This window comes from Microcoleus sp. B3-D7 (assembly GCF_036705305.1).
Classification (GTDB): Bacteria; Cyanobacteriota; Cyanobacteriia; order Cyanobacteriales; family Microcoleaceae; genus Microcoleus.
Genome location: NZ_JAUBUE010000056.1, coordinates 1 through 40,638 on the forward strand (window position 1 = coordinate 1; position 40,638 = coordinate 40,638).

A 40,638-nucleotide genomic window follows, 5' to 3' on the forward strand; every position below is an offset into this window, starting at 1 on the left:
GCTCTACCATAGGACTGGCAATGCTTTTGGGGTGGGTCACTCCTTATACTACCACGAGAGTGACAAAAGAGGGTTAATCAGGTGTTTATGAACTTGCTATCAAATGCGATCGATGCTTTGGAAGAGAGCAATGAACGACGTAGTTTTCAGGATATTGTTGACCAACCGAATCGGATTTTGATTAAGACTACCAAAACAAAAAAACAGTGGGTGCAGATTACGATCGCCGATAACGGTACCGGCGTTCCAGAGAAAGTGCGATCGCGCCTATTCGATCCCTTCTTCACTACTAAACCCGTAGGCAAGGGGACAGGATTAGGCTTATCCATTAGCTATCAGGTGGTGAAGGAAAAGCATGGAGGAAAACTCTGGTGTGATTCCACCCTGGGCAAAGGCACGAAGTTTGTGATTGAGATTCCCATAGATCGGACTCAGCCAACAAATACTTGAGAATGGGTTTTCAGTTGTTCGACTCACTCTCAACCGTCAACCGTCAATTATCAATTGTCTTCTCACTAAAATACTCTTCAACAATTTTCAAAATCCGCGACGCTGCCAAACCGTCACCAAAGGGATTAATTGCCATTGCCATTGCGTTGTAAGCTTCGGAATTGCTGAGCAATTCTGCCGCTGCTGTGAAAATTGTATCAGAATTCGTACCCACAAGTTTAGCTGTGCCTGCGGAAATTGCTTCTGGTCTTTCTGTGGTTTCTCGCAATACTAAAACTGGCTTGCCCAAACTAGGTGCTTCCTCTTGCAAGCCGCCGGAATCTGTGAGGATTAAATGACATCTCTGAATCGCTCCTACTAATTCTGCGTAATCTAAAGGTTCTGTTAAAAATACTCTTGGATTGTCGCCCAAAAGAGCTTGCAAAGGTTCTCTAACAGTGGGATTTCGGTGCAGGGGTAGCAGTAAAGCTGTGTCGGGAAATTTATCTAAGATTTGGAGAAAGGCGTGAGCAATTCCTTGTAAGGGTTCGCCCCAATTTTCGCGGCGGTGAACTGTTGCTAAGATAATTCGATATTTGCTCCAATCTAAATTGGGAATGTTGCATTCTGGTTCGCGTTTGGCGACAGAAAGCAAGGCATCGATTACTGTGTTGCCTGTGCGGTGAATTTCTCCCAAAACGCCCGATCGCCCTAAATTTTCTTGGGCCAGCTCTGTCGGGGCAAAATGCAGCCGTGTGAGCTGAGATATCAACCGTCTGTTAGCCTCTTCGGGGTAAGGATTGAATACGTCATCTGTTCGCAATCCGGCTTCTACGTGACCTACGGGTATTTTCTGGTAAAATGCAGCCAAAGTAGCGGCAAATGCAGTCGTTGTATCGCCCTGAACTAAGACGATGTGGGGCTGCAATTCTTTAAACAATGCTTCCAAGCCCTGCAAACTCCGGGATGTAATATCTGTCAAAGTTTGCTGGTGCTGCATAATTGCTAAATCCCGATCGGCTTTTAGATCGAACATTCGCATTACTTGCTCGACCATTTCTCGGTGCTGACCGGTTAAAATTACTTGGGTGTCAAAGCTTGGAGAACTTTTGAACAGTTGAATTACTGGGGCTAGTTTAATCGCTTCCGGGCGAGTTCCTAAGACGATGCAAACGCGGTGTGTGGCTTCGGGCATGGTAAAATTAGGTGTAAGTTTATTCATATTGCCGTGTTGGTGGGGGCGGGTTTTGGAGATGGTCGGTTTTAGGCAATTATTGTTAGTGAAACCCGCCCTTACATCGCTAGGCCGCCCAAGTGGGGGCGGGTTTTGGAGATGGTCGGTTTTAGGCAATTATTGTCGGTGAAACCCGCCCCTACAGGATTATTGATATTAGTACATTTTTGTTAATTGCTTATGCCCTATCGCTACATTCTATTTTATAAACCCTACGACGTTTTAACTCAATTTACTGACAACTCCAGCGAGACTAAACGCAGCACTCTCAAAGACTATATTCCTATTCCTAACATTTATGCAGTAGGAAGGCTCGATCGCGATAGTGAAGGTTTGTTGCTGCTAACCGACGATGGGCCCCTTCAGCACCGCCTCAGTGACCCAAAATTCGCTCATCCCCGCACTTACTGGGTGCAAGTGGAACGAATTCCCGATGCAAGTGCGATCGCTGCTTTGCAGACAGGTGTCACAATTCAAGATTATCGGACTCGATCGGCAAAAGTGCAATTATTGTTAGAAGAACCCCCTTTGCCACCCCGCGAACCGCCGATTAGATTTCGCAAAAACGTACCCACAGCTTGGCTGGAAATGACTCTCACAGAAGGCCGCAACCGCCAAGTGCGCCGGATGACCGCCGCAGTAGGGTTTCCGACGCTGCGGCTAGTCAGGTGTGCGATCGGGCCTTTGCGTCTGGAAGGTCTCAAACCCGGTGAATGGCGCGAACTAACTCAAGCCGATTTTAGATTTTAGATTTTAGATTGGGGAATTACAGTCAACAGTCAACCGTCAACCGTTAACCGTCAACAATCAATAATCACCTACTTTCGAGGTGGCAAAATAAAACTTTCGTTTCCATCCTTATCTTTTTGTACCTGAGCTCCCAACTTGACAAGAGCTTGTTTGGCCCTTTGACGCACCACCTTATCAGTTGTTTGAGCATAAACCGTACTCCAAGCAGTAAACCGCACCGGCACGCTATCGGGATCTCGGCGCAAATACTCAGCAGTTGCTCGAAACATCGGCGCCAAATTCTGCCCTTCCGGGCTTCCTTCCACCCAATCAGCGGCCATTTCATGAGAGTTAATTGACTCTGGAATATCCCCCAACAGCAGCAACTCATCAAGACCTTTAGTTCGCCAAACTATCCACGATTGGGAATGAAGTTGCGGCGAAACGGCAAGGGCCCTAGTACCACGCTCTATAAAGTTAACAGCGGTTTCAGGCTTTCCCTGATAAAAAGAAATGGCTGTGGAAAGAAACAGGTAGATGTCAGCCCACCGCGGGTCGCGCTGCGTAACTATGTCAAAATAATCTTGGCTGAGATTGTAGCCCGTTACATCTCGCGCTTCGTCGTCGCCAAAATACTGCAAAAATTTGAGAAATGTCCAATCTGCAATTAAATTGTCAAATCCAAAACTAGGGATAGTTTTGAGCATTTTCAGCCGCAGGGCTTCTTGCTGCGCTTCTTGCTGTGCGGCTTGCTTGAAACTGGCATCAGACATTGCAGAGAGCGGCTTTTGCCCCTGAACACCAACAGAGGGCATTCCGCCCAACTCCCCGCTAGACTGCATGGCAACGACCCCCGCCAGCGCTGCTAGACCGATAGCTCCATTAACGAGCAGGCTCAACCACTTACGCGAAAATTGTTCGATTTTAGCTTCCACGGCACTTTATAAATCCAAGTTTTAAATTAAGTTTATTGAAAGATAGTAATAATTGGTTGGCGATCGACAATAAATCTCGTTAAACTGTCCAAAGGGATGGTGGAGCCTCCACACAATAGTTTAAGTAGTAGTGTGAGATTTTTTAGCAATATAAAATCTCAAATCAAAAATCTAAAATCGAATTGAGCCAAATTCAATGAATCAAGCCCGCAGACGCTTTTCTAAATTACAGGCAGCCCTGTTCAGTGGGGCGATGGCAACAACCGCTTCGATATCTTTACTCGTTCCCGGCCTGAGCCAATCAGTCCGCGCCGAGCTTCAAGATAGCCCCAAAGCTGTCTTAGACGAAGCTTGGCAAATTGTCAACCGAGAGTATGTTGATGGCAGCTTTAACAAGACTGACTGGCAATTGACCCGCCAAGAACTGTTGAGCAAAAACTATACCTCTCGCGAAGCTGCTTACACCGCTCTCCGCAAAGCCCTAGAGAAATTAAACGATCAGTACACGCGCTTCATGGACCCGAAGCAGTACGAAGCGCTGACGAATCAAACCTCTGGGGAACTGACAGGGGTGGGGATGAGGCTCGAAGAAGACGAGAAAACGAAAGTGATTACCGTAGTCGAGCCGATGGAAAATTCCCCGGCCCTGAAGGCAGGGATTCTAGCGGGCGATAGGATTTTGGTGATAGACGGCAAAACTACCAAAGGCATGACTGTCTCGGATGCGGCTCAGATAATTCGGGGCGACGAAGGCACAAAAGTCACGCTGCGGATTGCTCGTGAGGGCAAAAGCGAGTTTGACATCACTCTGACTAGGGCGAGAATTGAGGTAGCTGCGGTTCGCTACAGCCTCAAGAATGAAGGCGGCCAGAATGTCGGTTACATCCGTTTGCAAGAGTTTAGCTCCCACGCGGGCGAACAAATGCAGGTGGCGATTAAAAAGCTCTCGGATCAGAAAGCTGACGCTTTTGTTTTGGATTTGCGGGGCAATCCCGGCGGGTTGCTGCGAGTGAGCATTGATATCGCTCGGATGTGGATGGATACAGGGGCGATCGTCCGCACAGTCGATCGCGCGGGCGATTCTCAGGAAATGAAGGCAAATCGCACTGCGCTCACTGACAAGCCTTTGGTGGTGCTCGTGGACGACAACTCGGCCAGCGCCAGCGAGATTTTGGCCGGTGCTCTGAAGGACAACAAGCGCGCAACTGTGATGGGCGGCCAAACTTTTGGCAAAGCTTTGGTGCAGTCGGTGCATTCTTTGGCTGACGGTTCGGGATTGGCGGTGACGATCGCTCACTACTATACTCCCAACGGTACGGATATCAGCCAAAAGGGGGTTACTCCCGATGTTAAAGTCGAAGTCACCGACGAACAAAAGCTGAAATTAGCTAACAAACCGATGTTGGTTGCGACTAAGGATGATCCTTGCTACGCGCAGGCGATCGCACTTTTGAAAAATACCGCTTCCTCGGCGCGTCCCGTGGCCGCTAATGAGGTTCTTGTTCCTAAAAAGTAAGTAGTTGAAACCTTAATTTATTAACCATAAGGATGAAGATGAAGCCCGCGCCAGCGGGTTTTGTTTTTATGCTTATTGTTAGGGGGTATTAAGTAAATTGACGTGATGCAACGTAAGATACAGATAGTTAAAAAGCTGGCTCTATGAGCATTATTCCTTCTTCCTTCTACTTAAGTTATTGGTTAATTGATATCCTGATTAAAGCAAATTAGTGGGATGGGGATTTTTTAACCGCAGATATCAGCAGATGAACACAGATGAACGCTGATGGGATTTCCGACTTAATTAGTGATTCATGCGCCGGATAAACTCTAAGGGCAAACCGTCTGTATCGGCAATAAAAGCTACTTCGTAAACATTTTGCCCGATCGCCTGTTGAGTCGGTTCTAACAAAACTTTTAAAGCTTGAAACTGGTTTGGTTGGTCTTTAGCAGCTTCCTCAAACCGTTCTTTCAGAGACTGCAACCAGCTAGGCAAGTCAGTTGTCGCCTCAGTTAAATCGAAAGATAAATGATAATATCCAACATAATGCTCGTCTCCGAAAGCATCCGGTGCGGGTTTTGGTTCCGGGATTTGAATTAGTTCGATGCGTCCGTTGAGACCTTCCATCCAACAGGCTAGGGTGTAACCTGTGGTAAAGCGATCGCTCACAGTAAATCCCAACTGTTCGTAAAAGGCGATCGCCCGGTGTATGTTAGCAGTGCGAATCGAGGCGTGGTGCATTCGATTTTAGATTTTAGATTTTAGATTTTAGATTTGAGAATGGAAGTAGGAATTACAGCTTTGGATTTGAGATTTTAGAGGGTAAATTCGGAATTCGGAATTATAAACGGTCGCAGCATCTTTAGCGCGAAAGCAATAGAGCCTTCTTCCCTCTTCCCTCTTCCCTCTTCCTAACATCCGTTACATCCGTTACATCCGTTACATAATCCGTTGCCGAACTTCCCTCTTCCTTCACTTATTAACTTATTCAAACAACCGAAAATAGGGATATCTAATCGGAACTCCCGGCTCTTTTTCCAAATCAAAATTAATCACTTCCCAACAAGGGTCTTCTTGGGGATCGGGGCTAAAATCCACAGGCAAACCGTACAGCCTCGGCCGGGGCGATTCCGACTGACCGCGCCAAGGCGTGCTGCGTTCCAAATAAGCGCTGATTAAGTCGCGATAGCGTTGAGCAACGATCACGCGAGTTGCTCGGTAGCCTTGAGTATAAAGTCGATCGAGCGCCTCGTGAATTTCAAACCGAATCCCGTCCGGGTGGGTGTGCTGGCGATACCATTCATTCTCCCAGCGGCGCCAGTGCCGCCCCGACTGAAGGTGAACCAGTTCCCCCGTTTTTGGATCTGCCTCAAATGCCCCGTGACGCGGACACAAATAGGTATCCGTTAGCGTTAGAGCCGGAATTGTTTGGCGACAGTGGGGACACTGAATTTCCGGGCCAAACATCGGGTATTGCAAGGCAACTTCAATCATTTATTTGCGTCCCAGCATATTTTCTCTGCAAAAGTCCCAAATACTTTTATTATATCCCGTATCAACAACCAGCTAATCTGCTAGAAGTATAACGATCGCAAATGAGCAATCTCAACGAATCTCAGTCTGCACTTCCTTCCTATTGGCCAAGACCAGATCTATCCCAAGCGGCTTTTGTCGCTGAAGGCGCTGTTGTGATCGGCAGGGTTGAGGTGGCTGCAGGCGCTAGTATCTGGTACGGGGCGGTGGTGCGGGCGGATATAGAGCGAATTGCGATCGGCTCAAGTACCAATATCCAAGATGGAGCAATTCTGCACGGCGATCCGGGGAAACCGACGGTTTTGGAGGATTTCGTGACAGTCGGACACCGAGCGGTGATTCACTCAGCTTACATTGAACGGGGCTGCCTGATCGGGATTGGGGCGATCGTCCTGGACGGAGTGAGGGTGGGAACAGGCTCTATCGTCGGTGCAGGGGCGGTTGTCACCAAGGACGTTCCCCCTCATACGCTAGTTGCGGGAGTGCCTGCCAAACCCCTGCGGGATGTCTCTGAGGAAGAAGCTGCCGAGTTGGTGGAACACGCTAAGCGTTACGAAAAGTTGGCTCTGGTTCACGCGGGGAAAGGTTCTGATTTGGGATTTACTGAGGTGAAGGAATAAAGTTTTCAGGATAGTCCTGGACGCATAAAAACCTTCATAACCGGGTTTTTTGCGGTTTTTGCGGGCTGTAACGAAGTATTTTGAAAGAATCCGGGTTTCCGATCCCCCGTGCGTCCAGGACTATAAGACTCACTCTTAATGAGTTTTGTTGAGGTACAAAACTTACACATTTCAAGGCAAATCTGTCATTCTAAGCGTATCGAACAATCTCATAAATGCTAAACTAGAGTAATGAAAATTAAGCAAAAACTTATTGATTAATAATTGCTAACACCGCCAAAAAACTCTTAAGCTTTGAAACATTCCTATATCGATAATCTAACATCTAAAATCAATTGACATGAATAACGATCGCACATCCAATCCAAACATCCCCCCACACACCTGGAAACGTCCCATCGGTCTCGGTTGGGAGAATCCCTATACAGTCCGCTACGCAAGCAATCTCGACGACGGGCCCTGGCACGGAATGCCTCTGGGGGGGTTCGGTGCCGGCTGCATCGGGCGATCGCCCCGTGGCGACTTCAACCTCTGGCACATTGACGGTGGCGAGCACATTTTTCGCAGTTTGCCCGCTTGTCAGTTCAGCGTTTTTGAAGAAACTCAAGGCAAAAAACAAGCTTTTGCACTGTCCACGGAACCGCCTACAGATGGCAGTTTATCTAGTTGGAAATGGTATCCATCGGAAGGAAGAAGGAAGGAGGAAGAAGGAAGTTCGGCAGCGGATTTGGTAACGGATGTAGCGGATAGAATACACCAGGATGAAGGGAGAGGGGTAAAGTCTAATTCTGGCACTTATCATGCTTTGTATCCGCGCAGTTGGTTTGTTTATGAAAATGTGTTTCATGCTCAATTAAGCTGCGAGCAATTTTCGCCAATTTTGCCGAACAATTATCAGGAAAGCAGTTACCCAGTTGCCATGTTTGAATGGGTGGCGCACAATCCTACAGATGCGCCGATCACTCTCAGCATCATGCTGACTTGGGAGAATATTGTTGGTTGGTTTACTAATGCCAATAAGTCGCCGAAAGTGATGGTTCGAGATGATGGTAGTCCATTTTATGACTATCAACCCCGGTGGGGAGAAAGTGCAGGAAATTTGAATTTGTTGGTGGAAGATTTTCACCGGATCGGTTGCGTGATGACGCGGTTGACGGCTGAGGACGAACCGCAAGAGGGGGATGGACAATGGGCGATCGCAACTATTACTAATCCGGCAGTAGAAGTATTCTATCAAACTCGTTGGAACCCGGCGGGGAACGGTGATGATATCTGGCGCAACTTTTCTGCTGAAGGTTTCTTGTTGGATGACAAAGACGAGACAGCAGCAGCAGCCGGAGAACAGTTGGCTTGTGCGATCGCAGTTCGCTTTACTCTTCGACCGGGAAAAACGCGCAAAATCCCCTTTATTATAGCTTGGGATTTGCCCGTTACTGAGTTTGCATCGGGAGTTTGGTACTACCGCCGCTATACGGATTTCTTCGGTCGCAACGGCAAAAATGCTTGGCCGATTATTCGTACTGCCATGAAGCATTCGGATACTTGGCGCGAAAATATTGAAGCTTGGCAAAAACCGATTTTAGAACGGAAAGATTTGTCAGACAGTTTTAAAATGGCTTTGTTTAACGAGTTATACGCCCTGACAGACGGCGGTACTCTTTGGAGTGCGGCTGACGAACGCGATCCCAAGGGTCAATTTGCGGTTTTGGAGTGCATTGATTACCGCTGGTACGAAAGTTTGGATGTGCGGCTTTACGGTTCTTTTGCTTTGTTGATGCTGTGGCCGGATTTAGAAAAGTCGGTAGTTTTAGCGTTTGCGAGGGCAATTTCTGCCGGAGACGATACGCCGAGAATTATTGGCTGGAATCAAGCTTCGGCTATTAGAAAAGCTGTCGGTGCGACGCCGCACGATTTGGGTGCTCCTAACGAACATCCTTGGGAGAAAACGAATTATACTAGCTATCAAGATTGCAATTTGTGGAAGGATTTGCCTTGCGATTTTGTGTTGCAGGTTTATCGGGATTTCCTATTGACTGGCGGCACAGATTGTGAGTTCCTGCAAGAGTGTTGGCCGGCAATTGTTGAGGCTTTGGCTTATCTGAAAACTTTTGATGAGGATGGGGACGGAATTCCTGAGAATTCGGGAGCACCGGATCAGACGTTTGATGACTGGCAAATGCGGGGGATAAGTGCGTATTGCGGGGGTTTGTGGTTGGCGGCGCTGGAAGCTGCGATCGCGATCGGCGAAATCTTGGAAGATGCAGCACCGCAGATAATTCCTAACCCTCAAGCAAAGATTGCATTATATCACAGTTGGCTGCTACAAGCAAGACCGAGCTATCAAGAAAAGCTGTGGAACGGTCAATATTACCGTTTGGACAGCGAGAGTAATTCCGAAGTGGTGATGGCTGACCAACTGTGCGGTCAATTTTACGCGAAACTGTTAGGATTGCCGGATATTGTGCCGCCAGAATGTGCAGTCAGTGCTTTACAAACTGTGTACGATTCTTGCTTTTTGAAGTTCAACGATGGCGAGTTTGGTGCGGCGAATGGGGTGATGCTGAATGGTTCGCCGGAAAATCCGAATGCGACTCATCCTTTGGAAGTTTGGACGGGGATTAATTTTGGGTTAGCCGCTTTTTTGGTACAGATGGGGATGGAGGATAAAGCGTTTAAATTGACCGATGCGGTGGTGAAGCAGATTTATGAAAATGGGTTGCAGTTTCGCACGCCAGAAGCGATTACGGCGGGGGGAACTTTTCGGGCAAGTCACTATTTGCGGGCGATGGCAATTTGGGCAATTTACGGGGTGTTGACGAATTTTAAATAGGGGAAAAGGTATATAGGAATCCTTGCAGGAGTTGTAATTTTTTTACCCCAACCCTCCCCTTACCTAGGGGAGGGAGTGATAAATTAACAAATGATTTAGGATTTATATATTAGTTGCTTAATCCAACTAATATATAAAAACTGAAGCATTTAACCCGATTTTTAGCAAGGAAAACCGTTAATTTAACTATCACTAAAATTGACAGTAAAAATTTTTAGCCTGCGAGGAAGACACTAATGTTTCATGCTCAAACTTGAGCCATGAAAAAATTTTAAAATGAAACAGCAATGCTAGGATGCGAGGGGTATCGAACTCGGCTATAAATGAGGGATACAAAGGGTCTGAGGGAATTGTGGACACCAATGCAGTCCCCACCTTACCCGTATATAATTTGGAGCGATCGCCAATTTCAAGATAAAATAGAAAAATGTCAAATCCCTTACTTTCCCTCAACTACGAACCCGCCATCGAATCTCTCGGTGGCGACTATTTTGATGAAGTCCCTGCTGCGGATTTTCCGCAGCACATTCTCCGGTTCCGCAATGACAAATTATTGCCGAAATTGGGTTTAGACCCCGCACAAGTAACCGACCAACATTTTATCGAAGCGTTCGGCGAATTTCACTGCGTCCGTCCCTTTCTCGCACTTCGCTATCACGGCTATCAATTCAACCAATATAACCCCAATTTAGGTGACGGTAGAGGCTTCTTATACGGCCAAGTTCGCGGCACCGACGGCAGACTTTACGACTTCGGCACGAAAGGTTCCGGCCGCACTCCCTACTCGCGGGGCGGTGACGGTAGACTTACTCTCAAAGGGGGAATTCGCGAAGTTTTAGCCGCCGAAGCTTTGCACCGGTTGGGAGTTCGGACATCTCGCTGTTTTAGTTTAGTTGAAACTGGGGATGCTTTGTGGCGGGGCGACGAACCATCTCCGACGCGATCGTCCGTAATGGTGCGTTTCAGTCATTCTCACATCCGGTTTGGAACTTTTGAAAGATTGTACTATATCCGCCGCCCGGATTTAACTAAAAAACTTTTAGATTTTGTTATTGAATATTACTATCCAGAACTGCATTTAGAAGCAAGTAATTCGGCTGTTTTTCCTGCCGAAAAATATGCGCTATTTTATGCAGATTTAGTCCAGCGAGTAGCTGAATTAGTCGCTCAGTGGATGGCAGCAGGATTTTGCCACGCTGTGCTGAATACTGATAATATGTCAATTACTGGAGAAAGTTTCGATTACGGGCCTTTCGCTTTTATCCCAACTTACAAGCCGGAATTTACAGCAGCTTATTTTGACTATTCCGGTCTTTATTGTTACGGCAATCAACCGTTAATTTGTAGGGACAATTTAGAGAAGCTCCAGGAACCGCTAGCAGCGGCGATTCCTCAAGCTGATATGGATGCGGCTTTGGCAAAGTTTGGCGATTATTATAATGCAGCTTATCGGCAGTTGATGCTCAAGAGATTGGGATTTGAGGATTTGCCAGAGGCGGAGGGAGATGAGTTGTTGAAGGTGACAATTAAAATGCTGGCGGAGTCTCAAGTTGAGTATCACGATTTCTTTTTTGAACTGCGAAGACAGTTCGATCGCACTTGGCGAGATGATCCTAGTCTAATTTTTAAGGAGGCGGAACCGGCGGACTTGATAGCACCTTGGCGGCAGTTTTATTATCACGTTTTGCAAAGTTTGTCGGCGGATGATATGGACAAAATGGCGGACTGTTTGCGGAGGCACAATCCCCAACAATCGCTGTTGAGACCGACGATTGAGGCGGTTTGGGAGCCCATAACTATTGATGATAATTGGGAACCGTTTTATGAATTGGTTAAACGACTTCAAGACCCAGAAAATTGATTGATAATAGCCTTTCGGGGCGGGTTCACCTGCATTTTTTGTTGGTATTAAAGATTAGCGTGAACCCGCCCCGAAGCCATCTAAAATTATAAAAATCTGCTACATAAGAAAGATAACACCGAGAAATAACGACTAATGACTAATGACTACTTTAGCTTTTCAATTTCAAATTGTGCATCTTTGTAACCGCCAGTAAGTCCTTGATCTAGAAACATTTTTCCGGCTTTTTCTAAATCGCTAATTGCTCCTGCTTTGTCTCCCAAGGAGCGGCGAACCATGCCTCTACCGTAGTAAGCAGCAGCATAATTCGGGCTGATCCGAATAGCTTGCACGTAATCTGCGATCGCACTATTGTAATTCTTTAACTCCTGATAAATCTTAGCCCGATTGGCGTAAGCTTCAGCATTGTTGGGATTGAACCCGATTGCTGCTGTAAAATCTGCGATCGCCCCCTGCGCGTCACCCCCAGCGCTGCGAGCTAAAGCACGATTGTTAAAAGCATTATAATCATTCGGATTCACTTTCAGCGCTTGAGTGCAATCGGCAATTGCTTTGGGATAATCCTTCAAATTTAAATAAGCAATGCAGCGATTGTTGTAAGCAACCCCATCCTCCTCGCTTAACGAAATTGCCTGAGTACAATCGTCAATTGCCGCTTGATGGGCTCCCAAATTCAACTGGGTACTGCAACGATTAGCGTAAGCATCTGCACTCTTGGGAGCGATCGCAATTACCTGAGAATAATCCGCCAAAGCTCCCTGATAATCTCCTAAGTGAAAGCGAGCTCTCCCCCGACTGTAAAAAGCATCAACATTCTTAGCATCAAGTTTAATTGCCTCAGTATAATCTCCAATCCCCCCCTGCAAATCGCCGCTCCCAGCACGAGCCAGCCCCCGCGAATGATAAGCTTTAACAAGGTTCGGCTGCAACCGAATTACTTCGGTAAAATCCTGAATGGCCATCTTGTAATCTTGCAGTTCTAAATAAGCAACTCCTCTTTCATAATATGTATCCACATCGTTGGGCTGGAGATTCAAAGCTTGAGTGTAATCCTCAATCGCCCCACGCTTGTCGTTAAAATCGTGACGGGCTAGGCCGCGGTTAAAATAAGCCTGAACATATTTAGGATTGAGAGCGATCGCCTGAGAATAATCCGCAATTGCTTCTTGATACTTTTGTAAATCATAATTAGCATTACCGCGCTGGTAAAAACTCTCAGCATTTTTAGGATTCAATTGAATGGACTTATTAAAAGCCTGCAAAGCTGCCGCCGCATCTTGATTGCGAGACTTTTCAACTCCCTGTTCGTAATATTCCTTAGCTTTAATCGGATTGGGGCGGCTCCCATAACTAAACAGAAATATCAGAAATATCGCCGCCCCGACGCCCGCCAAAATCAGCAATCCAAATCGACTTCCCAAACGTGAATAAAAACTATCAGAAGACACTAAGCTGGGAGAAATGCTTTTCTTGTGAGCCGTATTTACAGGCTCTTGGCGGTGCCTCAACTTGCTGAGAGCTACCAAAACTTCGTCCGCAGATTGATAGCGCTTGGCAAATTGGTGACATACCATTTTGTCAATTATATTGGCTAATCCCACAGAACATTGAGATCTGTTTCGCCAAACAATTTCCCCCGTATGAGAAGGACTCGGATCTTGCAATTTTGGCAAATCCGTACCGGGTAAACCAGTGATAGCTTGGACTGCCATCATCCCGACTGCATAGAGGTCGCTGCTAAATTGCGGGTTGCCTTGAAATTGTTCGATCGGCATATAAGCCGGAGTACCAGTAGCAATGGTTCGCGGAAATTCTGTATCGTAGTCACTGACGTGATTCGCAACTTCTTTAACCGAACCGAAGTCAATTAAAACTAATTTGCCGTCTGGTTTGCGGCGGATTAAGTTGGAGGGATTAACATCGCGGTGAATCACTCCCTGAGAATGTACGAATGCGAGAACTTGTAACACTTCTTGCAACAAATCCACCACTCGTTCTTCTCGCCAAGGTTGACCGGCCACAATTTCCCTATTTAGGGCGTGTCCGGGCACAAACTCTTCGACGAGGTAGAATTGATTGGCTTCTTCAAAATAAGCTAGTAAAAATGGAATTTGATCGTGTTTTCCCAGCTTTTCTAATATTTCTGCTTCTTGTTTAAATAAGCGGTAAGCTGTTTTGAGAACTGTGGAAGTGTTGCTGGGAGGGCGCAGTTGTTTGACTACACATTGAGGGTGGCCAGGACGGCGAGTATCGACAGCTAAATAAGTTTGTCCGAAAGCACCCGAGCTGAGAATTTGCACTACGCGATAACGCCTGTCTAAAAGTTGACCAACCATGTTCATATCGGGAATTGGGAATTGGTAACGGGGAGGTGGTAACGGGGAGTTGGTAACGGGGAGTTGGTAACGGGGAGTTGGTAACGGGGAGTTGGTAATTTGGCCTTCTTCCTTCTTCCTTCTTCCTTCTTCCTTCTTCCTTTTTTCTTCTTCTTTTAACATCAGACTGAGGATTAATAGTTTATTTAGGGTCGTTGATTTGTGCTTGTGCCTTTTGGAAACCCTCGGCTCTTCCTTGCTCTAGAAACAGCGTTGCAGCTTTCTGAAAATCCTCGATCGCCCCGGTACGGTCTTTGAGTTGGCGGCGGACGAGGCCTCTGCTGTAAAAAGCGCTAGCATTGTTGGGGTTGAGCCGCAGCGAGTGAGCGAAATCCTCAACCGCTAAAGGGTAATTTTTTAGTTCTGAGTAAATAGTACCGCGATTGCTGTATGCTACTGCATCGCTGGGATTGAGTCGAATTGCTTGAGTAAAATCTTCCACAGCCCCCTGCTTGTCTCCCGAAGCCCATCGAGCTAATCCTCGATTGCTGTAGGCTTTGGGATTGTTGCCGTTGAGTCCGATCGTCAAACTGCAATCTTCACTGGCCTTTTGAAATTGTTTTAAATTCAGATAAGCAACGCAGCGGTTGTTGTAAGCTGCTTCATCTTTTGGATCGAGGCGAATTCCTTCGGTGCAATCTGCAATCGCTTTGTCGTAGGTGGCCAAATTCAAGTAAGCGCTGCACCGATTGGTATAAGCATCAGCGAGATCTGGTTGCAATTCGATCGCCTTAGTATAATCTTCCATCGCTCCTTGATAATCTGCCAGATTAAACCGCGATCGACCACGACTGTAGTATACGCCAGCTTGTTTGGGGCTAATTTGAAGGGCTTGAGTAAAATCTGCCATTGCTCCTGTTTTGTCGCCTGCTGCCGATCGAGCTAAACCCCGATTGCTGTAAGCTGTAGCATCGTTGGGACTGAGCCGAATTGCTTGAGTGTAGTCTTCTATTGCCGCGCGGTAGTCGCCCAAATCGTAGTAGGCTAAACCCCGCTGAGAGTATGCCTCACCGTCGCTGGGATTCAGTAGCACTACTTGGGTGAAATCTTCCACGGCCCCCCGCTTGTCCCCGCTGTCGAGGCGCGCCATACCTCGATTGTAGAGAGCTTTGGTGTGGCTAGGATTGACTTTAATTGCTTGCGTGTAATCCTGTATTGCTTGCTCGGTTGCGCCCATGTCGTAGCGAGCGTTTGCCCGCTTGTAGTAAGTTTCCGCATCGCTGGCATTCAGGGCAATCGCTTGAGTATAATCGGCGATCGCGCCTGTTGTGTCACCTTGCTGCGCCTTGGTAGCGCCGCGAGCTAACCATTCTTTTGACCTCGCCGGACTTTGACTCTGCCAAAAGTAAATTATCAGTGCCGTCAAGATTAAAGCTGCGGCTGTTGCAGCCAACAGCAGGAGTTTGGTTTGGCTTTGTCTTCGCGGTTGACTCATAGCGTGCGTGATGATTGTGGCTGGCGGCGGCTCAACCTCCAATTTTACGGCGATTTGTTTGAGGTCTGCTAAAACTTCCGCTGCCTCCTGATAACGTTCCTCGCAGTCAGGGCGCACCATTTGATCGATAATATCTGCTAGGGCTGCCGAACAAGTTGCCCGGTTTCGCCAGGAAATTTCGTTTTTGTTGTTTTTTAAGGCACTCAGTTCGTTGGGTGAGAGTCCCGTGACGGCAAGCTGGGCGATCGTACCTAGAGCGTAGATGTCGCTATTGTAACGGGGGTTGCCGCTCAATTGCTCGATCGGCACGTATAACTCCTGGGCAGCCAAATCCTGTTTTTTTGCCTCATGCCGTTTAACAGAGTTCGGGGAAGTTTGCGACAACAAATGACAGTTAGCAAGTTCCGGGTTAATTTCTTTGTCTAAGCTAAAGTCTACCAATACAAATTTGCCGTCTGACTCGCGCCGGATCGCTCTGTCTGGTTGAATTCTGCGGTGAATGAAACCTTTCTCGTGTATGAACACCAAAATTTCTAATATTTCTGATAGCAGACCAATTACTTGGTCTTCATCCCAAGGTTGACCGGGTATTAGTTCTTGACTTAAAGGCGATCCGGCAATAAATTCTTCAATTAAGTATAAACTTTGATTTTCCTCAAAATACGCCAATAATTCGGGAATCTTGTCGTGTTTTCCCAATTTTTCAATGATTTCTGCGTTTCTTTGAAATATAACTTTGACTAATTCTGGAGTTTGCGAACTTGTGCCGGGTAGCCGCATTTCTCTAACCGTGCATTGCGGATACCCAGGACGGTGAGTATCTGCTGCTAAATAAGTTTTTGCCACCTCACTTGAGTCGGTGACTTTAATGATGCGGTAACGTCTGTCTAGAAGTTGACCAATCATGCTTTGCCCTCTACCCTATTAATGTTCCATTATCGCATGAAATTAGGATAGCCAAAATATTTGGCTGAGTAATTTAAGTTTGAGCTGGCCGTGACTCCCTCCCAAAAACGGATACTTGCTTTCCGACAGGAGTCGTGACTCACCCAAAATTTTAGACCCGAGTTGAAGCTCCCCGATTTATCTGTGGAGTCAATCTAAAATCTAAAATCTAAAATCTAAAATCGACTGACTGAGCAAACGGGCGATGGGAATGGCGAGCCAAGTCCAGCGCTGTAGCCACGCTCTTCTAATATCTTAGAAAAAAAATGCTTAAATTGTTTATCCTCTCAATGAAAACTGTATAATTTAACAACCGGGGCAGAGGTGGCTCAAATGAACGTACAACTGGTTGAATCCCTAATTCAAGTTATCCTGTGTCTCGAAGCCTGCGAGCAATTAGCGATCGCAGGAAAAAGATTAAAAAATCTCCCTTGCGTTTTGACTCAGAAACTCGTGCAGCTTACCCAAAAGGGCGGAAATTTAATTTTTTTGAATGACGCACCAGAATTTTATATCCTCGAATACCGAGAAGCAATTGCCTGATATTCAACAACAGGAGATTGAGAGAACTTTTAAAGGTGTCAACAATAAAAATGTCTGAATCATTAACAAAAGGAGGAACGATCGCAGCGATCGCTACCGCCATAGTTCCCCAACAAGGCAGCGTCGGCATTGTGCGAGTTTCCGGTTCCGCAGCATTAAAAATTGCCGAAACTCTGTTTTGCGCCCCAGGACGGCAAATTTGGGAGTCTCACCGCATTCTTTACGGCCACATCCGCCGCCCCAAAACTCAAGAATTAGTCGATGAAGCTTTGCTGCTAATCATGAAAGCACCGCGTTCTTTTACTCGCGAAGATGTGGTGGAATTTCACTGTCACGGCGGCATTATGGCCGTGCAGCAAGTCTTGCAGTTGTGTTTGGAAAATGGGGCGAGATTGGCCCAGCCGGGAGAGTTTTCGCTGCGGGCTTTTTTGAACGGGAGGCTTGATTTAACTCAAGCTGAAAGTATTGCAGATTTGGTGGGAGCAAAATCGCCTGCTGCGGCACAAAGTGCTTTGGCTGGTTTGCAAGGAAAATTAGCGCAGCCAATTCGCAAATTGAGAACAACTTGTTTGGACGTGCTGGCAGAAATTGAGGCAAGAATTGATTTTGAGGAAGATTTGCCGCCTTTAGATGAAGCTAAAACTTCTTTGGAAATAAATCATGTTTTGGAGGAATTGTCAACAATTTTGGCAACCGCAGATCGCGGAGAATTGTTGAGAACTGGTTTAAAAGTAGCGATTGTTGGGCGACCGAATGTGGGAAAATCGAGTTTGTTGAATGCGTGGAGTAAGAGCGATCGCGCGATCGTCACGGATTTGCCCGGTACGACGCGGGACGTGGTAGAATCGCAGCTAGTTGTGGGCGGAATTCCGGTGCAGGTGCTCGATACTGCGGGAATTCGAGAAACCGAAGACAAGGTAGAAAAAATCGGCGTTGAGCGATCGCGCGCAGCAGCAAAACAAGCCGATTTAGTGTTGTTGACAATTGACGCGGAATCTGGCTGGACAGAGGAAGATTGGGAAATTTACGAACAAGTAAAGCACCGCCAGCTAATTATAATTATCAACAAAATCGACCTAGTAAACACCATCCATGAACTACCTTTTTCCTCTGAAACTCACCGTATAGTTACCGCAGCCGCCGCCCTCGATCGAGGCATAGAAGACTTAGAAACAGCAATTTTAGATGCCGTCAGCGGGGGAATTTTGCAAGCAGCAAACTCTGATTTAGCAATCAACCAGCGACAAGCAGCGGCGTTAACCAGAGCTAAAATTTCTCTGGAACAATGTACAGATACTATTAGCAATAAATTGCCTTTAGATTTCTGGACCATAGATTTGCGCGGTGCAATTCAAGCATTGGGGGAAGTTACCGGCGAAGAAGTGACAGAATCAGTGCTCGACAGAATATTTAGCAGATTTTGCATTGGCAAATAGCAATGGTAGGATTTACGTAAAACCTCTCTATTACAGGTTTACAATCCTCACTTTAGCGCTATAACTTGAAAATGCAGGAGATTGACTGACTCGCTTGTTTGATTTTTTGCAGATTGAGTGGTTCCTACTGTAAATCACCTCGGCCAATCCTTCAATCTAAAATCTAAAATCGATTGACTCATTCTTACGATCGAGGTCTTCCCAAACTTGTAATATAAAGCACACCCTCACCCGCAGGAATACCGAGAACGTCATTGACGCGATCGTCAAAAAAGCCCCCGATCCCGCTGACACCCAAACGCAGTTGCATAGCTGCTAAATTCAACCGCTGGCCCAAATGACCCGCGTCCATGTGCAAATAGCGGTAAACTCGATCGCCATATTTTGCTACAGCCCTGTTCAAATCCGCCGTGTGAAACAACAGCGCCCCCGCATCTCTCCCCAAGTCTTGCCCCAAGCACAAAAAATGCAGTTCCCTGCGGAAATTTTTAAACCGAATTTGCCGCAATTCTTGAGCTTTCGGAGCGTAATAGTAACAGCCTTCTTCTAACCCATTTACTCCCGAAACAGCAATAAAAGTTTCGATCAAACTTAGATCGAAATAGTCTGGAGAACCGTCTAATCCTTGGTCGATATAGTGCTGGGGCTGGTAAGTAAAATCGAGCATAGCTAGCAGTTCGCCCAAGCTCAAAGAAGCACCTGTATAAGCACGGGTAGAACGCCTTTTGAGCATAGTGTTTTCTAAAGTTTCCAGGTTCACTCCCCAAGGAATCGAAGGAGTGACCGTCGAAACTTTAGTACAAAAGGGAAAGTTGTATTTATCCTCTAGTACGCCTTCACTTTCATCAAGTTTCCACCCGTCTGCTCCGGTAGGGTCTGATTCTAAATGCGTGGCTTTGTGGAGGTATTTTAACAATTGACCTTCGGAAATTTTCGGGTAATCTGTGGTGGTGTTTCCGGGCAAAGCTGTTTTAAATCTAGGCAAGTTTTGGTCAATATCTAGCAAGTCGGCTAAAGCAACTACACAAATCGCTCCTTCTTGCTCCGAGTCGATGTACAGTAATTCATTGACAGCTTCGTCGGCGAATCCTCCAATCAGGTGAGGTCGGTAATCGTTGACGGCGCAAGCTAACTCGATATTGCTCAATAAATGGCCGGTGTCTAGAAAAATTCGCCGATAAGCTCGGTCTTCGTAACGCCAAGAAGAACGGAAAAAAACAGTGGTAATGGCGATCGCCAATTGGGTATTTTCTAGCGCTGGCGACTGGAAACAAGCGGCTTGCAATGATGGCCAAACTTGACTGTCCCAAAAATGAACAAGTGAATGAGTTCTGCACTGATAGTTGTAGAGTCCGGCCGGCAACTGGGCAGTCCCACGGGAGATTAAATAAACCTCTGCTGGGTAGAGTCCACCCGCCGACGGTGCAGATCGCAAATACAGGTAGCTGTCGTCTACCGTCTGCATTTTCGCCGTCAACCCATAGCTGCACAGCAACAAGCTAGATAACCGACGCCACCAAGCGGCATCGGGATCGGCATCGGCATCCTCCGAGGGGTCTTTTAGATAAGGCTTGAGGTCAAAATACGCTCCAATTTTATATTCTTTGAAAGGCACAGGTTGCTCTGTCCAATCTAGCTGTTTACTTTTAGCAGCAATGGTTTCAGGGTCGTATTTTGTCCGTTCGTGGTAGTGCTGAGCAATGGAGAGAGGATGTTCTGGCATATTTCAGTAGAGGATTCGCTTTGGTTTCTCGATCGATCTTGACATTACTAACCGCTTACTGGTCGAGCAAGTCAGAAATTTACAAATATAAAAAAAATCTTAGAAAAAATGCGACTGTTGTTACACAAGCTTAACATAAGAAGAGACATAAGTATAAATACGCAGAATAATAACCATTAATTACTGTTATGGATTGGCTGCAGTAGCTGTCGTCATGAGGAATGAAAATGCAAAAGCTAAGCGCTGAGGAATTGCTTGCTCAGTATGCTGAGGGCCAGCGAAACTTTAACGCCGTTGACTTAAGTGAACATAACTTGTTTCAAGCAGATTTAACAGAAATAAATCTTTCTGGTAGCGTTCTGAGGCGAGCTTATTTGCCCTACGGAAATTTGACTCAAGCCAATCTTTATAAAACTGATTTGCAAGATGCTGAATTGGGCGACATTCAACTTTATCAAGCTAACTTGTCGGAAGCAAATTTATCAAGAGCAAATTTATCAAGAGCAAATTTACGTCACGCCAATTTGCAAGGTGCGAATTTGCAGAAAGCTAATTTGCAAGGTGCGGATTTGTACAATGCAGATTTGACGAACGCCGATTTGAGATATGCGGATTTGAGCCGAGCTAATTTGGAGAAAGCAAAGTTAACCAAAGCTCAATTAGCGGGCTGCAACTTATTTCGATCGCGCTTGGTTGATTTGTCGGAAGCCGAGTGCGATCGCACTACTATCGGACCCGAAGGCTATTGATGATTTGCAGCGCTGGGGGCGATCGGCTTAATTGGTCGTGAAGCGTAGCTATCCCGTAGGGAATCGCCCTTTTTTACATTTCTTAACATCTATCGACACGGCGGAAAATGTGAGTTACAGTTGTAAAAAACTTATCGCTCCGCAACATTGACAATAAATAACACACTTTGCCACCAGCAAACCGGGTAAAATTTATGGATTCTTCCGACCAAAAAGCCAGAGAACTTCGGCACAAAGAACAAGAACTGCGGAAGCGAGAACAAGAAATTCTGCTCCGCGAACTAGAAGCCGAAATCGACCGCTCAGTGCCCGAACATATAACGAGCAAGTACGAAGAACCAGACAGCCAAGTTAACGGCAAACTCAAACAGTGGCGCCGAAAAATTATAGCAGCCGCTCAATTTACAGGCATTGTCATTGCTGTTGTCGTTGCAGTTCGCATAGCCTCTTGGCTGGCAACTGCGCTGATAGTTGGAGGAATTGCTTTGATTGCTTACAAAATGTTTATTGAAGAAGACAGAAGTTGAAAAGCTCAAGCAGGAAACTATCAGGAAACACCCATGAACCTTAAAGTAGAAACTAGCAACTTTCTCAACGATTTAGAGCGAGTAGCCGCCGTCCGCCGAGAAATTGCCGATCGCCTCAGCAACATCGCCACAGCTATCAACCAATCAGAATTAGCAGGAGGAGAAGCATCGGGAAAACTCGGTTTAGAAACAGACAATGCCGACATTGATGTCGCCAGTAAAAACTTGCGCCAAGGAGTCTTTCGCCTGCTAGTGCTAGGCGACATGAAACGCGGCAAAAGCACTTTTCTCAATGCGTTAATCGGCGAAAACTTACTACCCAGCGATGTAAATCCCTGTACAGCTTTGCTGACGATTTTGCGCTATGGGTCAGAAAAAAAAGTCACCGTTTATTTCAATGACGGCAAAAGCCCAAAACAGCTAGATTTTAAAAGTTTTAAACAAAACTACACAATTGACCCCGCTGAAGCAAAACGCTTAGAAGAAGAAAAGAAACCAGCATTTCCCGATATCGACTGTGCCGTAGTAGAATATCCCTTACCTTTGCTGGAAAAAGGCATAGAAATAGTAGACAGTCCCGGACTGAACGATACAGAAGCCCGCAACGAATTATCTCTCGGTTATATCAACAACTGCCACGCTATTTTGTTTGTACTCAGGGCAACTCAGCCTTGCACAATGGGTGAAAGACGCTATCTAGAAAATTACATCAAAAATCGCGGATTGAGCATTTTCTTTCTGATTAATGCTTGGGATCAAGTGCGAGAAAGTTTGATTGACCCGGACGATCCTGAAGAATTGGCAGAAGCCGAAGGGAAACTGCGGCGGGTTTTTCAAGCTAATTTGGCTGAATATTGTTTAACAGAAGGACACGATATTTACGACGAGCGAGTGTTTGCAATTACCTCAATTAAGGCACTTAGGTTGCGGATAAAAAACCCGGATGCGGATTTGGCAGGAACTGGTTTTCCCGAGTTTATGGCGGCGCTGAATACGTTTTTAACCCAGGAAAGGGCGATTTCAGAATTGCGTCCGGCGAGGACTTTGGCGCGTCAAATTTCTGCTCGCGTCCGCGAAGCTGTTGGGCGCAGATTACCATTACTCGATCGCGATGTCAATGAATTGAAGGAAAAAATCAATTCAGTTGAGCCAGAGTTTAAAAAGCTAACTCAGATTCGCGATGAGTTTCAACAAGAAATTAGCCGAGTTAGAGATAGTAAATCGCGGGCGATCGCAGATTCTTTCCGCGCCTACGTTCTCAACTTAGAAAATACCTTTGAAACAGACTTTTTGCGGTATCAACCGGATCTAAAATTTCTGGATTTCTTCAGCCAAGGCAAGCGAGAAGCCTTTGAAGCATCGCTAAAACGAGCATTAGAGCAGTACATAAACGACAAATTAGCAGCTTGGACTCTCACAGCAGAACAAGAGATGAATTCCGCATTTTCACAGCTATCGCAAAGTGCGGCAAATTACGGAGCATCTTACACGAAAGTGACTGAAAAAATCACAGAAAAACTGACCGGGCAAAAAATACCAGCAGTAGTCAGTAACTCGAACGAAGATAACTCGCCAGCTTGGGCAAAATGGGCGATGGGATTGTTCTCGTTAACGACCGGAAATCTGGCGGGCGTAGCAATGGCAGGAGCAGGTTTTGATTGGAAAAATATCCTGCTTAATTTAATCACTGTGTTAAGCGTTAGTACGATTCTTGCTAGTTTGACGGGGATTGTTTTGGGACCGCTGTACTTGGCTTTATTGGGGATGGGTGTTGGGTTTTTGCAAGCAGACGGAGCTCGCAAAGAGTTGGTGAAAGCCGCGAAAAAAGAGCTGGTGAAATATCTGCCGCAGGTGGCTCAAGAGCAGTGGCAGCCGATTCACGATGCTGTGAAAGAGTGTTTTGATGTTTACGGGCGAGAAGTGGGCGATCGCATGAATGCGGATATTAATTCTCGGAAATCTGAGTTAGATAATTTGCTCGAACAAAAGGAATCTCGCGAGATTAATTGTCAGGATGAATCTGAGCGGTTGAAAAAATTGGAGGCTGATGTTTCTGCCCAGTCGCAGAGTATTGAATCGCTATATCAAGCTTTCCTAGCATCCGCTAAATGAAATAAAACAGCAATATGCAACAACCCGAAATTTATCAAAACCTGACTGACTATCTCAAATCAGCACTCGGTATTCTCGAAATTGACAAAAACTCCCAACTGTATCGAGATACCACCTCAATTTGCGATTATCTCGCCAAACCAACTTTTCAAATTGCTGTCTTTGGCCCGTTTAATTACGGCAAGTCAACTTTGCTCAATGCTTTGCTGGGAAATCGTGCTTTGCCGATCGACCTAGTACCCACTACAGGTGCTGCCATTTATGTCAACTACGGCGAGGAATTGCGCGCAAAAATTACCCTGAAAGACGGCACGGAAGTTAGCGAAGCGGGGACTGATGTTTTGAAACGCTACGCCATCCTTGACGACGCCAGACAAATGCGGGATGATGTGGCCGCTGTTAATGTCTACTGTCCCCACCCTTTCCTAAAAACAGGTGTGGAATTGCTGGATTTGCCGGGAACCAATGACCGGGAAGAACAGGATAATTTGGTTCGGGATAAATTGCTAACTGCTGATTTGGTTGTGCAGGTTTTAGATGCTCGCAAATTGATGACTTTAGGGGAACGGGAGAACTTAAGAGATTGGTTGAGCGATCGCAACATCAACACTGTCGTCTTTGTTGCCAATTTTCTCAATTTACTCGAACCAGACGAACAAAAACAAGTTTACAATCGGTTGTTGTTTGTTGCCGAAAGTTTTCGCTCCAATTTGCCGAACAATATCAGCAATATCTACCGCGTCGATGCTTTGCCTGCTTTGAGGGCGAGGCTGAAAGGAGATGTGGCGGCCGCCCAAACTACAGGAATTGCCACGTTTGAATCGGCTTTGCAAAGTATTGTGGCAGCTCAACAGGAACAACTAGCAGTTAAGTTGCCCAGAATTGAAGCTATAGCTACTAAAATTTGCCAATCTCTCCGAGCGAAATCTGAAACTGTCACGGGAGAAATAGCCGCAGCTCAAAAAAAGCACAAAGACAAAATTGAAATTAAACAAAAAGCTGAAAAACTGATATCAAAAGGGTTTTTTGCTAGCGTTTCTGACTTCGAGAGTTGGCTTTACCAGCCCACACTTTTGCAGCGGTATCAATCGGAAATGGCGCTGTCGCTTGAGGAAGGGAGTTTTGATGCGTGGAAGCTAAAATTTCAGCGAGAGGCGTTACATCACCAGCAAACTATCGCAGAATGGGTAAATAAAGCTTGCGAATTCTTTGAGAAAGAACAGCCGATCGCACTTTTGATTTCCTTTCCTCCATCCCCACAAGTCAGCTTACCCGAACCGCCGCCACCTCCCGCTCAAAAGTCGATCGACGGCGAAGTGGCTCCTGTGGCCATCGCCACAGGCTTAGGTTGGCTGTTAGGCGGGCCTGTGGGAGCCGCAGTAGTCGGCGGTGCTAGCTATATTTTGAATAAAAGAACTGGGTATGAAAAGCCGCCTGAATCGTCAGAAGCTTATCTAAATCAAGTAAAGGAAATTTGCAGCGAGGCTGCTAAAAACTATCTCGCTCGCTTCAGCACCGATACTTTTTCCATGCTGCAACACTACAAGGAAATCGCCGGAAAAGTTATTTCTTTTCAAGACAGCAAAGAACCGCTACAGACAAATATTCAGCAATACCAGATACAGTTAATCAATAATTTGTTAGAAAATATCGAATTCTGCCTTCAAATGACCAAATCTGTAATTAACGGCAAATGATCCGAACCGACATTGCGGCCAGTACGCATCTTTAAAACACCAATTTCTTTGCTGACTAGAAAGTGATCGATCGGAATATAAGCCAGCGGCATAAAAGTCGGCCAAGTCGGTAAAATGCCAAAGCCCGATCGCGCATTTCGCAAATTTCCTGTTTTTACCATATTTTTGTAGAATGGCGACCACATTGTGGTATTTAAATCCCCAACCACAATCACGGGATTTTTTACTTGGGCTGCATACTCGCCGATGGCTGCTAGCTGTTTATTGCGATTGATAAAACTCTCATGTTTGATCGGCACCGTCGGATGAGCAAGAATCAGAGAAATGATTTTACCTTGAAATTTAACATCCGCCGACAAGCTCTTTCTTTGATTTGAAAAGGCTTTAACCGAAGAATTTTCTAAAGGCAGCTTGCTGTATATTGCACTGCCAAATCTCTCAGATTCTTGCTGGGTAGAAGAGTAAGGAAAAATCTCGCTTAAAACCGATAACTGTTTTGCCCAAGTTGAGTTGACTTCTACAAAAACCGCGATATCAGGTTGTTCTGCTTTAACCAGCGATATCACCTCAGAATATCGCCGATTACTCCTTAAAACATTTGAATGCAAAATCCGCAAGTTGTGTCCGGGAGTTGTTCCAGCAACTGCTGGCGCTGGAAAATACCAAGGAACAATTTCCGCCAAATTAATGATAATGCAAAATCCGCTCACCAGCAACCATATTTTTTTTGAGCGCACGAGAACGAAGAATATAAAAGTAGAGAAACCAAGCAGCAGATATTGTAGTTTAAAATGAGAACTCAATTCAAAAAAAATGTTGAATTGTCCCAAATAACCGACTATGGACAATACGGTATTTACAGTTGCTGCGATAATAAACCATTTTAAAATTACGTGAGTCAAGTTAATTATTTTGTAGTTGCTGCTGTGCATCACCGCCCATTTGAGCTTAATTTTGAGGTCGTTGCTAATCGGCAATTTATCAATTTCTGTTACCAGTTTTTCTGGCTGTTCCAACACTCGCCGCTTTTGATAAAATCTCACCAACAAGCTATCTACCACAAAATAACTAAAATAATTGGCAATAAATCCTACAAATACCAACACACCTAAGCCGATCAGCATACCAAAAGAACCGCCGACTTTGGCCAAACCTGACCAAACGGCTGCGTCACCTGTTTTCCCTGTAGCTGCTATGGCTATAAATAGCATTAAAGCAGGCAATCCGACCGTGATTGTGTTTCTGATGATAAAGTCCATTGTTTATCTTCTCTGCTAAGCTTTTTATGATTGGGTTTTTGCTCTAAATTTCATAAATTTCTAACGGTAAGTTGTCGGGATCTCGGAAAAAGGTAAACCGTTTTTCTGTAATCTCGTCAATGCGAATTTCTTCTACTTCTACTTGTTGTGATTTTAAGTAAGCAACGGATGCTTCTATGTCATCTACGGCAAAAGCTAAATGTCTCAAACCGCAAGCTTCAGGATTATTAATTCTTTCAGGAGGATGGGGAAATGAGAAAAGCTCCATGGTGTCGCCATTGCCGACTCGCAAATCTAGTTTGTAAGAATTCCTCTCGGTTCGGAAAGTTTCTTTGATAATGGAACATCCCAATACTTCTACATAAAATTTCTTCGATGCTTCGTAATCCGAGCAAATAATCGCCACATGATGTATTGCTTTTATTTTCATCTTAAAGAAGTTAGTTAGTTGCGTTTTTGCAAATGCACAGCACGCTATTGACAATTATATTTGACGATCGCAGACTCGGCGAAAAACCCTGCTAAATTCAGCGCGATCGCCCTTTATTTTCCTCCGCTAAAATCTTAATCTGAAAATTTATGTAAAAAAAGTACCCTACTTTGATAAAATGAGAGTTTTGCAGTCAATCACCCAATTTGCATCTCAGGAGACAAGCACTATGGCCCGTATGTATTACGACACCGACGCGAACCTAGACCTCTTAGCCAACAAAACGATTGCTATCATCGGCTACGGTTCCCAAGGACACGCGCACGCCCTTAACCTCAAAGACAGTGGCATGAATGTCGTTGTCGGTTTGTATCCCGGTAGCAAATCTGCCGCCAAAGCAACCGACGCGGGTTTAACAGTTCACCCGGTAGACAAAGCAGCCGCCGCTGCTGACTTCATCATGATTTTATTGCCCGATGAAGTTCAAAAAACTATTTACAAAGAACAAATCGAACCGAACCTTTCTGAAGGAAATGTTTTAGCATTTGCTCACGGTTTTAACATTCACTTCGGCCAAGTTGTTCCGCCGGCGAATGTAGACGTAGTAATGGTTGCCCCCAAAGGCCCCGGACACTTGGTGCGGCGGACTTACGAACAAGGGGAAGGCGTTCCGAGTTTGTTTGCAGTATATCAAGATGCTTCCGGTCAAGCGCGCGATCGCGCAATGGCTTATGCTAAAGGTATCGGCGGCACCAGAGCCGGCATCCTGGAAACAACTTTCCGCGAAGAAACAGAAACCGATCTTTTTGGCGAACAAGTAGTTTTGTGCGGCGGTTTGAGCGCCTTAATTAAAGCTGGATTTGAAACTTTAGTTGACGCTGGATACCAACCGGAATTAGCTTATTTTGAATGTTTGCACGAAGTTAAACTTATCGTTGACTTAGTAGTAGAAGGAGGTCTCGCCAAAATGCGCGACAGCATCTCCAATACCGCAGAATACGGCGATTTAACTCGCGGCCCCCGCATCGTCACGGATCAAACCCGCGCCGAAATGCGTAAAATTCTCAGCGAAATTCAATCGGGTCAATTTGCCCGCGAATTCGTTCTGGAAAATCAAGCCGGCAAACCGGGCTTTACCTCCATGCGCCGTCAGGAAGCAGAACATCCTATTGAAGAAGTTGGTAAAGATTTGCGAGCTATGTTTAGCTGGTTGAAAAAGCACGCCTAATCAATTTTAGATTTTAGATTTTAGATTTTAGATGGGAGAACCAATCTAAAACAGTTCTGGAGGCAGAACCTCTATCTGTAGGGTGTGCATTGCACACCTTACTGGTTTGAGGAAAATCTAAAATCTCAAGTTTAATCGATTTGAGATTGGAGGAAAAATCTCAAATCTACAATCTCACATTGTCATGTTTGGTTGGGCTTCGCTTAACCGAACCTACAAGAAAATGGCTAGGTATTTTTAGAGAAACCGGGTTTCTCGCTGGTAGCTCAAAACTATCGGTTCGGGCTAGGACTTTTTTGCAATTTCTCAATATCCTGTTGCCTTTGCTCGTTGAAATCTCTCGGCCTCAACCAATCTGGCCACAACCCGACGAAGAACTTTCGACTTGCCACGCTCGTATCTCTTACAGGTTTGGGCAGAAAAGTTAAAGTGTCACCGTAAAGGGTAAACAGCGCTATAAACAGCAGCAACAGTGGGATAAAATTTTTTTTAGGCATGGCACTTTGGGAGTAGAGTTTGTGAAAGCGCTTTGTTATATTTTGCCCTTGCACGGACAAAAAATATCAGAAACAGCTTAAGAAGAAAAATACACCGCTGGGGACTAAGGGGCCGCGCATACAAAAGGAAAGGGTGCTAGTCGCAATATGATGTCCCCTCTAACTACCACTACAAACACCTTTATTATAGGTGTTGGAGCGGACATCCGATTATTAGCTAATGACTAATAGCGGTAAGGTGCGCCTAGCACACCCTACATAATTAGGTTCTGGCTCGAGAACTGTACAAGATACTATGGGTTTTTGGCGCTTACCTACTTAATGACTAATAACTACTTATTCCCTTGAATAAAAGTTTGCACTACTGCATTAATATCAGGGGAAATTTCTGTTACCAGCCGCACCGGGATTGCCGATGTGGAAGCAAAGTGCGCGTATTCTGGCGTTAGAAAGACTGCATATTTGTCAGATTCAGCAGTCAGTTGAGCGGCGGTAGCCAAACTTACAGCTTTAATATAATTGCGTATGCTAACAGCTTGGTCGCCGACAAGTTCATCGCCGGTAATTCCTGTGCTTGGCCTGCGAACTTGGTTTAAAGTTGTACTCGGATCTTTGACGCTTAAGTGAGTTCCTCCTACAAAACCGACTAGCCATTTAGGAGAGGGAATTTTCGGAAAGCCGGCAATTTGTTCGGCTAAGGCGGGAGTTGTTTTGTCTGCAGAAGATGCTACTATTAATGTGGGAATTTGAATTGCACTTAAACCAGTTTCTCCAAATAGTAATGATGTGATCGGATTCATGGCGATCGCCCTTTTAATCCTCGCATCCCGCAATTGATACCGTTCTTCGGGCAATCCGGCCGCCGCGCACTGAATGCCTTCGCCTAAGCTGAACCCAATCAAATCTCCCTGACACCTTTGTTTGAGTGCGCTCAATTGCAGTTCGGCGCCGGCCACGGACAAGGCTGTAGCGCCGCCGAAAGAATAGCCAATTATTACCGATGGGTCGATCGCGATTTTCCCCTGCAAATTATCATCAGTTTGGTTCAATTTTGTCAGTTCGTCGAGTACAAAACTGATGTCTTTGGGACGGTCTAAAAACTCTTGAGGAGCTAGCAAGGGACACTTCCCCGCCATCGCAGCATTGGTATTCGTTTCGTTGCTGCCCGGATGTTCTAAAGCTGCTACTACATAGCCGTGAGACGCCAAATGCTCGGCTAAGTAGCGCAAATCCGTGCGGACGGAACCCAACCCGTGAGAAAAGACGATCGTCGGTTTGTCGGCCGTCGCAGCTCTCGACCAGTACACATCCACCGGAATAGGTCGATTGCGGGTACTATCGTTCAAATCTAGCGCCCGTACCTGCACGACATTAGGGCCGGGCTGGGTGGGATCGAAAGGCAGCTTAAACGCGGGTTTAACCGCTGCTAACTGAGGTGCGATCGCCGCCATAAAGCGCTGAGTTTGCCAAAAACTTGTGTTCATATTTCCCAAAACTGCGAAAGCTCGATCGAGATCCACCACGACCCGCGAGCTCGGATAAGACTCAATGAAACTCAATACCGATAAGCCTTCCGGCGCGTTTGCTCCCAGCAGCAGAGCCGATCGCAGCGCTTCCACACCCCCACCGTCGTGCCTGGGTATCACTGTAGTCAAATCCGTCAGGATGGCAGTGCCGATGCCCGTATTTAGCAAGTTGCTCAGGCCGACTACATTTAGTGGAATTTTCGCTTTCAGCGCCCGAAAAATCTTACTCCGCTGTTCCTCAGACAGGAGATTGGCATAAGCTTGCAGTTTGGCAGGGACTTTTCCTGTTTCTGCGAGTTCGCGCAAATCCGCAACCGATATTGACGATTCTAAAATACCTTTGCGGACAACAACCGTTTCTGCTGCTTTTACAGAGGATGTCGCGCCGCTCAAAGGGCCGATCGAAATCGAACCCAAAACACTCGCCACTGAAGAAAACCATCTGAAATTTGGTCTGATGCTCATTTTTACCTTATTGAACTAGAGGGGGTAGATCACCATATTCTCAAAATTCTCCCAGATACCGAGATATTGTCCTAGATGCCGAGAAATTGCCTCCATCGGAGTGCGATCGGCAAAGCCTCTACGCATATTTACTGACCGATCGCACATTCCGTACCTAAGTGCACTTCTTGTGCGGGTGCTAATGATGATGAGTTGAAGGATTTTTTAATCGGCAGCCCAAAAAATACCAACTTCGCGAGTCAAAAGAGCGCTCTAGTGTATTTCCGAACCGCGCAAAGGTACGGAAATTTTGCTAGCAATTCCGTTGTATTATGATTAAATATAGGACTTACACAATTGTCAGAAATAGGGCTTAAATTTTAGGTATTTAGTTGCCCTTGTGTGCTCTTTCTTAGCTTGGTAAAGAGCGATTCTATCGCAACTATAGCGGTTCTCAAGCGTGGTGAGGTATGGGGGCGAACCCTATGCCCTATGCCCGCGAGAGCACCTCATGTTACTGAGAAAGGCTATACATACCTTTGTTTAATTTGCCAGTTGGCTTTAGTCCTAAAATATTAACCGCAGATGAATGCAGATTCATAAAATCATCTGCGATTAAAATATTCCTCAAGATACAGGAAAATAAACAACAAGCATCGAAATATTTTGGTGAGTCCGGGCGATTGCTTCTGGTTCTTTAAGAGTTCCCGGTTTTTCCCATAAATTCTGGTGAGAAATTGTGGTTAAAATCAGCAAATCGTGTTCTAACAAATTCTGCGAAACTAACTTGATAAAATTTCCCCGAACCCGATTTACTGGTATCTCAGAGAGAATTTCCACCTCCGCCGCACTTTGGTTGCTTTGTTCCCGTTTTGTCGCCACCAACAACACTTGCAAACTCGCCTTAAGTTCCTCTGCCAAACTCTTAGCAATATCCACGGTTTCCTGAAATCCAAACCGCGTCAACTCGCTGTCAGTTACTGCCAAAATAACTCTGGCTGTATTCTGGAGAGGATCGGGAAATCGAGCAATCAGTACGGGTACGGGCGATCGCCTGATCACTGTGTCAATGATGCTGCCAAAAAAATTGTCGCGCGTCGTAGAAAATCCCTTCCAACCGCAAACTATTAAACTAGCCTCGCGTTCGGTTGCACTCCGCAGAATTCCGCGATCGATCGCATCATCTATCCTCGCGATCGGTTCAACCGCACAAGCAGCAGCATGAGCAACAGTTTCTGCAGCCGTCAAAAGTTGAGTTTGCTGCATTTTATCTGCCGGCGAAATTGCTTCCCCGCGATCGGACAAAATATGCAGCGGCAGCAAAGTTCCCTGATATCTTTTTGCTAAAATCAAAGCCAAACGCAGCAAATTATCTTCTGTATTCGGATTAGCAACAGGCACTAAAACTCGCTCTCCCCATGAATGCTTTCCCGACGTAGCTGTCGGCAAACTCGACCCCGGCTGCTGCATTTCTTGACCCCACCGAGATACAATCCAAGGAGAAGCGACACAAGTTACTAAAATCATGGCAATGATGCCGTTCACCGTTACGCGATCGACCAATTTAATGTCAAAAGCCACCGTAATCGCCGCCAAAGTAGAAGCAGCTTGAGCAACAGAAAGACCGAACATTACCATAATGTTCGGAAACTCAAAACCAAATAATTTCCCCGGTAGCCAAGCTGCCAAAAACTTGCTCACCACCTCTGCTAAAATCATCACCGCCGCCACTAACAAAGACTGTGGCTGCTTCACCAAAATTAGCGGGTCAATTAACATCCCCACAGAAATCAGAAAAAACGGCACAAACAGCGTGTTGCCAATAAACTCAATCCGATTCATCAGCGGACTCATTTTGGGAATAATTTGAGTAATGGCAATTCCCGATAAAAATGCCCCAATAATTGCCTCAATTTCAATTAGTTCTGCTGCGTAAGAAACTAGAAATAGGGTAGCCAATACAAATATAAATTCGGCATTCTCGTCGTGTCCAAATTTCTTAAAAAACCAGCGACCGATTTTGGGGACTCCCCACAAAGTAGCAAAAGTGTAGATAGCAAGAGATGGAATGAGAAATAGCCAAAATTCGAGAGTTAGATTTCCTTTGAAAGCTTTAACAACAATTGCCAGCACCAACAGTCCCAACACATTCGTAATTAAAGTCCCCCCCAAAGTCGTAGTAATAGTCTGAGTTCGCATCAATCCCAATTTGGTGAGAATTGGCAGCGCTAACAGCGTGTGCGTAGCAAAACAAGAAGCGACTAAAATTGAAGCTAGCCAGCTATATCCCAACAGCAGCATTGCTCCTGTCCCCAATATCATCGGCAACGAAAAAGTAGCCAGCCCAAATATGACAGCTTTGTCTGCATTGAGTTTGAGGTCGTCGAGGCTAGTTTCCAGTCCCGCTAGGAACATCAAAAACAGCAATCCTACAGTACCTAACAAAACAATAGTAGCGTCTCGTTGCAGCAAATTGAGACCGTTGGGCCCGACAATTACGCCCGCAATAATTAACCCGACTATTCCCGGTAGTCGCAAGCGCTCAAATAACAGAGGCGCGAGTAGCATGATTGCTAAAAGAACTAGAAAAACGGGAACGGGAGCGGTAATCGGCCCGGAAGTTAACATAAATTTCACCCTAAATATTGGCAGCGAACTGCTATTATATTTAAAATAAAATAATCACAATATCTATCAATCTAAAGAGGTATTCTCAATAAATTACAGCGTAATTGGTAAGAAGTAAAACTTGCCCGGAGAAACCCTATTCCTTGGCAAAATAGGGGTTTTAGGACGAGAAATTTTTGAAAAAACCCCGGTTTCTAGTTTCCGACCCACAAGTCCTGATTGGGAATAATACCCATAAACAAGGGAAACGTGCTTGCTTTTATGCCTTGCTCTTGTCTATTTAAAATCTAAAACCGGGAAAGGTTTCGCCGCTTCCATCTGCGCCGCTAAAGTAATTAAAGTTGCTTCCGCCGCCGGCCGCCCGATAATTTGAATTCCCACCGGCAAAGCGTTGTTATCTAAAAGGGCAGGAAGTGCGATCGCAGGCAAACCGCTAGCATTAAATGGCGGACAAGGAGCAACCCAATTAATGATCCGCTGCAAAGTTTCTTCAAAACTCAAATCCGCCCACTCTCCAACCCGGATTGGCGAGTCCATATAAGTCGGCAAAACTAATACATCAAATTTTTCAAAAAATCCCACAATCCGCCGTGAAATCACCTGCATTTGATTCACCGCCCGCAAATATTCCCCAGCGGAAATAGTTCTTTCTAACAGCCAGCGATTCATCGGTTCCAAAGCAGCGCCTGGAATGCCACTTGCCGCCGCCCCAGACTGCCAAATTGCGATAAACGGTTCGATTAAACCCGTAAAATCTGGGCATCCAGGTTCGACATCATGACCCAAATCTGTCAGTAACTTGACGGTTTCGAGTACCGCTTGCTGACAGATAGGCGCAGCCTCGCCCACAGGGGAAATAGTCGTAGAAAACGCAATTCGCAGCTTACCCTGCTGTTGACGGGAAGCCTCTAAAAACGTCGGATTTGAATCTGGTAGCCAGTACGGATCGCCTGTTGTGTAGCCTGACATCACATCCAAAAGTGCGGCGGCGTCAGCTACTGTGCGCGCCAGGGGGCCGTTGGCCGAGATGCCGCTGAGGTAATCTCCGACAGGTGCCCAGGAAACTCGCCCTCGCGACGGTTTAATGCCAACTAAACCGCAGCAGGAAGCCGGCCCTCGAATCGAACCGCCGCCGTCTGAACCTTGGGCGATCGCACACAAACCCGCTGCTACAGCCGCCGCTGAGCCTCCGCTGGAACCTCCTGGCGTATAGTCTAAATTCCAGGGATTGCGCGCGGGCGGGAAACCTTCTGGTTCGGTGTAAGGTAATGAGCCAATTTGAGAGGTGGCTGTTTTGCCCAGAATGTTAAATCCCGCTGCTTTGATCCGCCATACTACTGACTCGTCGTAGGCAGAGATGTTACCAAGCAAAGCCTGAGTGCCGTATGTACACGGAACGCCCGTAACTGGTGTCAAGTCTTTAATGGCGATCGGCACTCCGAAAAAAGGTGGCAATTCCTGTGGCTTGTTTAACCCCGCTAGTTTTTCGGTTTGAGATTTAGCTAGGGCGATCGCCCGCTCTGCCGTTACCGTAAAATAACTGCCCAGCTCAGGGTTTAATCGATCGATCCGTTCCAAGTAGAGATTGACAATTTCTAAAGGCGACACTTCCAGGGTGCGGATCGACTCCGCCAACTCCAGAGCTGGAGTAAAAGCCAGATCGAAAGAATTCATCGGTTTAAGTCCTTAATTGTTGGATGAAGTATCAATTTATACTGTTTTAGTGCGGAAAACTCTTTCCATTAAAAAATTTATCCAAAAATGTGGAAAATCCCTATTTGGGCGTAGATAAAGAGTGAGCGCATCCTCCTATTGGCAGAATATTTCCTTTGTATGGCACCAGTAGAAACTGATCTTGCGATAGACTGAGGAGAGCAGTTAAGCTTTTGTGCAAGAGACGCTCTTCGGGCGATCGGCATTGTCCAACTCCCACAAATCATCTGTTCGAGTCAGCCTTCTCACCAACTTAAGGTAGCGCATATGACACAGCAGCATCCGCCAGCTCCTCGCCCTCCCGTACCCGGAGCTCCCCCACCGCCAGGAATGCCCCGCCCTCCAGCTCCAGGGATGCCCCCCAGAGCAGCAGGAATGCCGCCCGCACCGCCGCCAGCACCAGCACCAGCACCAGCACCGCCGCCGCAATCCTTCGCCACACCTAAAAGCCCGAGCTTTAGCAGCGGCGGATCTCCGACTTTGAAAGAGCTAGTCCTCCGAGCCAAAGATGAAGGAGTATCCGACCTTCACCTCGGCGTAAACGAAGTGCCTCGCTTCCGCACGCGGGGCGAAATTGCCGACATCGGCTATCCACCAACAGATTTAGATACGTTTTTTGGCTGGTTGCGCGAGTGCATGAGCGATGAAGAAATTGAAATTTTCCAAAAAACCCTAGACTTTGACGGCGCTTTCGACTTCGGGTTCGTGCGGATTCGGATCAGTTGCATGGACTCCTTAGCCGGGCCGGCAATGGTGCTGCGGCTAATTCCTTCCAAAATAATGACACTGGAGGAATTGAAGCTGCCGGAGGTCTTTAAGAAAATATGCGGCTACCACAAAGGGCTGATTTTGGTGACGGGCCCGACAGGTTCGGGTAAGTCTACCACCTTGGCTGCGATGATCGATTACATCAATAAGAATAAAGCCTACAATATCATCACGATCGAAGACCCGGTAGAATTCGTACACGAAAGCAAAAAATCTTTGATCAAGCACCGGGAAGTCGGCAGGCACACGCTCAAGTTTATGAATGCTCTCAAAGGCGCTCTGCGGCAAGACCCGGACATGATGCTAGTAGGAGAAATTCGGGACAGAGAGACGGTGGAAATCGCCCTCAAAGCCTCTCAGACAGGTCACTTAGTTGCAGGAACCCTGCACACCAACAGTGCGATTAAAACCCTGAACCGGATTCTGGATATGTTCGGGCCCGAAGAACAGGAAGCCATACGGGTTTCCATTTCCGAATCCCTAGTGGCGATTATTGCTCAACTGCTGTGCAAAACCACAGACGGAAAGCGGGCTGCTTTCCACGACGTTTTGATCAATACCGACGTGGTTAAGGAATACATTCTAAAGGGCCAGAATGAGGAAATCAATCAAATTATGATCAAAGATACTTATGAAGGCATGACGACTATGAATAAGTCGCTCTACGGCCTTTATCAAGAAGGTCGGATTACTGAAGAACTTTGTGTAGAGAACTCGCCGTACCCGAACGAAATGGCTCAGATGCTCCGAGGTCGAGTCTAAAGGTCGAGTGTTAACAGTTAAAAGTTAACAGTTAAGTGTTAACTTTTAACTTTTATTGGTGTAGTGAATTGAAAGTCGATCGCCCCATTTTGCCGGAATTTTTCAAAGGAATTGCGCTGTTTACACCAGGGGGAGACTTAATCTATTGCATAGACCCCCGCAAGCAAACTCGGTGGCACTTGCAGTTGTGCGTAGCTCTACAGGAGATCCTCGGTTTGTCGGAACCCCCGCATTTTCTGATACCTTGCTACACGGCAACCGTTGACTGCTGGCTCGATCCAGGCGATCGGCAGGTGCGGCTTGCTGCCGAGGCTTACCCCCCCGTGCTGCGACATCAAACGCTGCTGAACGCCATTTTTGGGACTGGCGACTTAGTGTGGCATCCCCGGAGCGAAGAAATGTGCGAACCGATGGCAATTGCTACTTATCACGAACAATTCCCCGAACTTTGGGAAAATCACGACTTAGTTGTACAGTATGCCAGCCCCGAAGCTCGATCGGACTGGAGCAGTTCGATAGTAACTCCTTTGGGCTTTCCGCAATCCCAGCAGACTCGGCTTCCCAAACCAACAGCACTCACCCCACCGCCACAAACTCAAGGGTACGTTTTGCGTCTGTTTGTTTCCGGTAGCAACCCCAGCACCGAACGTACCCTCGAAACTTTACACCAGTTCTTAGAGAAATGCCTCGATCGTCCCTACACTTTAAAAGTAATTGATGTTTTGAAACATCCAGACCAAGCTGAGGCAGATCAGATTTCAGCAACTCCTACTTTGATTAAAATCTGGCCGAAGCCCGTGCGACGAATTGTCGGCGAATTGAATGATGATGAAAAAATAGTGCGGCTGCTGAGTTATTCGGAATTTTAGATTGGGGCGAGGATTTTTGCGATTATTTAATACGGGCGATCGCGGTTTTAGTAGCGATGGAATTAACAACATTTAGTAATTCAGTCCTGGACGCAAAAAGTGGCTTGGCGTTCTACTTATATCGGTCAGGTGTTCTTCTCCCCTGTACCCTAAATATAAAGGTTCTGCATCCAGGACTGAATTGCTGTTGAGACACTACACTCGCCACGAATAATTAGGGTAACTTACTTTGCTGGAAAGTTGCGGTAAGGTGCGCCGAAGAGCACCCTACGTTACCACAATCAATCTGGCAATCAGGAGAATTGAAAACCGTGCCTGATGTCAAAAAGGTCGATCGGCTTAATCAGGAAGACAAACATCCGGAGCGCACAAACTGGGGAAATCCAAAGTTGTGACTTCCAGCGTATCCAACTCAACTCGCCGAATTACATGATTGTTCGTATCAGCAACAAACAAATGAGGCCCGATCGCACTCAACCCTGAAGGTTCAAAAAATTGAGCCTTGAGACCTTTAGCATCAACCAAACCTGCTTTACCATCTCCAATCATTGTTCTGCACGTACCGCCCCGGTGGTCGATCCGTTTAATTTTGTGATTGTAAGTATCAGCCACCCAGAGGTAATTTTGAGCGTATTCAACACCCAAACAGTGCTGCAATCTTACCTGATCGCCGCGACCATCTTTATCCCCAAAACCAAACAATTCACCGCTACCGCAAACAGTGCGAACCTTCGGGTCTTCATCTATACCCACAGCACGAATCGAACTAATTTCGCTGTCGGCAACAAACAACTCCGATCGATCCGTAGCCAGGCCGCTGGGCTGAGAAAAAGCAGATTCTGCAAGATTCCCGTCCACACAGGATTCTCGGCCAATACCCGCATAAGTGCCGATCGTGCCAGTGTCTAACTGCATTTCCCAAATTTGGTGGGAACCCGCCATTGCAATAAAAAGTCTATTTCCAACTCTTTCTAAATCCCAAGGCGAATTCAATTGCGTTTCTAAACCCTTGCCGCTGCGGGGTGAAATTTCGTGACTTTGTTCGCCGGTACCAGCAACAGTTTCCACCCGTTGAGTCGTAAAATCAATCTTTCTGAGAGCATGATTTTCCGTATCAGCAACATATAGAATTTGACTTTCTGCATCAAAAGCCATACCTTGAGGTGCAAAAAACTCAGCCTCTTCAAAGTCCCCATCAGTTAAACCCGGTTTGCCACTACCGATGACGTGCAGCACCTCACCTTCGAGGGTGCTGACAACAATCCTATTATGTCCTGAATCAGCAATAAATAAGCAAGAACCGACTAAGTTTTGTATGACTGAATTAGCAGGCCCGGGCAATACAGTCTCATCTACAGATTCATTTTCCTGACTCATTTCGCCCAAAAGCGCGACCTGTGGGTGAAGCTGTTTTGCCTCCGTTGCAGCGATCGCAAATGCCAGCACTTTACCGGGAAAAGCCAGCGGTGTTGATACAGGTTTGCGCTGTTTTTCTAAGCGAAAACTGAGTTGTTTAAAGTTAAGTGCATTTTTATCTTTGTATTCAGCAATTAACTTGCCAACTAACTCGTCAAGTGCTTCTCTATTGCCTTCACCCGAAACAAAGCCGACGACATAACTTTCAGGATCGATCACCATTAAAGTCGGCCAAGCGCGAACCGCGTAGCTTTGCCAAACTTTCATGCCGCTGTCAACGATTACGGGATGTTCGATATCGTAGCGGAGGATAGCTTGGCGGATGTTTTCTACTTCTTTTTCGTTTTCAAATTTAGCCGAGTGAACGCCGATAACCGTGAGGGAATCTTTATATTTTTGTTCGAGGTATTTTAAGTCTGGGAGGACGTGCAAGCAGTTGATGCAGCAGTACGTCCAGAAGTCGAGGAGGACGACGCGCCCTTTTAAGGATTCAATGGATAAAGGTTTCTCGGTGTTTAACCAGGGGTAGTTTCCGGGGAATTCTGGTGCTCTGACGCGAGGCATGGCATCTCCTGGGTAGGATGTGAATGATTTTTTTACTTCTTTAATTTAGCGGGAAGTTTCCCGGCATGGGGAAAAAGCTGGTTAAACCGGGGCTTTTGGACACAGCCAAGATGCCATTGCCACCAGAGGGGAGTGAGTTCAGTGTTCATATAGCCACATTGAATACTTTAGTCTGTAGCACTTTTGTATTCAAAACCTTAGTATTTCTCTCTATGCAGCCTAGCAAACTAGACCAAATTTTAGGATTAGAAATACAACGTCGTCGCATAGAGAAACGTTGGTCCCAAGAATATCTGGCAGAAGTCACAGGTCTGCACAGAACCTATATCAGCCAGCTTGAGCGAGGGCTGAAAAGTCCATCTGTTAGAGTTCTTAGTCACATTACAAATGCTCTGGACATAACAATGGGTGAATTTTTACGAGTTGTAGAGGAACTCTTGAGTGCTGACGGAAAACGAGATTGAAAGATTGAGGCAAGCCCTTATTGCTACCATTGCATCTCTAGTTATAGGCTCGATAGAGGATTATACTTGCGAAGCTATTTTTCCTTAGACCTCTTGCAAAAGTCTCCAATAAGGGCAATAGTGAGGTGATTGAGAGGAAAAACTGATGACTTACGAACAACTGCAAAGCTTAAAGCCAGAAGCCTTCAAGAAATTATGTGGCGTTGGGTCTACAACTTTTGCAGAAATGGTGTCAGTAAAGCGAACAACAGAAACGCAAGAAACAGAAACCCGGTCGTCCACCTAAACTGAGCTTAGAAGATCAGGTACTACTGGCATTACAATATTGACGAGAGTACCGTACCTACTTTCACATTAGACATCTCCCATAATTCCAATCCCTTTCCCCGCTTGGTTTCTGGCGGACGGTTCCCGCAGGGACAGTCGGCCAGAAACCAACGCTTCCATAAGGGTTTCAACGGTCAAGCGATAAAAACTACCCAATTTGATGACCTAAATTTTACTGTTTTTTTTTCAGCTTGTGGGCACTTTTATTGACACATAACGATCGCACCTATTCGCCATCTTACTAATCCACATACCACCAAAATTACTCTCGCGTAATTTTTTGCTCTTAAGCGAAATCTTTTTGATGCTACTCTCCATATCTTTAGTAATCTAATTAGATGCTCGACAAAGATTCTTTTTTGAGCCTTTGACTTATTCGCTCTCTATGCAAGCAGGAGTCAGAGATACCTGACGATGTTTTTTATGAGTAGTATTAATTAATGGTTCTCCTACATCAATACTCCGGACAGTTTTTAAGCAGCCAAAGTACCATAAGACAAGACTGAAGGAAGGTTAGGGTGATTTAAAATCA

30 protein-coding genes and 2 pseudogenes are annotated in these 40,638 nt (G+C 46.1%); 17 read left to right on the forward strand and 15 right to left on the reverse strand.

The genetic code is table 11. The annotated features are described in order from the left end of the window. Positions 1-78: 78 nt before the first annotated feature. A pseudogene (locus QUB25_RS25980) lies at positions 79-450 on the forward strand (sensor histidine kinase); the annotation flags it as partial. A 43-nt stretch (positions 451-493) separates the two neighbouring features. On the opposite strand, the gene wecB reads toward QUB25_RS25980, so the two are convergent. Continuing rightward, positions 494-1,624 (reverse strand): non-hydrolyzing UDP-N-acetylglucosamine 2-epimerase, encoded by a 1,131-nt coding sequence (gene wecB / locus QUB25_RS25985; RefSeq protein WP_333187784.1) that lies wholly within the window; start codon positions 1,622-1,624, stop codon positions 494-496. Positions 1,625-1,843: 219 nt separating this feature from the next. Between wecB and QUB25_RS25990 the strand changes: the two genes are divergently transcribed. Beyond that, positions 1,844-2,413, forward strand: a complete 570-nt coding sequence (locus QUB25_RS25990) for a pseudouridine synthase (protein ID WP_333187718.1) — start codon at positions 1,844-1,846, stop codon at positions 2,411-2,413. 68 nt (positions 2,414-2,481) lie between these two features. On the opposite strand, the gene QUB25_RS25995 is transcribed toward QUB25_RS25990, so the two are convergent. Beyond that, on the reverse strand, positions 2,482-3,327 hold the full coding sequence (locus tag QUB25_RS25995) for a hypothetical protein (protein ID WP_333187721.1): 846 nt from the start codon (positions 3,325-3,327) through the stop codon (positions 2,482-2,484). A gap of 196 nt (positions 3,328-3,523) precedes the next feature. On the opposite strand from QUB25_RS25995, the gene ctpB reads away from it, so the two are divergent. After that, positions 3,524-4,843 (forward strand): carboxyl-terminal processing protease CtpB, encoded by a 1,320-nt coding sequence (gene ctpB / locus QUB25_RS26000; RefSeq protein WP_333064345.1) that lies wholly within the window; start codon positions 3,524-3,526, stop codon positions 4,841-4,843. 285 nt (positions 4,844-5,128) lie between these two features. Here ctpB and QUB25_RS26005 read toward each other — a convergent pair whose 3' ends face one another. Beyond that, positions 5,129-5,566 (reverse strand): VOC family protein, encoded by a 438-nt coding sequence (locus QUB25_RS26005; protein WP_333064343.1) that lies wholly within the window; start codon positions 5,564-5,566, stop codon positions 5,129-5,131. A gap of 243 nt (positions 5,567-5,809) precedes the next feature. After that, entirely contained in the window at positions 5,810-6,319 is a 510-nt protein-coding gene (locus QUB25_RS26010; RefSeq protein ID WP_006631343.1) for a TIGR02652 family protein, read from the reverse strand. 101 nt (positions 6,320-6,420) lie between these two features. Here QUB25_RS26010 and QUB25_RS26015 point away from each other — a divergent pair, with 101 nt between their 5' ends. From QUB25_RS26015 to QUB25_RS26025, 3 genes are all read left to right on the forward strand, one after another. Further along, entirely contained in the window at positions 6,421-6,978 is a 558-nt protein-coding gene (locus QUB25_RS26015; protein WP_333187726.1) for a gamma carbonic anhydrase family protein, read from the forward strand. A 340-nt stretch (positions 6,979-7,318) separates the two neighbouring features. Continuing rightward, a complete protein-coding gene (locus tag QUB25_RS26020; RefSeq protein WP_333187729.1) occupies positions 7,319-9,808 on the forward strand; it encodes a GH116 family glycosyl hydrolase in 2,490 nt (829 codons plus the stop codon). A gap of 427 nt (positions 9,809-10,235) precedes the next feature. Next, positions 10,236-11,669, forward strand: a complete 1,434-nt coding sequence (locus tag QUB25_RS26025; protein ID WP_333187732.1) for a protein adenylyltransferase SelO family protein — start codon at positions 10,236-10,238, stop codon at positions 11,667-11,669. A 146-nt stretch (positions 11,670-11,815) separates the two neighbouring features. On the opposite strand, the gene QUB25_RS26030 is transcribed toward QUB25_RS26025, so the two are convergent. Both QUB25_RS26030 and QUB25_RS26035 read right to left on the reverse strand, forming a co-directional pair. Then, positions 11,816-14,167, reverse strand: a complete 2,352-nt coding sequence (locus QUB25_RS26030; RefSeq protein ID WP_333187735.1) for a tetratricopeptide repeat protein — start codon at positions 14,165-14,167, stop codon at positions 11,816-11,818. A 19-nt stretch (positions 14,168-14,186) separates the two neighbouring features. Further along, positions 14,187-16,385, reverse strand: a complete 2,199-nt coding sequence (locus QUB25_RS26035; RefSeq protein WP_333187738.1) for a tetratricopeptide repeat protein — start codon at positions 16,383-16,385, stop codon at positions 14,187-14,189. Positions 16,386-16,757: 372 nt separating this feature from the next. Between QUB25_RS26035 and QUB25_RS26040 the strand changes: the two genes are divergently transcribed. Both QUB25_RS26040 and mnmE read left to right on the forward strand, forming a co-directional pair. Further along, positions 16,758-16,967, forward strand: a complete 210-nt coding sequence (locus tag QUB25_RS26040) for a hypothetical protein (protein WP_333187740.1) — start codon at positions 16,758-16,760, stop codon at positions 16,965-16,967. A gap of 50 nt (positions 16,968-17,017) precedes the next feature. Then, a complete protein-coding gene (gene mnmE, locus QUB25_RS26045; protein WP_333187742.1) occupies positions 17,018-18,403 on the forward strand; it encodes a tRNA uridine-5-carboxymethylaminomethyl(34) synthesis GTPase MnmE in 1,386 nt (461 codons plus the stop codon). A gap of 184 nt (positions 18,404-18,587) precedes the next feature. Here mnmE and QUB25_RS26050 read toward each other — a convergent pair whose 3' ends face one another. Further along, a complete protein-coding gene (locus tag QUB25_RS26050; RefSeq protein WP_333187745.1) occupies positions 18,588-20,126 on the reverse strand; it encodes a SagB/ThcOx family dehydrogenase in 1,539 nt (512 codons plus the stop codon). A gap of 227 nt (positions 20,127-20,353) precedes the next feature. On the opposite strand from QUB25_RS26050, the gene QUB25_RS26055 reads away from it, so the two are divergent. From QUB25_RS26055 to QUB25_RS26070, 4 genes are all read left to right on the forward strand, one after another. After that, positions 20,354-20,875 (forward strand): pentapeptide repeat-containing protein, encoded by a 522-nt coding sequence (locus QUB25_RS26055; RefSeq protein WP_333187748.1) that lies wholly within the window; start codon positions 20,354-20,356, stop codon positions 20,873-20,875. 194 nt (positions 20,876-21,069) lie between these two features. Continuing rightward, positions 21,070-21,402 (forward strand): hypothetical protein, encoded by a 333-nt coding sequence (locus QUB25_RS26060; protein ID WP_333040078.1) that lies wholly within the window; start codon positions 21,070-21,072, stop codon positions 21,400-21,402. Positions 21,403-21,435: 33 nt separating this feature from the next. Then, complete coding sequence (locus QUB25_RS26065) at positions 21,436-23,514, forward strand: dynamin family protein (RefSeq protein WP_333187753.1); 2,079 nt, start codon at positions 21,436-21,438, stop codon at positions 23,512-23,514. Between the two features lie 14 nt (positions 23,515-23,528). Further along, positions 23,529-25,211 carry a dynamin family protein gene (locus tag QUB25_RS26070; RefSeq protein WP_333187755.1) on the forward strand — a complete coding sequence of 561 codons (1,683 nt, stop codon included), beginning with the start codon at positions 23,529-23,531 and terminating at the stop codon, positions 25,209-25,211. Here QUB25_RS26070 and QUB25_RS26075 read toward each other — a convergent pair. Then, positions 25,178-26,470, reverse strand: coding sequence for an endonuclease/exonuclease/phosphatase family protein (locus tag QUB25_RS26075; RefSeq protein WP_333187758.1), 1,293 nt, complete (start codon positions 26,468-26,470; stop codon positions 25,178-25,180). The two genes, QUB25_RS26070 and QUB25_RS26075, sit on opposite strands and share 34 nt — an antisense overlap. Positions 26,471-26,513: 43 nt before the next feature. Continuing rightward, entirely contained in the window at positions 26,514-26,900 is a 387-nt protein-coding gene (gene gloA2 / locus QUB25_RS26080; protein WP_333187761.1) for an SMU1112c/YaeR family gloxylase I-like metalloprotein, read from the reverse strand. Positions 26,901-27,078: 178 nt separating this feature from the next. Between gloA2 and ilvC the strand changes: the two genes are divergently transcribed. Next, the gene (gene ilvC, locus QUB25_RS26085; RefSeq protein WP_333040067.1) at positions 27,079-28,128 is read left to right on the forward strand and encodes a ketol-acid reductoisomerase; all 1,050 of its coding nucleotides are present in this window, start codon (positions 27,079-27,081) and stop codon (positions 28,126-28,128) included. Between the two features lie 272 nt (positions 28,129-28,400). Here the strand turns inward: ilvC and QUB25_RS26090 are convergent, their stop codons facing one another. The 4 genes from QUB25_RS26090 to QUB25_RS26105 form a co-directional block, all read right to left on the reverse strand. Beyond that, positions 28,401-28,625, reverse strand: a complete 225-nt coding sequence (locus QUB25_RS26090) for a hypothetical protein (protein ID WP_333187764.1) — start codon at positions 28,623-28,625, stop codon at positions 28,401-28,403. A gap of 332 nt (positions 28,626-28,957) precedes the next feature. Further along, positions 28,958-30,616 (reverse strand): alpha/beta hydrolase, encoded by a 1,659-nt coding sequence (locus tag QUB25_RS26095; RefSeq protein WP_333187767.1) that lies wholly within the window; start codon positions 30,614-30,616, stop codon positions 28,958-28,960. 606 nt (positions 30,617-31,222) lie between these two features. Further along, positions 31,223-33,223, reverse strand: coding sequence for a cation:proton antiporter domain-containing protein (locus tag QUB25_RS26100; protein ID WP_333187770.1), 2,001 nt, complete (start codon positions 33,221-33,223; stop codon positions 31,223-31,225). 276 nt (positions 33,224-33,499) lie between these two features. Then, entirely contained in the window at positions 33,500-34,897 is a 1,398-nt protein-coding gene (locus QUB25_RS26105; RefSeq protein WP_333187773.1) for an amidase, read from the reverse strand. A gap of 306 nt (positions 34,898-35,203) precedes the next feature. On the opposite strand from QUB25_RS26105, the gene QUB25_RS26110 reads away from it, so the two are divergent. Together QUB25_RS26110 and QUB25_RS26115 are read left to right on the forward strand one after the other, a co-directional pair. Continuing rightward, complete coding sequence (locus QUB25_RS26110) at positions 35,204-36,466, forward strand: type IV pilus twitching motility protein PilT (RefSeq protein ID WP_333187776.1); 1,263 nt, start codon at positions 35,204-35,206, stop codon at positions 36,464-36,466. 68 nt (positions 36,467-36,534) lie between these two features. After that, a complete protein-coding gene (locus QUB25_RS26115; RefSeq protein WP_333063017.1) occupies positions 36,535-37,335 on the forward strand; it encodes a circadian clock KaiB family protein in 801 nt (266 codons plus the stop codon). 339 nt (positions 37,336-37,674) lie between these two features. On the opposite strand, the gene QUB25_RS26120 is transcribed toward QUB25_RS26115, so the two are convergent. Continuing rightward, on the reverse strand, positions 37,675-39,315 hold the full coding sequence (locus tag QUB25_RS26120) for a thioredoxin-like domain-containing protein (protein WP_333040051.1): 1,641 nt from the start codon (positions 39,313-39,315) through the stop codon (positions 37,675-37,677). Positions 39,316-39,380: 65 nt separating this feature from the next. Between QUB25_RS26120 and QUB25_RS26125 the strand changes: the two genes are divergently transcribed. Continuing rightward, a complete protein-coding gene (locus QUB25_RS26125) occupies positions 39,381-39,779 on the forward strand; it encodes a helix-turn-helix transcriptional regulator (protein ID WP_333187781.1) in 399 nt (132 codons plus the stop codon). A 145-nt stretch (positions 39,780-39,924) separates the two neighbouring features. Continuing rightward, positions 39,925-40,065, forward strand: a complete 141-nt coding sequence (locus tag QUB25_RS26130; RefSeq protein WP_333062984.1) for a hypothetical protein — start codon at positions 39,925-39,927, stop codon at positions 40,063-40,065. Between the two features lie 244 nt (positions 40,066-40,309). On the opposite strand, the pseudogene QUB25_RS26135 reads toward QUB25_RS26130, so the two are convergent. Continuing rightward, positions 40,310-40,474: pseudogene (locus tag QUB25_RS26135) on the reverse strand (transposase family protein); the annotation flags it as partial. Between the last annotated feature and the right edge of the window lie 164 nt (positions 40,475-40,638).

What these genes read in the sequence shown, in the direction of transcription:
- wecB (WP_333187784.1), bottom strand. Translation starts at nt 1,624, where the DNA reads ATGCCCGAAGCCACACACCGCGTTTGCATCGTCTTAGGAACTCGCCCG.
- QUB25_RS25990 (WP_333187718.1), top strand. Translation starts at nt 1,844, where the DNA reads ATGCCCTATCGCTACATTCTATTTTATAAACCCTACGACGTTTTAACT.
- ctpB (WP_333064345.1), top strand. Translation starts at nt 3,524, where the DNA reads ATGAATCAAGCCCGCAGACGCTTTTCTAAATTACAGGCAGCCCTGTTC.
- QUB25_RS26005 (WP_333064343.1), bottom strand. Translation starts at nt 5,566, where the DNA reads ATGCACCACGCCTCGATTCGCACTGCTAACATACACCGGGCGATCGCC.
- QUB25_RS26010 (WP_006631343.1), bottom strand. Translation starts at nt 6,319, where the DNA reads ATGATTGAAGTTGCCTTGCAATACCCGATGTTTGGCCCGGAAATTCAG.
- QUB25_RS26015 (WP_333187726.1), top strand. Translation starts at nt 6,421, where the DNA reads ATGAGCAATCTCAACGAATCTCAGTCTGCACTTCCTTCCTATTGGCCA.
- QUB25_RS26020 (WP_333187729.1), top strand. Translation starts at nt 7,319, where the DNA reads ATGAATAACGATCGCACATCCAATCCAAACATCCCCCCACACACCTGG.
- QUB25_RS26025 (WP_333187732.1), top strand. Translation starts at nt 10,236, where the DNA reads ATGTCAAATCCCTTACTTTCCCTCAACTACGAACCCGCCATCGAATCT.
- QUB25_RS26030 (WP_333187735.1), bottom strand. Translation starts at nt 14,167, where the DNA reads ATGTTAAAAGAAGAAGAAAAAAGGAAGAAGGAAGAAGGAAGAAGGAAG.
- QUB25_RS26035 (WP_333187738.1), bottom strand. Translation starts at nt 16,385, where the DNA reads ATGATTGGTCAACTTCTAGACAGACGTTACCGCATCATTAAAGTCACC.
- QUB25_RS26040 (WP_333187740.1), top strand. Translation starts at nt 16,758, where the DNA reads ATGAACGTACAACTGGTTGAATCCCTAATTCAAGTTATCCTGTGTCTC.
- mnmE (WP_333187742.1), top strand. Translation starts at nt 17,018, where the DNA reads ATGTCTGAATCATTAACAAAAGGAGGAACGATCGCAGCGATCGCTACC.
- QUB25_RS26050 (WP_333187745.1), bottom strand. Translation starts at nt 20,126, where the DNA reads ATGCCAGAACATCCTCTCTCCATTGCTCAGCACTACCACGAACGGACA.
- QUB25_RS26055 (WP_333187748.1), top strand. Translation starts at nt 20,354, where the DNA reads ATGCAAAAGCTAAGCGCTGAGGAATTGCTTGCTCAGTATGCTGAGGGC.
- QUB25_RS26060 (WP_333040078.1), top strand. Translation starts at nt 21,070, where the DNA reads ATGGATTCTTCCGACCAAAAAGCCAGAGAACTTCGGCACAAAGAACAA.
- QUB25_RS26065 (WP_333187753.1), top strand. Translation starts at nt 21,436, where the DNA reads ATGAACCTTAAAGTAGAAACTAGCAACTTTCTCAACGATTTAGAGCGA.
- QUB25_RS26070 (WP_333187755.1), top strand. Translation starts at nt 23,529, where the DNA reads ATGCAACAACCCGAAATTTATCAAAACCTGACTGACTATCTCAAATCA.
- QUB25_RS26075 (WP_333187758.1), bottom strand. Translation starts at nt 26,470, where the DNA reads ATGGACTTTATCATCAGAAACACAATCACGGTCGGATTGCCTGCTTTA.
- gloA2 (WP_333187761.1), bottom strand. Translation starts at nt 26,900, where the DNA reads ATGAAAATAAAAGCAATACATCATGTGGCGATTATTTGCTCGGATTAC.
- ilvC (WP_333040067.1), top strand. Translation starts at nt 27,079, where the DNA reads ATGAGAGTTTTGCAGTCAATCACCCAATTTGCATCTCAGGAGACAAGC.
- QUB25_RS26090 (WP_333187764.1), bottom strand. Translation starts at nt 28,625, where the DNA reads ATGCCTAAAAAAAATTTTATCCCACTGTTGCTGCTGTTTATAGCGCTG.
- QUB25_RS26095 (WP_333187767.1), bottom strand. Translation starts at nt 30,616, where the DNA reads ATGAGCATCAGACCAAATTTCAGATGGTTTTCTTCAGTGGCGAGTGTT.
- QUB25_RS26100 (WP_333187770.1), bottom strand. Translation starts at nt 33,223, where the DNA reads ATGTTAACTTCCGGGCCGATTACCGCTCCCGTTCCCGTTTTTCTAGTT.
- QUB25_RS26105 (WP_333187773.1), bottom strand. Translation starts at nt 34,897, where the DNA reads ATGAATTCTTTCGATCTGGCTTTTACTCCAGCTCTGGAGTTGGCGGAG.
- QUB25_RS26110 (WP_333187776.1), top strand. Translation starts at nt 35,204, where the DNA reads ATGACACAGCAGCATCCGCCAGCTCCTCGCCCTCCCGTACCCGGAGCT.
- QUB25_RS26120 (WP_333040051.1), bottom strand. Translation starts at nt 39,315, where the DNA reads ATGCCTCGCGTCAGAGCACCAGAATTCCCCGGAAACTACCCCTGGTTA.
- QUB25_RS26125 (WP_333187781.1), top strand. Translation starts at nt 39,381, where the DNA reads ATGGGGAAAAAGCTGGTTAAACCGGGGCTTTTGGACACAGCCAAGATG.
- QUB25_RS26130 (WP_333062984.1), top strand. Translation starts at nt 39,925, where the DNA reads ATGACTTACGAACAACTGCAAAGCTTAAAGCCAGAAGCCTTCAAGAAA.